Raw genomic sequence first — 43,385 nt, 5'->3', positions numbered from 1 at the left:
CTGGTACGGGTCTGCGAATGGCTGGACGGAACGCCCGTGGCGCCGACCAGACGCTCGCGCTTTGCCAGGTTGCAGCAGGCTGCCTGAGGGGGCCGGAGAATTCGCCACCAGTGTCAGGAACGAACCGCACCGCAGTCCGCATGGTGCGGTTCGTTCCTCACCGCACCCTACAGGAGCCATTGTGGCCGGAACAATGATCAAAGCCATGGCCGACTACCTGGCCGGCTCTGCCCGCCCCACCCACCGTCCAAGCCAGCCGGAACGGCCCCCACACGCGCCGACAGGCACCGCGCCGGCCGTTGGGACATAATGCGGCTTGACCTCGGCCATATCCGCGCGGATGGGGCAATGCTCAAGGTCTTGCGACCATCGTCCAGTGCCGCGCCAGCGCGGGAACCCCCGGACCCCAACCCATGTTTGAGCCACGCGACCAAACCCCGCCGACCCGCTCCCCGAGCCTGGGCGCGGACCAAGACCGGCAAGTCCAGGCCGATCTCACCCGCCTGCTCTACGATCAGGTCCGCCCGGGCATCGTTATCACTCTGGTCAACGCCATTCTGGTGGCCGGCGCGATGACTCTGGTCGCCAGCCCCACGGCGGTCTGGACCTGGTTGGGCTCGCTCGTGCTCATCCTCGGCGCCCGTATCCTGCTGGTCGCACGTTTCCACCGCGACCGCGCCACGGCTGCGGACACGTGCTGGACCCGACACTTCACCCTGGGCGCCGCCGCCACCGGGCTCGCCTGGGGGCTGGCCAGCCTGCTCCTGCCCGATGAGGATGTGTCCTATCAGGTCTTCCTGGGGTTCGTGCTCTCCGGCATGGTGGCGGGGGCCATCCCGACCTTGAGTCACCACCTTCCGGCCTACCGCGCCTATCTGCTCGCCGCCCTGGTCCCCTTCGGCGCGCACCTGGCGGTCATGGGTGACCACCTCGCCGACACCTTTTTGTTCATGTTGGCCCTCTTCGGGCTCTTCATGTGGGTCAATGCCGGCCGCTACCATCTCACCCTGCGCCGCTCACTGGAACTGGGCTATGCCAACCTGGACCTGGTCGCCGACCTGACCCGGGAAAAGGAACGGATCGCGGGGCTGAACCACCAGCTGGCGCGCGAGGTGGATGAGCGGCGCGCCGCCCAGCAGGCATTGGTCAGCGCCAAAGAGGTGGCCGAGTCCGCCAGCCTGGCCAAGAGCCAGTTCGTCGCCAATATGAGCCACGAGATCCGCACCCCCATGAACGGTGTACTGGGGATGCTGGAGATGCTCGCCCAGTCGACTCTCGACACCGCCCAGCGCGGCTATCTGGAGATCGCCCGCAGCTCGGCGGAGGGGCTGCTGACCATCATCAACGACATCCTCGACTTCTCCAAGATCGAGGCCGGCAAGCTGAACCTGGAAGCCATCCCCTTCGACGCCCGCCTGCTGGCGGAGGACGTGGCCGCACTCTTCAGTGCCAGCGCCCAGAGCCGACACATCGAGCTGGCCTGCTTCGTGGAGCCCCAGGTCCAGACCCGGGTCCTGGGGGACCCGACCCGCCTGCGCCAGGTCATCACCAACATCCTGGGCAATGCCATCAAATTCACCCACCAGGGGGAGGTACTCATCCATGTAAGCGAGTGCACCGGGGCAGCGACACCCGTGACCCTGTGTTTCGCCATCAGCGACACCGGCATCGGCATGACGCCGGAGCAGTGCGAACGGCTCTTTACCCCCTTTGTGCAGGCGGATGGTTCCACCACGCGGCGTTTCGGCGGCTCCGGACTCGGACTCACCATCAGCAAGAACCTGGTGGAGCTGATGGGCGGCACCCTGGAGGTCCACAGCACCCTGGACCAGGGTTCGCGCTTCCTGATCCGCATCCCCTTCGCGCCCCAGTCGGACACGGGGGCGGCACCGCCGGAGAACGGACTCGATGGGCGGCGCATGTTGGCGGTGGACGACCACCCGACCAACCTGGAGATCCTGGGCCACTACCTGCGCGGCTGGGGCGTGCGCTACACCTGTGTGACCCACGCCGCGGAGGCCCTGACGCACCTGCGCTTGGCCGCGCGGCAGCAGCAACCGTTCGAGGTCGCCATCCTGGACATGCAGATGCCGGACATGGATGGGCTGGAACTGGCCCGGGCGATCCGGGCGGACCCGGCCATCCCCCCCACCCGGCTGGTGCTGTTGAGTTCCGTCGGCCAGGGCGTCGCGGCGGACTCACCGGAGATCGACCTGGCACTGAGCAAGCCGGTGCGGCTCGCCCTGCTGCGCGACGCACTGTTCCAGTTGGTCCACGGCCGCACCCCGGAGCCGACCGCCGGCGCGCCGCAGCACCCGACCCGGCAGCTGACCGGGCGCATCCTGCTGGCGGAGGACAACCTGGTCAACCAGAAGGTCGCCTGCGGCATGTTGCGCAAGTTGGGGCTGACGGTGGAGGTGGCGGACCACGGTGCGGCGGCGCTGGAGCTGATCGCCCAGCGCTCCTATGATGCCGTGTTGATGGACGTGCAGATGCCGGTGATGGACGGATTCGCGGCAACCCGGGAACTACGCAGCCGTGAGCAGCACTCTGGGGGGCCGCGCCTACCGGTCATCGCGATGACCGCCAACGCCATGTCCGGGGACCGCGACCTCTGTCTCGCGGCCGGGATGGACGACTACATCCCCAAGCCGGTGCGGCTCGCCGAATTGCACCGTGTGCTGGACCACTGGCTCGCGGTGCCGTCAGCACCCTAGTTAATCCTGTCCAATTTCACGCCACCGGCTCGACCGCCCCCGTGGTATCGGGAACTGTGCTGCCTCAGCCCGCCAGGTCGCCCGCCGCCGCGCCCTCCTCGCCCCTGAGTAAGAGGACATAGCCGCGCCCGCGCGCGGCGGCGATCACCAGCGCATCGATTCCAGCCTCTTCGAGCTTGCGACGGATGTGGCCCACATGGACATCCGCGGCACGATTGCCCGGCCCCCAATGAACGCTGTTCAGCAGGTCACCGCGGCCGACCGGGCGGCCGGCGTGCCGCATCAGTCGAGCGAGGATTCCGGCCTGGGTCTCAGTCAATTCCACCGCCGGCCCGTCGCCGTCATCGCGCACCACACGGGTCGCCAGATCCAGCACCACCGGACCGACCCGCAGCCGGCCCTCCGGGTTGGGCGCCGGGCAGCGGCGACGCAGGACGGCGCGCACCCGGGCGCGCAATTCACCCACCTCGAATGGCTTGGTCACATAATCGTCGGCGCCCGCATCCAGGCCGCGGATACGCTCGTCCGGGTCGTCGCGGCCGGTGAGGATGATCAGCGCCACGGGCGTGGTCGCCCCCAGTTCCCGGGCCAGGTCCATCCCGTCGTCGGCCCCCAGATTCAGATCCAGGAGCACCAAGTCGGCCCCCGCGTTGCGGTAGATACGGCGAAACTCAGCAGCACTCGGCGCCAGCGCGGTATGGTGGCCGTCGAGTTCCAGACAGCGGGCGATCCCCCGCGCCAGCGGGAGATCGTCCTCGACGATGATGATGCGGACGGGGTCGGTCATGGTCGGTCCTGGCGGTCGGTGTCGCGCGGGGGCTGGCCCGGCGCCCGGTCCCGAACGCCAATGGGGCCAGTGTCAGCAGCGCGCCCCGATGTTGCCCATCAAGCAGTCACTAATCGGGTATTCTGACATCTTCTCGGCGATTTACACAAATTCACTTCACAGCTCATCTGGCCGGGCATTAAGCTAGTCGCCGGGTGGCGGCGTTTGGCCCCTACCGGCGACCTCGACACCATGGCGGCCCCCAATGTACGTACACCCACCGACACCCCAGGCCCCGATCCCGGCCTCACCGCTCGCTGCCCCGGCACCCCGGCCCTCATGGCAGCGCTGGTGAGTTACAGCACTGACCCAGCGACGGCCAGCCAGGACAGCACCGCCCGGCGACGCAGCGCCATCGACTCCTGCGGCGACGCGGCCGAGTGCGACACCGCCACCCCCGCCCTGCGGCGTTACAACACCGACCTTAAGGACTTCTCGGACCTGATGGCCGGCTATCGCCCGCCCCACGAACAGATCCGCGCCCTGCTCGACTTCGCCTGCCGCAGCCTGGAGGCGGAGGGGGCGGCCCTGGGCGAGATTGCGGACGCAAGTTATCGGGTGCTCACCAGCTTCGGGGCCGCGGGGACCGGCAGCGGGCCGGTGCTGGCACCGGGCGTGGTACTGGCCCTGGGGGCGGCAGAGCTCGCCGCCATCCACGACCTGGAGCAGACCGAGACGGCGCCGCCAGGCGCACCCACACGCCCCTGCGCCTTACCGCCGCACACCGCCTTCACGGCCGCCACCCTACTGCGCTGGACCGACGCCGAGGGCCTGGCGCATCTGGGCGCGCTGTCCTTCGCCCCCGGCCCCGGCGGGGACGCGACCACCACCGAGAAACGTCAGATCATTGCGCTCGTGGGCCAGGGCATCGCCTCCAGCCTGCGGGAACGGGCGGTCCTGGACGGACTGCTGGCCGCCCGCCAGCGGGAAATCATCGGCCACCTGGCGAGTGGCGTTGCGCACGATTTCAACAACCTGCTGGGTGTGATTGACATCAACCTGGACTATCTCACCGACCTGCTCGGCGCCCGCACACTCCCCCCGGAGGTCGGCGAGGTGTTGGAGGAAACCCGACTCGCCGCCCGCCACGCCCAGATGGTGACCGCCGGCCTGCTGTCACTGAGCCGCGGGCGCCGACTGGCCACCGGTCCGACGCCGGTATCCAACGTGGTGGAACGCTTCACCCGCACCCTGGCACGCATCCTGCCGGCGCAGATTCTGGTCAAAACGCAGGTGGCCCCAGGGCTCGTCGCCCTGGCGGACGAGGCCCTGTTGCAGACCGCCCTGCTCAACCTGTGCATCAATGCCCGTGATGCCATGGGGGGCCGCGGGACCCTGGGCATCACGGTGGCACGCATCACGCGCACGAGCGCCCTGTCACTGACCCTGGGGCGCCTGGACCCAGGCGACTATGTGGAGATCGCGGTCTCCGATACCGGGGTCGGCATGTCGGGGGAGGTGCTGGGGCATATTTTCGAGCCACTGTTCTCCACCAAGTCCAGCGGCCGGGGCACCGGTCTGGGACTCTTCATGGTACGTGAGTTCGCCGACCGCTGCGGGGGCGCCGTGGGAGTGGAGACCCGACCCGGACGGGGCAGCCGCTTCGCGGTCTACCTGCCAGTCGCCACACTGCCCCCGCCGGAGGCGGCCCGGGTCGCCCCCTGCGTACCGCTCCCGTCGCTGTCGGCACGGGTGCTCTTGGTCGACGACGACCCCGGCATCCGCGCGGTACTGCGCCGCACCCTCGAGGCCCACGGACTGCGGGTAGACCAAGCGGTGAATGGCGCCGAGGCCTTGGCCTGGCTGGAGGGCGGGGCGCCCTGCGACTTGGTGCTGTCCGACATCGTCATGCCGCAGATGGACGGGATCGAACTGCACCGGCGCCTCTCCCATGCCATCCCGGGCTTGCCAGTGCTGCTGATGACCGCCGACGAGCACCAGAGTGTCCAGGCCGCCGGACTGCCGGTGGACACGGTGATCCTGTTCAAGCCGCTGGTGACCGAGATCCTGTTGTCACGGATCCAGGAGCGCTTGCAGCGTCGAGGGTGAAGGCTGAAGGCTGAAGGCAGATTTACAGTTTTTTACTGGCCGAATCGACTCGGTACAGTAATAGTCAGCACATGAACCTGATCTGCCTCGACGATGACCCCCGAATGGAGCCCACCCTGCGACGCTTCGTCCTCGGTCTGGGTCATGGCGTGCGTTTCCACACCGCCACCGCCAGCTTCAAGCTGGACGTCGCCGCGCAGTTGCCTGACTTGATCATGCTCGACCTGGAACTCGGTCAGGAAAATGGCATTGATGTCATCCACTGGCTCGCCCAGCGCGCGACGGCGCCCCCCCTGATCCTGTTCTCCGGGCACGGTGACGACCTGCTCGACACCGCCCGGCGGATCGCCTGCGCCAGCGGGATGACCGTCCTGGGGGCCATCAACAAAGGCCAGATCGTCCGCGACCTGCCGGCCCTCCTGGGTCAAGGCCAGCGGCCGCACCCAGCGGCGCCGCCGACCCCGGCCGCCGCGCTACCACACCTGACGGCCGCCGACCTGGAGCGCTTCATCCGGGAGGACCGCATCGAGCCGCACTTCCAGCCGATCGTGGACCCCAGCGATGGGCGCCTGTGCGGCGCCGAGGTTTTGGCCCGGCTGCACCTGCCCTCCGGAGTGCTCCTGGGCGCCTCCGCCTTCATCCCGCTGGCGCAGTCCACTGGCCTCTTGATGGCGCTGACCGAGGCGCTGTTCGCCCGTCTCATCGGGCTCAATGCAGAACTGCGGCCGCTCGCGCTGCGCTATCTGTCGGTCAACCTCTGCGCCGCCGCCCTCGACCGGGACCAGGAGCGGGCCGTCATGCTGGTTCGCGGACTGCTGGTCGGACTGGGCGACTGCTGCGGGCTGCAGGTGGAGTTGACCGAAACCGCCACCATGGCCGATTCCCAGCCGGCGCGGGAGCTCACCGCCCAACTGCGCCTGCTCGGGGTGACACTTGCGATGGACGACTTCGGCACCGGCTATTCATCGGTGCGCGCACTCACCGAATTGCCCTTCGACACGCTGAAGATCGACCTGTCGTTCGTCTCGGAGATGTTTGACTCCGCCAAGGCCCAGAAGGTCTTGCAGGCGATCGTCAACCTGGGTCACAACCTGGGACTCACCGTCGTGGCGGAGGGTGTGGAGACCGACGCCCAGCGACGTTTCCTGCTCGAGCACGGCACCGACCTGGCCCAGGGTTATCTCTTCGGCCGCCCGATGGACATCCAGGCGCTGATTCGCACCTACTGCCCGGCGGCCCCCCCCCCCTGCGGCGATGCAAGCCTGAGGGCCCCCTTCACGTTTCTTGCGGACTCATTGCCGGATCTGGGATAACCGATTCCAATCCCCCGTTTTGCACCCCGTGGAAGCCAATCCGATGCCCAGCGACACCCGACCCCGCGTCGTCCTGATCGACGACGACCCGCGCCTGCTCCAGGCGACCGCCCGCCTCATCGGTACCTGGGGTTACCGCTGCCAGACCTTCATCGAGGGTCGCACCGCCCTGATCGCCATGGCCCAGGACCCGCCGACCGTGCTGCTCGTGGATATCTACATGCCGGACCTGGACGGCTTCGAGGTGATCGCGCGCATGCGCCGGATCGCCCCCGGGACGCGCATCATCGCCATCAGCGGTGATATCGTCCGGGGGCACCCGACCAATGCCCTGGCCGTGAGCGAACAACTGGGGGCAGACGCCACCATTCAGAAACCGTTTCGACCGGAGCAATTGCGCGCTCTGCTCGGGCGCTGGTGTAGCGCCGAGGTCGAACCGGTCGCCTGAGCGGCGCCGCGACGCCCACAGGCTGCTGGGCGTTGCGGCCTGAGCACCGATCGACTGGGGGATCAGTACAACCGCCATGGACACCACCCCGAGCGCCGCGCCGCCCCCAACACCACCCGCCGCGGGCCCCACGCTGGCCCGGACGCTGAGCGCCACGGCAGCGCTGGCCCTGCTGGCCCTGGCCGGCAACCATTTCAATCTGTCGCTCCTGTTCGGTGTCGATCTGCTGTTCGGCTCAGTCGCGGTGCTGTTGGCACTGGTGTGGCTCGGGACCTGGCCCGGACTACTGGTGGCCCTGATCGGGGGTAGCTATACCTGGTTGCTGTGGGACCACCCTTATGCATTGATCATCCTGGTCGCCGAGGCGGCTGCCGTGGCATGGCACCGCCGACACGCGCAACGGCGGGGCTGCGACGCACCGCCGCTGGCGGTCTCGGTGTCGCTGTATTGGTTCCTGATCGGTATCCCGCTGGTCCTGCTGTGTTACCGGGTCGGGCTGGGGATGGGTTGGTCACAGACCCTGCTGGTGGCCCCCAAACAGGCCCTCAACGGCATCCTCAACGCCGGCCTGGCCGATCTGGTCGTGTTGGCCGCCGCGGCCCGCTCCGGGCGGCGCGGCGCGCTGCCGGGCGCCCAGGTCCTGTTCAGCGTGCTGCTCTCCGGTCTGTTGCTGCCGACCCTGTTGCTGACGGTCTGGCAGAATCAGGACATCAAGGACCATCTGGAGCGCGAGCAGGCCGCGAGGCTGAATCTCTTCGCCCTGACTGCGGCCCATTACCTGGGCCCCCAACACTACCCACACGGCCTGAGCGCGGCGGAGCTGGACACTGAGCTCGCTGATCTAAAAGGATACCTGACTGCGGCCTTGCCAGCGGGCAGCGATTCACGGGTGCAACTGGTACCGAACCCGGATCCGCCATCACCCACCGTGGCGGACCCGCAACACGGGTCGCCAAGCGCAACGACGATCATCGGCCAGCCGCCCCCGCAGCGCACCGGCATACCCACCGGAACCGAGGGGTTGCAACTAATCCTGCCGGGGGGAGAGCTCCCCTCGCGCATGGCCCGGTGGCGCCTGGCCCATTACCGCATGCAGATCCCCGTTACCCTGGCGTCTGGGCGAACCCATCTCGTGGTGGAATTCAGCGCTGCCCCGCTGATTGATGACCTGCAGCAAACCGTCACGCGGCGCTTCCTGGCACTCCTGGTCCTCGCCGGATTGGGCATCACGCTGGCCCAGGGGTTGAGCCGGTGGCTGGTGCGCCCCCTGCAACGGCTGGTGACAGTCACCCGCGCCCTGCCTGCGGCGATCGGCGAGGCCAGACCCTGGCCCGCGCCCCGGCCGGGCCTGCTGGCCGAGACCGGCCAGTTGACGGATGCTGTGCAGGAGATGGCACAGTCCCTGGCCGCCAGCTTCCAATCACTTCAGGCCGAGCAGGCGCAACAGGCACACCAGCGCTCCCTGGTCGAGCGCCAGGCCGAGGCACTGGCGCAGAGCGAGTCACTCCTGCTGGAGTCCCAGGCCATCGCCCATCTGGGCAGTTGGGAGCTGGACCTGGCCACGGGGGCGCTGGTCTGGTCCTATGAGACCTTCAGGGTGCTAGGTTACGTGCCCGGAGCCCTGACGCCCACCCTGGATGCCTACTTTGCGGTCATACCCGCGGATGACCATGCGTCGATCCACGCCGCGCTGGAGAGGGCCCGCGGCCGGCCGGGGTTGACCCAGACGGTCGAGCACCGGGCACAGGGACCAGACGGGGTCCCGCGCACCCTGTTGACGACGGGGCGGACAATCCTCAATGCCGCGGGACAGGCCCTGCGCCTGACCGGCAGCATCCAGGACATCACCGATCGCAAGGCGGTCGAACTGGCCCTGGCCGACCAACGGCAACGGCTGGCGAACATCATCGCGGCGACCCGGGCGGGCACCTGGGAGTGGGAGGTGCAGACCGGCGCCACCGTGGTCAACGAACGCTGGGCAGAGATCGTCGGCTATGACCTGGCCGAGCTGGCACCGATCAGCATCCAGACCTTGACCGACCTCACCCACCCCGCTGACCTGCAACGGTGCATGGACCTGGCGCAGGCGCATTTCAGGGGCGAGCTTGCGGATTACGAGTGTGAGCTGCGCATGCGCCACAAGGACGGACACTGGGTCTGGGTACTGGACCAGGGCCGAGTCATGGAGTGGGATGCACCAGGGGTCCCGCGGCTCATGTCCGGCATCCACCAGGACATCACCGAGCGCAAGCAGGCCGAGCTGGCGGTGGCCGGGCAGGAGTCCATGGTCAGCGAACTGCTGGCCCTGGCCACCGAGTTCGTCGGGGTGCCCGATCTGGAGATTGCGGCCCTGACCGCGCGGGCGCTCGAGCGCGTCGGCCGCTTCGCCCACGTCGACCGCAGCTACATCGTCCGGTTCGACACCTCTGCCAACACCCTCACCAACACCATGGAGTGGACGGCAGCGGGCATCGCCCCCGCGCTCGCGCTCAACCAGGCCATCCCCTGTGCCGAACTGCCGGCCCTCATGGAGCGGCTACCGCTCGGGGAGCCCATCGTGGTGCCCCGCGTGGCAGAGCTCCAGCCGGACTGGTCCCGGGAGCGGGAAATCTGCAACGCTCAGGGCATCGCCTCGATCCTCATCGCCCCGCTGATCGTCGGCGAGCGACTGCTCGGCACCATCGGCTTCGACGCCGTGCACACTCCGCGTGACTGGTCAGCGATGGAGGTGCGTTTCCTCCAGGTCTTAGCCAGCATCCTGGCCGGCGCAGTGGACCGGGCGCAGACCACCGAGGATCTGCGCGCGAGCAACGCCCGCTACGAGCAACTCGCCCACCAGAGCCGCTCCATGAGCTGGGAAATCGACCCCGAAGGCCGCTATACCTATGTGAGCCCGGTCTGCGAGCAGGTCCTGGGCTACCGACCGGAGGAGCTGATCGGCGGCCATTTCTACGACCACCTCGCCGGGCCCGACCGGGAGCAGGTCAAGGCCGCCATCTTCGCCATCATGGAGTGCCGCGAGCCGCTGCGCGATTTCGACCGACTCTGCCTGGGAATCGATCACTGGCGGGTCTGGCTGACCACCAGCGGGGCGCCGCTGTTGGCCGCAGACGGCACCTATCTGGGCTACCGCGGCATCGACACCGACATCACCGATCGCCACCTGGCCCAGGAATTGATCAGGGAGAGCGAGGCGCGCCTGAACGCGGTGTTCGAGAACGCCCCCATCGGCATGGCCCTGATCGCGGCCGACCGGCGTTTTACCCTGGTCAACCGGACCCTGGCGACCTTCCTCGGCCGCTCCCAGGAGGAACTCACCGGATCGCGGTTCGATGAGGTGACCCACCCGGATGACCTGGGCCACAACCTGGACCTGTTCGCCGAGTTGCAGGCCGGCCGGCGCGCGGACTATCGCATCAAGAAACACTATCTGCGCCCGGACGGCGCCATGGTGTGGGGCGACGTACGGGTCACCCTGCTGCCGAGTCGCCCTGGCGCGCCGCCGACGCCCTTGGCGATGATCGAGGACATCACCGATCTGCAGGCCGCCACGCAACGCCAGCACGCCCTGGAGGAGGCCCTGAGCCGCCATGCCGCACAGCTTGAACAACTGGTGGATCTGATCAACCAGGCGCTGCCGCCGGCGCAGAAGGACCGGGCACTGCTGGGGCTCGGCTGCCGCAGCCTGGGGGTCGCGGCGGCGGTCCTGGGGCTGGTGACGCCGCAGCGCGAGCACCAGGTCCTGATCGCGGTCACCGACCCGGACCTGGGCCCGAACCTGGGCACAGACCTGGACGCGGGCCCGGATGAGCCCCGGCCGGCCCAACTCGCAGCCGTCCTGACGCAGACCCTGGCGCACCGCGACCACCCCTGCGTCCTCACCGCCGAACAGCTACCGGGGGCCAGGGTGAGCGCGGGTTTTCGCTCCTGCGTCGGGCTCGCCTTCGACGGCCCGCGCCTCAGCGGACAGACCGAGACGCTGCTGCTGTCACTGTGGGGACTGGAGCCCGTCCTGGAGCTGGGGGACCCCGAGCGCCAGATGCTCCGACTGATCGCGCAGCGCCTCGCCGCGGTCCGTTATCAGGAGCAGATCCAGCACGACCTGGTCAAGTCCCGGGAGCGCGAGACCATCGGTCACCTGGCCAGCGGGGTCGCCCATGACTTCAACAACCTGCTGGGAATCATCGACGCCAACCTCTATTTCCTCGGCACCACCCTCCCAGGGGCAGATAGCGACCCCGAGATCTGTCAGGTGCTGGAGGAGACCCACAGCGCCCTGGGCCAGGCCAAGGTCATCACCTCCGGGATGCTGTCGCTGAGCCGCGCCGGCGGGGTCCCCCTGGGGCCAATCGACCTCGCAGAGACCATCGACGAACTGGCGCGTATCCTGCGGCAGGTCCTGCCCCCCGCCATCCGCCTGACCGTCGCCATCCCGCCCGGGCTGCGGGTATGGAGCAACGCCGGATTCCTGCAGGCGGCACTGCTCAATCTCGCGCTCAATGCCCGGGATGCCATGCCCCAGGGGGGCGAGCTGCATATTGAGACGGCGGACCGCCACTGGACCGGCCAGCCCCCACTGGCGGTTGGGGCACTTACGCCAATGGACTGCGTCGAGTTGCGGGTGTGCGATACCGGCAGCGGCATCACGCCCGCGATCATTGAGCGCATTTTCGATCCGCTGTTCTCCACCAAGGCCAAACAGCGCGGCCATGGACTGGGGCTCTTCATGGTGCGGGAGTTCATCGCCCGCTCTGCGGCCGGGCTGGAGGTGGAGTCACGCCTGGGCCACGGCAGCTGCTTCCGGCTGCTGTTGCCGCCCGTGTCCGCGGACTCAGCGACACCCCGACCCGACCCGCAGTCTGTCCCGCCGGGCGGCGACACCGACGCCCTGCCCCCGGGACTGCGGGTGCTGCTGGTGGACGACGACCCGCGGGTGCGGGAGGCGGTGGCCCGGCTGCTTACCCTCGAGGGGGTGGTCCTGGCGCAGGCGGAACACGGCCAGGCCGCGCTCGCACGCCTGGCCCAAGACGGCGGGTTCGATCTGGTATTATCCGACATTGCGATGCCCGGCCTCGACGGGATCGGCCTTTACCGACACCTCGCCCGGGAGCGACCAGGGCTGCCGGTCATCCTGATGACCGGCCAGGACAGCACCCTGGCCGTCACCGACGACTTGCCCGAGCACCCCCTGGTGCTGCGCAAACCACTCGACCCGGCAGCCCTGCGTGCCGCCATCCGCACGCGCGTCGTGCACCCCCAATGAACGCGCACAGGGCAGTTGTCACGCCAAGGCACCAAGCTCACCATGGCTTTTCAGTGGGTTAGTTGGCTGGGCGATGCGCTCGCGGGTGCTCTGATGACGTCACCTACCCGATGATATTTCTTGGCGCGCTTGGCGCCTTGGCATGAGCAATTGCCCGCCTTGGGATGAACAGAAATCGCACCGACTAGACATGGGGAAACAGTTCGCGATAGGGCGAGGCGTCGAATATCGCCTCGATACGCAGGATGCGACCGTTTTCGACGTGCGCCCAGTGGACGGCATCCACCGACAACTTTTCGGAGATCTGGATGCGGTAGGTCAGAAAATGACAGACGTCCAGGCCATCGACGAAGACCTTGCGGACGGCAACCGACTGCACGATCCCACTGGAGTGGGCGCCGTACTGGATAAACTGGTCGGCGCTCTCGAACATGGCGATGGGACTGCGAAAGCTGAAACCCTGATCGGCGAGCAGCGCGCGCGCCCGCTCGAAGTCGAAGGCATCCCGGGCCGCGAAAAAGGCCTCGACAACAGAAAGCGGGTCAGCGAGCACGTTGATACTCCTAAGGAGCAGAGGTGGTGGCGACGATGGTGCAGGGTTTTCCCGCATCCGTCCAGCACCGCAGGGCGGACCGGCACGCACGCGGGCGCTCTCAGCGCAGCGAGCGCCGATCCAGCTCGAACATCGGGCGGCTTTCCGGACCAACCGCGTGCAGGGCGGGATTGAGTGAGTACAGGGCCAGGGTCGGTTTGACTTTGAGCGACAACAGGGAAGGGTCGAGATACCTCTTGAGCAGGCGCCTGGCCTGGCCCCGGTTGCGCATGCCGCGCAGGGCATGGACCTGGGACAACGCCCCCGTGGTGGGCGCGGCACCACCGCCGCGACGATAGCTGCTGATCACCGCCTCGGTGTAATCCAGGGTTTCCTGGTAGGTGACATGGCTGTTGGTGCGGTCCACCACGCCCTCACCGGCGTTGTAGGCCATGATCACGCGGCCATAGTCGCCCTTGTACTTGTCCAGCAGCCGCTTCAAGTGGCGGGTACCGGTGCGCAGGTTGGTCTTGGGGTCAAACAGGGCCGTCGTTGAGGTCACCCCATAATCACCGGCGGTCGCCGGCATCACCTGCATCAGCCCGACCGCACCCACGCGCGAGACCGCATGGGCATTGAAGTTGGACTCCGCGCCGACCACCGCGCGCACCAGTTCCCGCTCCACCCCATACTGCTTGGCCACCTCATCGATCATGGTACGCACCTGCTCGCGGCTCGGCGTGGCGCCACCGGGCGGACTGGGCAGCGGCGCCCGGACCGGGGCCGCGGGGAGGGCCGCCAGCGGGTCCACGGCCGGCGCCCCCGCCTTGGCCTTCGCAGTCGGCGCGGCCGGGCAGGCCAGGGGGAGCAGGACAAGCAGCCACAGGGTGCGGATCACGACAGGGTTCATCTTGGCTCCGGCGAGATTCTTGACTTGGCGTGGGCGCGGTACAGAGGCAGCAGCAATCCACCGGCCGGGAGGGACCCCGGGGCGGGTGCGCGCCGTGCCGATGCGGATCAGACGACAACGGGGGCGCAAATTCAAGTACCTTTATGCAATACTTCTCAGACTACCGAAAGGTGGCGGTCGCGCCCGCTGGCCGCGTAGCGCCTTAACCCCCGGTCGCGGCCATGCACCGCACCAGCTGCGCTGCCTGGTCTTCGAAGCAATGACGCTCGGGCTTCAGGCGCACGGCGGCCCGCAGGTGCTCGGCAAGCTCGGACACGGAGGCACCGGCGCGCAGCAGTGGACGCAGTGCGACGCTGTGTGTCTGACCCAGGCACAGGTGCAGGGTCCCGTCTACGCCCAGGCGCACCCGGTTACAGGTCTCGCAAAAGTGTTGAGACAACGGGGTGATGAAACCGATGCGGGTGTCGGTCTCCGCGACCCGGTAATAGCGGGCGGGGCCGCCGCCGGGCATGAGGTCCGGAATCAGGTTGAAGTGTTCTTGCAGGCGGCTTCTCACGGTCTCCAGGTCGAGGTAATAGTCGCGTTGGGCGTCGCGCCCCGCGGTACCCATGGGCATGGTTTCGATCAGGCGCAGGGTGAAACCGTGAGCGGCACAGAAGGCCAGGATCTCGGGGAATTCGTCCTCATTGACCCCGCGCATCGCCACGGTATTGACCTTAATCGGGGTAAAGCCCGCGTCCTTGGCGGCCATGATCCCGGCCATGACCTGGGACAGGCGGCCGCCGCCGGTCAGCTGGGCGAAGCGCTCGGGTCGCAGGCTGTCGAGGCTCAGATTCAGCCGCCGCACGCCGGCCCGGAATAGGGGTGCGGCCTGCGCCTGCATCTGGGTGCAGTTACTGGAGAGCGAGAGGTCGTCGAGTCCGGGCAGGGCGGCCAGACCCGCGGCCAACTCCGCGAGACCGCGGCGGACCAGGGGCTCGCCGCCGGTCAGGCGCACACGCCGCACGCCCAGCGCCACGAAGGCGCCCACGACCCGGACGATCTCATCGAAGGTCAGCCAGTCGGCGGGCTCCTCGAATGACTTGTAGCCCTTGGGCAGGCAGTAACCGCAACGCAGGTCGCAGCGGTCCGTGACCGAGAGGCGCAGATAGTCGATGCGGCGCCCGTAAAGATCCGTCAGGCTGTCTGTCAGGCCGGTTGGGATCATCGCCGTTAGTCTCCGCAACCGGGCTGGTCGCCCGTCACCCGCCGGTCACGGGCGGAAAGAAGGCGACCTCGTCGCCGTCCGTGACGACTGAGTCGGGGCTTGCGATCTCCTGATTGATCGCGACCATCACCCGCTGGCCCACTCCCATCGCCGAACTCCAGGGTTCGCCCCGCGCGCGCAACTGCTCGAGCAAGACGGCTGCGGCTTGGGGTGCACGCCAGTCGAGCCGCTCGCTGTCGCACTTCAATGCCTCGCGAAGACTCGCGAAATAATGGATGTCGATCATCGCTGGCCACCGTTGCAGCAGAAAGGTTGCGCCTGAAGTCACAAGGGGCGAGCCGCTCGCTGGTTCAGGATAACAGTCAGCTGCGAAAAAAGTAGTGCGAAAAGACGAGTCCGGCCAGGGCACAGGCACCGATCACCTGGATGACGTTGATCTTGTAGCGCCACAGGGCCAGGAAGGCCGCGAGGGTGATCAGCAGCGAGAACCACTCAAAGCGCCCGGCAAAGGGGGCCGCCGCGGACCCCGCGGGCCACAGCACATGCCATGCAAAGAACAAGGCCAGGTTCAGGATCACACCCACCACGGCGGCGGTGATGGCCGTGAGCGGGGCGGTGAACTTCAGGTCCTGCCGGGTTGCCTCGACGATCGGGGCACCCACCAGGATGAAGATAAAGGAGGGCAGGAAGGTGAAAAACGTCGCCACGCCCGCCCCGGCGATGCCGGCCAGGACGAGGGACTCGGGACCGAACAGCTCTTTGGTCCAACCGCCGACGAAACCGACGAAGGCGACCACCATGATGAGCGGCCCGGGGGTGGTCTCCCCCAGCGCCAGGCCATCGATCATCTGCTGCCCCGTGAGCCATCCATGGGTTTCCACCGCACCCTGGTAGACATAGGGCAGCACTGCATAGGCCCCGCCGAAGGTCACCAGGGCGGCCTTGGTGAAGAACCAGCCCATCTGGGTCAAGGGTCCGGCCCAGCCGAGGCTCAGATACAAGGCCCCCTCCGCCAGACCCCAGAGACCCAGACCCACCAGGCTGTAGCGCAGGGTGCGCGGCCAGGAAAACCCGGCGTGCCCCGGTAGCGGGGTGTGGTCGTCGATCAGGGCCGGCCCATAGGTCTGGTGAGAGGCCCCGTGACCGCCGCCCGTCTTGAACCGATCCGGGGCGATGCGCCCACCGATCACACCGCTCAGACCCGCCGCCAATACGATGGCAGGAAAGGGGACGTGCAGCACAAAGATCGCAACGAATGCGGCCGCCGCAAGCGCCCAGAGGACCGCGTTGCGCAGCACCCGCGAGCCGATCCGCCAGGCGGCAAAGAGCACAATCGCGGTCACCGCGGGTTTGATCCCATAGAGGATGCCGGCGACCACCGGCACATCGCCATAGACCAGATAGACCCAGGTCAGAATGATCAGGATCCCCAGCGAGGGCAGCACAAACAGGACCCCGGCCAGGATGCCGCCCAGGGTGCCGTGCATCAGCCAGCCGATATAGGTCGCCAGCTGCTGCGCCTCCGGCCCCGGTAACACCATGGCATAGTTCAGGGCATGCAGAAAGCGATGCTCGCTGATCCAGCGCCGGCGCTCCACCAAGTCGGTGTGCATCATGGCGATCTGTCCCGCCGGACCGCCGAAGCTGACAAAACCGAGCTTGAGCCAGTAGCGGAAGGCGGCGAACAGTGAGATCGGGTCAGGCGGGGTCTGGGGTATGTCTCGGGACCCAGGCTTGCATGAGGCGACCCCTTCGGCGGCGGTAGACATGAGTGGACCTCGGTTGGTGGATGGTATCGCAAGCAGGGAAAAGACCACGAAGTCAATACCATGGACGTTCCAGGCAGTATCCCCTCGCGCGTCAGCATAGGTGAACTTGCCTCCTGATGCCTTGCCTATTCCGCGATATGTATATCAGTGGGAGGGCGGAAGGCCACGGGGCAGGATCGGGATGTTACAGAAGGATCTTGATCATGGCTCAGGCCAGCCCGCAGCTAACATGCGTCGCGGCCTGGGGGCCGCTCCTGCCCCCGTAGGAGCGGCCCCCAGGCCGCGACGCGCCCCCATCAGAGCCAGTGGCGGCAGTCACGAGAAAACACCTTACAGTCTTCATGCTTGACGCCCTGAGCGCGACTAAACTCAGGGGAAATCGCCTGTCCTGAGCGGCTGAATTTCCAACCCATTTCCAGCTTAGCAAACGCCGGCAGGCGCACTTGATCGAAAGATGCGGAGGGTCGAGTGCCCTGTTGACGAACCCTGCCGGTGTGTGCCGGCGGGTCCTTGCCTTGCGCTCGTGACTCTTTACAGAGCGTTAACCAAGCCGGGAACCCCCCCGGCTCTGCCGGGGGATCGTTACTGAGTCCTTGCGGAGCTCCAGGGGGGCTTGCCGGGCGGTCGCCGGGTCTTTGGCGGCGTTCCGCGGATCTTGCATCGTTGACGTCGCCCATGTGGTCGACCCCAGCAGTTGGAAGCCCGTGTTGAGCGTCCTGATGCAGACCGGGCACCCGATCATCGGCTGGACCAAAGGCAAGGCCGGTAGCATTGAGATCTGGGGGAACCGGAATGACGGCCACAATTTCGTCTTCCTGATCATCAACACCGAGCCGAACACCACCGGCCTCACCCCGCTGCCCGTCCCCGGCACCAACGCGGCCTGGCGCTACAAGGCCATCTACCGCCTCCACGATGAACAAGTGGGGCAGTGGAGTAAGGACGGACGTAAGTGTAGTTGATCAGGCCGCCAGTTCGATGCGAATATGCCGCCCCAACGCCTTGGCGGCCTTCTCCAGCGTCAGCAGGGTCACGGAGGTATTGTCCGGGTCCAATAGACGATCCAGGGCACTGCGGCTGGTGCCCATGCGCCGCGCCAGGTCGGCCTTGGTCAACTGCTGTTGCGCCATTTCCTGCTCCAGCCGGAAGGCGATGACGCGCTTGATTCAGTATGCGGCCTTCCTGTTGGCAGATGGCATAGAGGTCCGGATCGGGGCTACCGCCCATTCGCTGGTCCAGCACACTCATCGCATCGTGACCAGCGCTCAGCAATCGTTCGGTGGCCTCGCGCGGCAGATTTTCATCAACCTTGAACCTCATGCCGCATTGCGCTTTGGGAGATCGACGACCTGTTCGCGCGCCAGTTCGGCGGCATACCCGATGGCCGCGCGGATATCGTCCGGGGTCAGCGATGGATAGCTGTCGCTGATCTCCTGCGCAGCCAGTCCAGCAGCGAGGTTGTCAAGGACGACGGACACCGGCACGCGCGTACCGCTTGCGCTGTGGTGGGTAAGAGGCTAACCCCCTTGGTGTTTCCTGGCAAGCTTGAAATCCCGCTTGCGCATCCTCTAAGACTTCGATAATGTTGGAAACATGGAAATTAATACCGCCGTCTCCGCCCTCGCTGCCCTGGCCCAAGAGAGTCGCCTGGCCGTCTTCCGCCTGCTGGTGCAGAACGGCCCGGTGGGGCTGACCGCCGGCGTGATCGGGGAGCAGCTCGGCCTGCCGGCGCCGACCCTGTCCTTTCACCTCAAGACCTTGGCGCAGGCCGGGCTGGTGAGCGCGGTCCAGGAGGGCCGGTTCGTCCGCTACCGCGCCGAGATGGCCGCGATCCAGGCCCTGGTCGCCTTCCTGACCGAAAACTGCTGCGGCGGCGATCTCAACCGCTGCCTGCCCAACGAGAACAATCCATGACAACGCGCGTCCCGCTCAATGTCCTTGTACTGTGCACCGGCAACTCGGCCCGCTCCATCCTCGGCGAGGCGCTGTTCAATCACTTAGGTCAAGGGCGGGTGCGGGCCTGGTCGGCCGGCAGCCGGCCGGCCGGGCGGGTGAATCCGGTGGCACTTGAGACACTGGAGCAAAACGGCGTGCCGATGCTAGAGGCACGCAGCAAGTCCTGGGACGAGTTCGCCGCCCCCGGCGCGCCGCGGTTCGACCTGATCATCACCGTCTGCGGCAGTGCCGCGGGCGAAACCTGCCCGGTGTGGCCCGGTCACCCGGTCACCGCCCATTGGGGGATTGACGATCCGGCCCATGTGGAGCCCCTAGCGGCGCGTCGCGCGGCGTTCGAGGTGGCCTACCATGAACTGGAGTCCCGCATCCGTGTCTTGCTCGCCCAGCCGTTGGAGTCCATGACGCCCGATGAGCGGCGGACCGCGGCGCGTCGTACCCATGAGGCATGCAGCCAGTGACCGCCCAATGCGAAGTGACTGCCCGGGCCGCGGCCGGTAAACGGCTGAGCGTCTTTGAGCGTTATCTGACGGTCTGGGTGGCGCTCTGCATCCTGGTCGGCATCGGGCTGGGCCAGGTGTTTCCCGGCGTCTTTCAGGCCATCGGGCGACTGGAGGTGGCCCGGGTCAATCTGCCGGTCGGCCTCCTCATCTGGGTGATGATCATCCCGATGTTGATGAAGATCGACTTCGGGGCGCTGCATCAGGTGCGTTCACACTGGAAGGGCATCGGTGTCACCCTGTTCGTCAACTGGGCGGTCAAGCCATTCTCCATGGCGCTGCTGGCCTGGCTGTTGATCCGCGGGGTCTTTGCGCCCTGGCTGCCGGCTGAACAGCTCGACAGCTTCGTGGCCGGGCTGATCCTGCTGGCCGCCGCGCCCTGTACCGCGATGGTGTTCGTGTGGAGCCGGCTGTGCGATGGCGACCCCTTGTTCACCCTGTCCCAGGTGGCACTCAACGACACCATCATGATCTTCGCCTTTGCGCCGATCGTGGCGCTGCTGCTCGGGCTCTCGGCCATCGTCGTGCCTTGGGCAACGCTGTTGACCTCGGTGGTGCTCTATATCGTCATTCCGGTGGCACTGGCCCAGGCGTGGCGCTGGTTTCTGCTCAAACAGGGGCCTGATCAGAGTCAGGGGCGGTTCGATGCGACCCTGGCCACGCTCGGGCAGGCGTCCATTGTCGCCTTGCTCGCCACCCTGGTGCTGCTGTTCGCCTTCCAGGGCAAGGCCATCATCGAACAACCGCTGGTGATTGCGATCCTGGCGCTGCCGATCCTGATCCAGGTCTTCTTCAATTCCGGGCTGGCCTATGGGCTCAATCGGCTGGTCGGTGAGAAGCATTCGGTGGCGGGTCCCTCGGCGCTGATCGGGGCATCCAATTTCTTTGAATTGGCGGTGGCGGCGGCGATCTCGCTATTCGGCTTCGAGTCAGGCGCGGCGCTGGCGACCGTGGTCGGCGTGCTGATCGAGGTGCCGGTGATGCTGCTGGTGGTGCGGGTGGTCAATGGCAGCAAGGGTTGGTATGAGGGTGGCCGTGTTGCGGCTTGACCTTGATCATCGTTCCGGCCACTGGAGGTCGAGGCTTTAGCCGGTCGGGCGTGCAGGCGCCACCGATATTCTTGGACAGGTCGGAAGCCGCCACCGGCTAAAGCCTCGACCTCCGGTTGGTCACTGATCGCCACTGGCCGGTATCGGTCGCCCTGAAGGGCGACCTACAGTGCGCTTTTCGCATTCTTCGCGGACCGATTTCCGCATCCAGTCTCACAGGTGATTATCATGAAAAAGCTCGAAATCTTCGATCCCGCCATGTGCTGTTCCACCGGCGTCTGCGGGGTGGAGGTCGATCCGGTGCTGGTGGCTTTCAATGCCGATCTGCAATGGCTTGCTGAGCAGGGAGTTGAGGTCAGCCGGCACAATCTGTCGCAGGAACCCCAGACCTTTGCGGCGAATCCCTCAGTACTCAAGGAACTGGAGGCCGGCATGGAGCGGCTGCCGCTGACCCTGGTCGACGGCAAGGTGGTCGCCACCGGCGCCTATCTCTCGCGTGCCCAGTTGGTACAGAAGCTGGGACTGGCGCCGGTCGCGGCCCCGTTCCCCGTCCAGGTCGGCTCCGGCTGCTGTAAGCCCGGCAGCGGGTGCTGCTGATGGCCATCCCACTGGTCGCGACCCGCCATTTCTTCTTTACCGGCAAGGGCGGAGTGGGCAAGACCTCGCTCTCGTGTGCGACCGGCCTGGCGCTGGCGGATGCCGGGCGGCACGTGCTGATCGTCAGCACCGACCCCGCGTCCAATCTGGATGAGGTACTTGGCGTGGCCTTGGGTCAGACCCCGACGTCCATCCCCGGCGCGCTGGGACTTTGGGCGCTCAACATCGACCCGGAGGCGGCGGCCCACGACTACCGTGAGCGGATGGTCGCACCCTACCGCGGCATCCTGCCTGCCGCCGCCATCGCCAGCATGGAGGAGCAGTTCTCCGGTGCCTGCACGGTGGAGATTGCCGCCTTCGACGAATTCTCCAAGCTGCTGGGTGGGCCCGCCGCGACGGCGCAGTTTGATCACGTGATCTTCGATACCGCCCCCACCGGGCACACCCTGCGCCTGCTGACCCTGCCCTCGGCCTGGAGCGAGTTCATCGACTCCTCCACCGGCGGCGCCTCCTGCCTCGGCCCGCTGGCCGGTCTGGAGAAACAGAAGGCGCTCTATGCCGCGACCGTCGCCCGGCTGGCCGACCCCGCGGAAACCACCGTGGTCCTGGTGAGCCGGCCGGAAACCGCCGCCCTGCGCGAGGCCGAGCGCACCCGCGAGGAGCTGGCCGCGCTGGGTGTCAGCAACCTGCAACTGGCGCTCAATGGCGTCCTGGCCGTCGGCGCGACCGACGATACCATTGCGGCTGCGATGATGGCGCGCGGCGCCGAGGCCCTGGCCGGGATGCCGGCCGGTTTGGCCCGGTTGCCGGTGACCAGCACACCGCTGCTGGCCCTGGGGACCGTGGGGCTTGACGCCCTGCGTCTGATGGCCGATCCCGAGCGCGCCGTCCCGGTCAGGTTTGAACTTGACAATGAAACCGCCCTGCCCGCCCGCCTGTCGGCCCTGGTGGACGAACTCGCCCAGGCCGGGCGCGGCGTCATTATGACCATGGGCAAGGGCGGAGTAGGCAAGACCACCGTGGCGGCGGCCATCGCCGTCGCGCTCGCCCGGCGGGGTCATGCGGTGCAACTATCGACCACCGATCCGGCGGCCCATGTGGCTGAGGCGATTGGCGCGTCCATCACCGGTTTGAGCGTCGGTCGCATCGATCCGCAGGCCGAGGTTGCCGCCTACCAGGCGGAGGTGCTGGCCAAGGCCGCGCCCAACCTGGACGCCAATGGCCTGGCGATGCTCCAGGAAGACTTACGCTCACCCTGTACCGAAGAGATCGCCGTCTTCCGCGCCTTCGCCCGCGCGGTCGATGCCGGCCAGGAGGGCTTCGTCGTGCTCGACACCGCCCCCACCGGGCACACCATCCTGCTGCTGGATGCCGCCGAGGCCTACCATCGGGAGGTGTCGCGCACCCAAGGGGAAATGCCCGAGGCCGTGCGGCAACTGCTGCCGCGCTTGCGTGACCCGGCGCTCACGCGTGTGCTCATCGTCACCCTGGCCGAGGCGACGCCGGTGCATGAGGCGGAACGCCTCCAGGCGGACCTGGGCCGGGCCGGCATCGAGCCCTTCGCCTGGGTCATCAACCAGAGTCTGCTCGCCAGCGGCACCCGGCATCCGCTCTTGCGCGAACGCGGCGCCGCTGAGATCCCCTTTATTCGCCGGGTCGCCGACCAGCTCAGCCGCCGTTGCGCACTGATTCCGTGGTTACCCGAGGCGCCAGTGGGGGCGCAAGGGCTGGCCCAGTTGCTGCGCTGAGCGACTCAGGGCTGTGTCATCATCTGCTGGCGATGCGCGGCCTGTCCGGCGGCAAACTCCTCTGGAGTCACCCGACCATTGCCGTCGGTGTCGATGGTACTGAACGCGGGTGCCTTGCCGGCATTGCGCATTGGATACCCCTGGGCCGCCCGCTCCGCCATGCGCTTGGCGCGGGCTTGCGTGAATTCAGCCTCGGTCAGGGTGCCGTCGCCGTTGAGATCGAACTCCGCGAAGGCCGGCATGCCGCGCCCCATACCCATGCCCCTGCCGGGTCCGCCGCCCATACCACCGCCCATCCCCGGACGGCCCTGCATACGCGCCTGGCGCCCGGCCTGGAACTCCTCCGGGGTCAATTGGCCGTCACCGTTCTGATCGAAGTCGGCGAAGATCGCCGCCGTGGCCGCACCAGGCGTGGGTGCGCCCTGGGCCGCGCGGGCGGCCATGTGGGCGGCATGACCGGTCGCGAACTCCGGCCCGGTCACGATCCCGTCGCCGTTCTTATCCATGTCGGCGAAGCTCATGGGACCGGGTGCTGCCGGGGCCTGCGCCAACAGGGCGCCAGGCAGTAATACGCACGCCAGGGCGAGGGTTAAGCCCCTGGTAATGGCTCGGGTTTGGTGTCTGCGGGTGTTCATGATGATGCCTCTCAAAGCGTGCCTCGGTAGAGTGCCTCGGTGTTGACGATGCCCATTCTCTACCTGTCCTGTAGCAACGCCTTGTCAGCGGCGTAGCGCTTTGTATCAGTTTGTAACAGCGGGTCTGCGCAGCGCCTGGATGCTCGCCGGCATGTGTACAAGCAAGTAGTCGATCAGGCTGCGGACCGAGGGCAACATGCCGCGTGGGCTGGGATAGAGCAGGTAGATGTGGTGCATCGTTGTCGTCCAGTCCGGGAGCACCTGCGCCAACTGGCCGGTGCGGATGGCGGCCGCCGCGACCGGCTCCGGCAGCAAGGCAATCCCCACTCCGTGGATGGCTGCCTCCAGCAACAGACGCATGTCGTTGGCGACCAGGCGCGGTGCGATCTGCACGACCACCTGCTGTGCCCCAGGTCCGTTCAGCTCCCAGCGCACCTTCCCCTCGAACAACTCCGGCGGCCGGCCAAGGGTATCGCACCCCGCCAGGGCTTGCGGCCCGCTGGGTGGGTCGATCCGCCCGAGATAGGCCGGACTGGCCACCAGGATGCGACGGGCGCTGCCCAGCGGCTTGGCCACCAGGCCCGGCGACTCATCGATCTCACGCCTGGCGCGCAGGACCAGATCGACGCGCTCCTCGATCAGGTTCACCTCGCGGTCCGTGGCGTCCAGGATCAGATCGACCTTGGGATGCTGGGCCAGAAACCCCGGCAGGATCGGTGCCAGGTAGCTTTGCGCCATCATCTGGGCGCAGCTCATCCGCACCGTCCCGGCGGGCTCGCGGCGCAGATCGGCGATGCTCTCATAGGCGACGCGGGCGCCCGCCACCGCCGCCACGCAGTGGTCATAGAACCGCTGGCCGGCCTCGGTCAGGGCAATGCTGCGCGTGGAGCGTTGCAGCAGACGGGCCCCCAGACGCTGTTCCAGGGCGGCCACCCGGCGACTCAGCCGGGTCTTTTCGACCCCGGTCGCGCGCGCGGCGGCCGAGAAGCCGTGGTGCTCCACCACGGACGCGAAATAGACCAGGTCGTTGAAGTCGTCCACGGGAGATTGGTGCTCCAATGCAACAGTGTTGGGCGGTTTTGCCATCTTATCACCGGACTGCTGCACCAGTATCCTGTTCCTGCGGCCATCGCTTGTCGTTGACCCTGGCCACAACTGACTCCCTGCAACTTGGAGAAAGGCCCCATGCGCCTGTTTGTACTCATGCTCGCGGCAAGCATGCCGATGCTGACGGGTTGCAATGATGCCCCCGCGCCGAAGTCCGCCGGCGCCTTGCCGCCGTTCGTCAGGACGGTGGCCGTGACCGGGGGTGCGGGACAGACCCTGGGGCTGTCGGGGACGGTGCGCGCCCGGGTGGAGTCCCCGCTGGCCTTTCAGGTCGGGGGGCGGATCGCCAGTCGGTCGGTGGATGCCGGGCAATCGGTGAAGACCGGGCAGGTCCTGTTCGAGCTGGACCGGCGCGACCTGGAGCAGTCGGTGGCCTCCGCCGAGGCCGACCTGGCGGGCGCCGAGGCGGGGTTGGCGACGGCCGACGCGGAACTGGCGCGCCACCGCCAGATGCGGGAAAAGCGCTTCACCAGCGCCCAGGAACTGGAGCGGGCCGAACTCGCCCGCCGCGAGGCCCAGACCCGCCGCGATGCCGCCACCGCCCGGGCGGCCCAGGCGCGCAATGCACTGGGGTACGGGCGCCTGCAGGCGCCGACCGCCGGGGTGCTGATCGACGTGACCGGCGAACCCGGCCAGGTGGTGGCCGCCGGCCAGGCCGTGGCCACCCTCGCCAAGGCCGGGGAGCGCGAGGTCGAGGTCTGGTTCCCCGAAGGTGTGACCCCACCGGCGGGCGGGGAGGCCGTGCCGGCGGACGGCGCCGTCCTGCCCCTGCGGTTGCGCGAGACGGCCGGAGCGGCGGATCCGCAGGGCCGGACCCGCCGTGCCCGTTATACGGTACTGGATCGCCAGGAGGTCCTGGTGCTGGGCGCGGTGCTGCGCGCCCGCTTTGCCGGAGGGGAGGCGGGCGAGGGGGCGGGCGAAGGCACGGCCGGGGCGGACTTTGCGGTACCCATCGCCGCCATCGACGAGCGCGGCCAGGGTCCGCGCGTCTGGCGCTTCCAGGATGGCGGGGTCAAGCCGGTCCCGGTCGCGATTCTGTCGCTCGACAGCGAGTCCGCCCGCATCCGTGGGCCACTGGCCGCCGGGGAGCGCATCGTGGCCCTGGGCACCCACCTACTCACCGAAGAAATGCAGGTCCGGGAGCTTAAGCCATGAGCTTCCCCAATCTGTCCGCGCTGGCCGTGCGCGAGCGCGCCGTCACGCTGTTCTTTCTGATCCTGGCGGTGCTCTTCGGCCTCTATGCCTTCCTGGCGCTGGGACGGGCGGAAGACCCCGCGTTCTCGGTCAGGGTCATGGTGGTCACGGCGCTCTGGCCCGGTGCCACGCCCGAGGAGTTGCAGACCCAGGTGGTGGACCGGCTGGAGAAGCGCATCCAGGAGGTGGAGCACCTCTACCGGATCGAGACCACCATCCGACCCGGACTGGCCAACCTGCAGGTCGAGTTTCTGGACTCCACCCCCCAGGCGCGGCTGCCCGAGCTCTTCTACCAGGTGCGCAAGCGGATGCAGGACGAGGCGCCCAAGCTGCCGGCCGGGGTGGTCGGACCCATCGTCAACGACGACTTCTCGGACGTCTATTTCAGCCTGATCGCGCTCACCGCCTCGGGACTGCCCATGCGCCAGTTGACCCGCGATGCCGAGTCGATCCGCGACCGCCTCCAGCGCGTGCCCGGCGTGCGCAAGGCACTGGTGCTGGGCGAGCGCACGGAGCGGGTCTATGTGGAATTTGACACGGCACGGCTCATCAATCTGGGCATCGCGCCGGAGACGATCTTCGCGGCCATCGCGGCCAACAACCGCCTGCTGCCGGCTGGCCGCCTGGAGACCGACGGTCCGTGGCTGCATATGCGCCTCGATGCCGACCTGTCCGACCCGACGCAACTGGCCGGGGTGCCGATACGGATCGGCAACCGGGTACTCAAGCTCTCGGATATCGCCAGTGTCCGGCGCGGTTATGAGGACCCGCCCAGCTACCTGGCGCGCGCGCGCGGACAGGATGCGGTCCTGCTGGGTGTGGTGATGAACAAGGGCGAGAACGGTCTGAAGCTGGGCGAGCGACTCGCGGCCTTCCTTAATGCGGAGACCGCGGCCCTGCCGCTCGGGATGTCGCTGACGGTCCTGACCAATCAGACGGAGGCGATCCGGGGGGCGGTCGAGCTGTTCCAGATCAAGTTCCTGGTGGCGGTCGCCGTGGTGGTGGCGGTGAGCATGCTGGCCATCGGGCTGCGTGCCGGGCTCATCGTCGGCATCGCCGTACCGCTGACGCTCGGTCTGACCTTCCTGGTGATGTTGCTGCTCAACATCAATCTCGACCGCATCACCCTGGGTGCACTCATCATCGCCCTGGGCCTGCTGGTGGACGACGCCATCATCGCGGTGGAGATGATGCTGGTGAAGATGGAGAACGGCTGGAATCGCGTCACGGCGGCCGGCCATGCCTGGACGGTCACGGCCGCCCCCATGCTGTTCGGGACCCTGGTGACCGTCGCCGGGTTCTTCCCCATCGGCTTCGCGCAATCCGGCGTCGGCGAATACGCCGGCAACATCTTCTGGGTGCTGGCCATTGCGCTGCCGATGTCCTGGCTGGTGGCGGTGGTGTTCGTGCCTTATCTCGGCGTCAAGCTGCTGCCGGAGGTCAGGCAGGCCGAAGCGCATAGCCATCAGAACCTGTACCAAACGCCCGCCAACCGCCGCCTGCGCCGGCTGATCGCCGGGTGCGTGCGCTGGCGTAAGACGGTGGTCGCGGCCACGCTCGGCCTGCTGGTCCTCGCGATCGTCGGCATGGCGGTGCTGGTGCAGAAGCAGTTCTTCCCGCGCTCGGACCGGCCGGAGGTCCTGGTCAGCGTCTATCTGCCGCAAGGCAGCAGCATCGCCGCCGCCGACCGGACCATGAAAAAGATCGTGGCCATCCTGAGCCCACTGCCCGAGGTCAAATCGCTGTCGGCCTATGTCGGGGCCGGGGCGCCGCGCTTCTTCATCTCTGCGAGCCCCGAGCCGCCCAACCCGGCCTTCGCCCAGGCCATCGCCGTGGCCCGGGATGCCCAGGCGCGCGACCGCGTGATGGCGACGCTCAAGCATCACATCGAACAAGGCGACTTTCCCGAGGCGCGGGTGCGGGTGTACCGGCTGCTCTACGGCCCCCCGGTCCTCTGGCCCGTGAGCTTCCGCGTCATCGGTCCCGATCCGCTGCTTCTGCGGGCCATCGCCCACCAGGTCCGCACGGTGATGGCCGCCGATCCGCGGGTGCTCGACCCGCACCTGGAGTGGGACGAACGCGCCCCGACCCCGCACCTGGCGATGGATGTGGAGCGCCTGCAGCTGCTGGGACTCACGCCCCAGGACGTGGCCGAGCAACTCCAGTTCCAACTCGACGGTGCCCTGGTGACCCAGGTGCGCCAGGACATCCGCTCCGTCGACGTGATTGCGCGCGGCGCCCGGGCTGGGGGCCGGTTCGATGCCGAGCGGCTGGGCGCCCTGGAGGTCCTGACCCGCGATGGCCGCAAATTGCCGGCCAGTCAGCTCGGTCGGATCCAGATCCGCTTCGAGGACCCGGTGATCAAACGCTACAACCGCGAGCCCTTCGTGGCGGTTCAGGGTGACGTTCAGGGTGCCCAGCCCAATGAGGTGACGGCGGCCCTGTGGGCGGCACTCGCGCCGGTGCGTACACAATTGCCGCCGGGCTATCGCATTGATATCTCGGGTGCGGTGGAGGAATCGGGCAAAGCCGATGCCTCTATCCAGACGCTGCAGCCGGTGATGTTGGCCTTCATGCTGATCTTCATCATGCTCCAGATGCGCTCATTCGCCGGGACCTTCATGGTCGTGGCCACCGCCCCCCTGGGCCTGATCGGTGCGGTGCTCGCGCTCGTCCTCTTCAACCAGCCCTTCGGCTTCGTGGCCCTGCTGGGCCTCACGGGGCTTGCCGGCATCCTGATGCGCAACACGCTGATCCTGACCCAGCAGGTGTCCGACAACTTCGAGGAGGGCATGACACCCTTCGCGGGGGTGGTGGAGGCGGCGGTGAGCCGCGCCCGCCCCGTGGTACTAACCGCCATCGCCGCCGTGCTCGCCTTCGTGCCGCTCACCCACGACACCTTCTGGGGGCCGCTGGCCTATGTGCTGATCGGCGGCGTGGCGGTGGGGACGGCGATCACGCTGCTCTTTGTGCCGGCACTCTATGCGCTGTGGTTCCGATTGCCGAGATCCGACACGCCTATACAGGCCTGATCGACATTCGCGGGTCGATGCCCTCCCCTCGTGACACCGCTCCAGCGGTGTCACGCCTGTGTCAGGCGCTCTGCGCCGGGAGTATCGATAGCCGGAATGATGATCAAGGCCGCTCGCGGCGTTGCTCATGGAACAACATACGCTTGCGCCAACCGATCTTCCCGAGATCGGCGACGAGCGCCAAGTCCAAGAGGTCTTGACGGGGCGACGGGAACTCGACATCCGCCAACTGCGCGCTCGGGCAACGGTTCGGCGTGTCGCCCGGAACATTCATCTGAACCCCTGCTTAACGCAATACGCTGGGCGTTTTCAAGCCTTTGCTCGTCGTGGCCACCACTCGCCGAAATCTGCCGGATTCCTCCCACGCCTCGGCAAGCAGCCGATCCCAGTCGTCCGGCGGGTGGCCGCTCTGCAGCGTCTTGCGGAAGACCCGGCAGGCATCGTCCACGGTGCCGTAGGCGCGCTTGGTCTCTTCGTCATTCACCCAGGCCAAGACGATTACCCTGCTGGGTACTGGCGCCCGGCCCTTGATGTCCCAGCCTTCATGCAGCAGCCCTGCGATAAGGGCCTGGCGATCGACCCCGTCGGGCAGCGGGGTTGCGCACCGGCACGCCGTCGATCAGGTGCTCATCGACGCCGGCTCTGGTTCACAGGGTCCCCAGGTCAGCAGCCGCGCCTGGACCGCACCGCGCTTGGTGTAGTAGGTCACGAGCGACCGCTGCAAGAATGCGCTGGGGCCGCGGATCGCGCGCGGGGAGACCCAGCCGCGGTCCTGCATGGGTTCCTCTAGCAGTCGACGGGGGCGCATCGCGGCGGTTCCGGCCCGATCGCGGGTGCCGCCGCGCGCCCGGGCGCGGAGGCGGGGCACCGGAGCCGCTTGGCGACGCACCGCCCGAGGACGATGCTCGGGCCTTCGAGGTAACGGTGCACCAGCGCCGCGAGCCCCAGCCCGAGGCCCAGGATCACCGCGAAGCGGATGAGCTGCAACCCGATCGCCGTGGGCGCGAGGGGGGTGGTCAGGTGCTTCAGGCCCTCAATGATGAGGGGGTGAGCCAGATAGAGTCCATAGGAGAGCGCGCCCAGCCGGACCGACCAGCGCGGGATCGGCAACAGCCCGGTCTGTTCGACCGCCAGCGCGCCGAACAGCAGCAAGACGGCGGGTAGCCCCCGCCACACCAGGCTGAAGGGGGCATAGACAATGACCAGCGACAGGCAGAACGCGGTCACGCCGACGGCCAGCAGCCAGCCGGCGATGGCGGGTGTCAGCCGCTCACGCGTCTTGGCAAAGAGCCAGGCGGTGGCGCAGCCGAGCAGGAATTCCAGGATCAGCGGATTGGCGATCATACGCCAGTAGACGCCGGCGAAGGGATAGGAATGCGCCGGGTCGAGGTCGATATAGCCAAAGCGCACCGCGGGCACGACCAGGGTTGTGAAGAACAGTACCGCGGCCACGATCACGAGTGCCCGGCGTCCCGCGAACAGGGCGCCCATGCACACAGCGTAGAAGAAGACTTCGTAATTGAGTGACCAGCCCACAAAGAGCGCGGGGGAGCCGTACAAGGGGGCAGACTGGGCGTCCGTCGGCAGGAAGGCCAGGGATGTCATTAAGCCGGTCCACCCCAGCGGGTTGAACAAAGAGACGTAGACCGCCGACAGCAGCCAGTACACCGGAGCCACCCGAAAGAAGCGGCGGACGGCGAATTCGAGCGGCCCCTCAGGGGCCGCGCGCCCCAGCACGGCGATCCATGCGATGATGAAGCCGCTGATTACAAAGAAGATGTCCACCCCGGCATTGCCGCGCTGCACGACGTGCTCGGTCACCCAGTCGAACACCGGCAGCCCCGGCACCGTGAGTTCCAGCTCGGAGTGGAGCATCACGACCAGCAGGGCGGCCAGGCCGCGCAGGGCCTGGATGCTGTCGAGCATCGGCTGCGTTTTACCAGCCATAATCGAGCGCCTTCGCAAACGCACAGGCCAGGATGACGTGCTGCTCAGTCAGGAGCCGGGCATCGAACTGCCGCCACACATCGTTGATCGCGATCATGATGGACAGCCAATCCGGCCGCAGGGCAACCACGTCCGTGGACCAGCCTGCGGCGAGATCGCGCACGGTATTGCCGCTCACCCCCCGATTGACGACCCGAATGCGCCGCTCCGGGTGGGTGGCGGTGAGATAGGCGTTGACCACCCCGACATCGCCGGCACCCGGTCCGTCCACGATCGCTTCGCCGACGGGACGGGCGCGGTTCCAATCGGTGATCGAGTCGCCGATCATCAGCAGTTTGGCGTGCAGCTGGATTTTCATGATCATCTCCCCTGGTTGCCCCTGTGATACTCAGTGGCCTTTGTCTGTGATTGCAGAGGGGGCAGGGTGACAAAAGCCAAGAGCCGGAGCGAACGAACAGACACCGGTAATCCCGGACGCGCTAACGGCCCCTGGCTGGAACGGCTCCGCCCTGCGCGCGCCGCCCTGGCCACTTGAGCCCGCGCCCTGCCCAGGCCACAATCCGCATCCAGTCGCCCCGCCCGCGACACACCCCGGGATGAGCCCAATGCCCGCGCGGCCGCTGCCGGATCGCTTCAAGGTCGCCTTCTCCTTTGCCGGGGAGCAGCGGGAACTGGTGCATGCCGTCGCCGGCGCGGTCGAGGCGCGTCTCGGCGTCGGGAGCGTCTTCTACGACGGCTGTGGACTTCTGCGAGCCGCCGACCTGCGCCGAGCTGGAGCGCCGGCTCGCCGCCGCCCGCGCAGCCAATAGCGCCAGGGGCACCCCCTACCGCATCGTCCACTGCGACGGCCATGTCATGCGCCCGTAGGCGCAGGTGAAGGGATAGGACTGCGCCGAGTCGAAGTCGAGATAGCCAAAGCGCACCGCGGGCAAGACCAGGGTCGTGTAGACCAGTGCGGCGGCCACGATCACGAGTGCCCGGCGTCCCGCGAACAAGGCGCCCATGCACAAGACGTAGAAGAAGACTTCGTACTTGAGCGACCAGCCCACAAAGAGTACGGGGAAGCCGTACTAGGGGGCAGACCGGGGGTCCGTCGGCAGGAAGGACATGGAGGTCATGAATTCCGTCCAGCCCCGTGGGTTGAACAAATAGACGTAGACGGCCGACAGCAGCCAGTACACCGGAGCCACCCGAAAGAAGCGGCGGACGGCGAACTCGAGCGGCGCCTCGGGTGCCGCACGCCCCAGTACGGCGATCCAGGCGATGATGAAACCGCTGATCACGAAGAACACGTCCACCCCGGCAGTGCCCCGCTGGATAACATGCTTCGTCACCCAGTCGAACACCGGCAGCCCCGGCACCGCGAGCGCTAACTCGGAGTGGAGCACCACGACCTGCAGGGCGGCCAGGCCGCGCAGGGCCTGGATGCTGTGGAGGACCGGCTGCGTTTTACCAGCCACAATCCAGGGCACTCACAAAGGCACGGGCCAGGACGACGTGCCCGACCAGGCTCGGATGGATGCGGTCGGATGCCAGGGCGATGGGATGCGAGTGCGCCGTGGCCTGGTCGAATGCCGCCTGGGTGTCCACCAGGACCGCGTCGTAGCGCCCGGCCAATTGGCGCACGACCGCCCCGTACCGGTCCATCAGTGCCCGCATGGGGTCCGCCCGATTGGGTTCGATGAAATAGGGTGTCATGAGCACCAAGCCCTGCAGCCCGGGACGCACGGCATCGATCAGGGCTTGCAGCGTCTGGGCGTACTCATCCAGGGTGACGTGCTGCTCGGTCAGGAGCTGGGCGTCGAATTGCCGCCAGACATCGTTGATGCCGATCATGATGGACAGCCAATCCGGCTTCAGGGCGACCACGTCGGTGGACCAGCGTCCAGCGAGATCGCGTACGGTATTGCCGCTCACCCCCATATTGACGACCCGAATGCGCCGCTCCGGGTGGGTGGCGGTAAGGTAGGCGTTGACCACCCCGACATAGCCGGCACCCAGCCCGTCCCCGATTGCTTCGCCGACGGGACGGACGCGGTTCCAATCGGTGATCGAGTCGCCGATCATCAGGAGTTTCGCATGCGGCTGGATTTTCATGGTCGTGGCCCTCTGGTTGGGAGATAGTGCCGACGGCGATCCGAATGCCCCGGATGCAGGGCGTACCGCCCATCACCCGGGGGTCGATGGTGATTCGCTCAAGGTCTGGGACGTTCATGCTATGTGACCGCCTCGGTACTTGGCTTACGCGCCACTGCCAGGACGTAATCGAACGCTGCATACTGTTCCTCGGGAATGCGGCCAAGCAGCCATCCCACGGGACCAAGCCGCCGGCGCAGCTCGGGGTCCTGCGCCAAGGCGCGGTGCCAGCCCGGGAATACCTGCTCGCGGATCGAGTCCACCTGCACCGACTCGAACCCGGCGGCGGCGAGCTTGGCGGCGTAGACAGCGCGCGGGTAGACATTGGCCTGCGGCACCGCGAGCGCGGCGCGGGCAACGCCGCCCATGAACGCCTGCAACGGGTGCCGCCACGGATCGAGATCGGGCCCGGTCGGGATCGAGTCGGCGAGCACCAGGCGCCCGCCCGGGCGCAGCAGGCGGGCGGCCTCGGCGAAAAAGTCCTCGCGGGTATCGAAATGGAAGGCGCACTCGACCGCGGTGACCACGTCGCAACAGGCGTCGGGTAGGCCGGTCGCGGTGGCCGAGCCTTCGCGCAAATCGATCCGGTCCTCCAGGCCGAGCTTGCGGACGCGCTCCCGGGCGAGGCGCACCTGTTCAGGCGTGATGTTGATGCCGATGATCCGCCGCGGGGCAAAGCGCCGCGTCCAGTAAATGTCCTGCTCGGCGAACCCGAAGCCGACATCCACCACCTCGTCGTCACTGCTCATGCAGGCGGTACGGCCGACCAGCTCGACCATCGCCTCGCAGGCCTCGTCGATGGTCCGCGCCCCGTCCCAGTAGCCCAGGTTCAGGTACAACCCCTGCTCGCTAAAGGCGTGGGTCGACGCCAGCCGGTAAAGCCAGCGCACCGGCAGGGTCGGGATGCTCATCCCGCCACTGCCACAGCATTCACGTTTGGATTCGCTCACGGAAACCTCCTTCGATGTGGTCCTGCGTTACGCCTTCACTACAGGTACAGGTTGCCCTCCCTGACGGGAAAGGGACCGGGTAAGCAGGTTTGTGGCTGGGAGATTAGCACGGATGTCACCGCTGCGCTGAAATGAGGTCACACTGCTCACCGATACACCGTACAATGTGACTACACTGCATCCTGAAGCGACCACCATGTCCATCGCCGTTCGTGAACTGAAGGCCAACCTGTCCCGGGTACTGCTGCGCGCCCAGGCGGGGGAGGTCATTGAGGTCACCTCGCACAACCGACCGATCGCGCGCATCGTCGGCATTCCGGCGCAGGCCGGAGACGGCGGGCTGCGCGGCCTGATCGCCACGGGCGCCTTGTCCTGGAGCGGCGGCAAACCCCGCTTGGCGCCGCCCCTGGATCTCGCGGAGGGTATAAAGCCGGTTGGCCGGATGGTGTTGGAGGATCGCGGTTGATGCTGTTCTGCGACACCTCCGCGCTGGTCAAGCTGTACCTGCGGGAGGATGGGAGCGACCTGATGATGGCGCTGGCGGCGGCGGCTTCCGCCATCGCGGTCTGCCGGATCGCCTGGGCCGAGACTATGGCGGCCGTGGCGCGCCGCGTGTGCGAGAGCCCGGCGGATGCTGAGGGGATCGAGGCGGTACGCAAGCGTCTTTGTCGCGACTGGCCCGATTATGCGATCGTCGAGGTAACGCAACCCGTGGTGGAGTTGGCCAGCGACTATGCCGATCTCTTTGCCTTGCGCGCCTATGACAGTGTGCAACTGGCCGCCGCCCGCCTGTTGCATGAAGCGGCCGGGGAGGAAGTGCAGTTCGCCTGTTTCAATACCCGTCTGGAAAAGGCCGCCAAGGTGCTGGGGATGGTGACTTTGGCAAGGGATGCTCCAAGATGAGGCGGCCGCGGCCGCTTGCGAGGTCGCGTCGCGGCTGAAGCCGCTCCCACCGGGTCCCTGCCTGAGTTTCACGGATTGGTGCCATGGCGCAACAGTCTTTGGTGATTTTGCCGTCTTATCACCACGCTGATGCAGCAGTACCCTGATCCTCAGACCAGCGCCGTCCTCATGCGGATCGGGTCAACCACTGACCACGCGCAGCCAAGCCCCCCAGGAGCATCCAGTGGAAAACCAACAGGCCCTTGAGATCCTTGCCTTCACCGACCCGGACGGTTCTGCCGAGCGGGCCTTCCGCGCGGACCTGGAGCTGACCCGCCAATTCGGGGTACGCGGTTTTCCGACCGTTAATCTGCGCTTTGGTGAACGCGCACTGTTGCTGAGGGGTTACCAGAATTTTGAGGCCATGCAGGCGGTCATCGAGACGCTAAGCGAGGGCGCTCTGCAGTGGCGGGCACCGACACCGGACGCCGACAACCTGCTGGGTTTCCTGCGCAGCTTCGGCCGGGCGGCACCGGTCGAGCTGGCCAGGGTCTTTGACCTGTCCGCCATCGACCTGGAACGGCTCCTCGCCGGCCTGGAGGCGGCCGGGACGATCCGCCGGGTGGCCGCGGGCAACGGCTGCTTCTGGGCGCCCCTGGACTCGCGCCTCGCCTGCGATCCGGTCACCGGCCTGTGCGCGGTCTGATCGGGTGCCCCGCGACGACCTCAAACCCCTATTATCTCTGAACGCTTTCGTCTTTCTGGAGAACCCCATGCTCTTTGAACCCGTTCGTATCCGCTCACTGCAACTGCACAACCGCATTGTCATGGCGCCGATGACGCGCAGTCGCGCCATTGACGCCAATACCCCAAACGCACTGATGGCGGAACACTACGCCCAGCGCGCCTCGGCCGGTCTGATCATCACCGAGGCGACCTCGCCCTCGCCCAACGGGCTCGGCTATCCCCGCATCCCGGGGCTTTACACGGCCGAGCATGTCCGCGGCTGGCAGCTGACCACCGACGCGGTGCATGCCAAGGGCGGGAAGATCGTCATGCAGTTGTGCCATACCGGGCGCGTCGCCCATGTGGCGAATCTACCCGCGGGCGCGCAGGTACTGGGTCCCGTCGCCGGTGTCTGCCCGGGGGAGATGTACACCGACGTGCTGGGCCTGCAACCCTTTAGCCCCACCCGGGCGATGACCGAGGCCGATATTGCGCAGGCCGTGGCGGAGTTCGCCCACTCGGCGGGGCTCGCGATGGATGCCGGGTTCGATGGCGTGGAACTGCACGGGGCGAACGGTTACCTGATCGAGCAATTCCTCAACCCCAACGTGAATCAGCGCACCGATGGTTACGGGGGCAGCATCGAGGGTCGCAACCGGTTCGCGATTGAGGTGGTGCAGGCGGTGGCGGCGGCGATCGACGCGGACAAGGTCGGCATCCGCCTCTCGCCCTACGGGGTCTTGAACGGCACCGGGGCCTTTGCGGACGTCGAAGATCAGTACGTCGCGTTGTGCCAGGCACTGTCGCCACTCGGGCTGCTCTACCTGCATATCCCCGACCACGCGTCGATGGGTACCCCGCCCGTGCCGGAGGAACTGAAGGTGCAACTGCGCAGCCGCTTCGACGGCCCCTTCATCCTGGCCGGCGGTTTCGATCGGGCCACCGCGGAGGCGGCGCTTGCCGAACACCGGGCCGACCTCATCGCCTTCGGCCGTCCCTTCCTGGCCAATCCGGACTTGGTTGAACGGCTGCGCGCCGGGGCGGCGTTGAACGCCCCCGACATGGCAACCTTTTACACACCGGGCGCCCAGGGCTACACCGACTATCCGGCGCTGGAGTCTTGAGCCGGCAATCCCTTGCACTGCCGTAGACCCGGCAGTGCCCGGTCGTCCCGTCTCAATCTCGGCTAAGATGACGGCATGACCCCCGCTGCCCGCATCCTGGTGGTTGACGATGATCCCGCACTGCGGGACTTGCTGTGCGCCTATCTCACCGATACCGGCTTTGCCGTGGACCTGGCCGGCGACGGGGACGCAATGCGCCGCGCCATGCAACTGGCCATGCCGGACGCCATCGTCCTGGACCTGATGCTGCCCAACGAGGACGGCCTGGCCCTCACCCGCGAGCTGCGGACACACTCTGCCGTGCCGATCCTGATGCTGTCGGCCCGCGGCGAGGAGATCGACCGGGTGGTCGGTCTTGAACTGGGCGCCGACGACTACCTGGCCAAGCCCTTCAGCCCGCGGGAGCTGCTGGCCCGCCTGCGCGCACTGTTACGGCGGTCGCAGGGCATGGGGCCGGCACCGGAGCCGGAGGGCGAGCGCTTCGGCCCCTATCGGCTCGACCGGGCGGCCCGCCGGCTGCTGCGTGCCGATCAGGACCTGGGCCTGTCCGGCGCCGAATACGACCTGCTCAAGGTCTTCATCGAGCGGCCCAACCGGGTGCTGTCCCGCGACCTGCTGCTGGATCTCCTCAAGGGCTATGAGCGCGACCCCTATGACCGCACCGTGGACATCCGGGTGGCGCGCCTGCGGCGCAAGATCGAGCCCGACCCCGCCAACCCGGTCTATGTCCGCACCGTGCGCGGCGCCGGCTATCTGTTCAATCCGCGCGGCGCCGACTCCTAGGGCCGGCCGTAATGTCCTGGACCTTAAGCCTGCGCCAGCAAAACGCGCTGCGGCTCGCCCTGATCTTCGTCCTGTTCACTGTGCTGACGACGGCTGCGGTGGTCTTTCTGCTCATGCAACCCCTGGCCAAGCGGGCGACCAGCGATCTGGCCGGACTCATGGTGCTCGCCGCCCAGACCTGGGGCGAACTGCCGCCGGACACCCGCCCGGCCTTCGAGCGGGAGCTCGCGACCGCCCATGGGCTGACGCTGGCTGCAGCGCCACCGGCGGGGGCCACGCAGACCGCCTGGCACGGCATCTATGTGCGGGAACTGGAGACGCAACTGGCGCAACGCACCGGGAAACCCTTGGGCTTGGCGACCGTCGAGGCCGGTGCGGAGCCCTGGTTGTGGGCCGGTCTGCCGGTGGGCGGGCGGACCCTGTGGTTGGGATTTCCGCGCAGCCGCGTCGGCCCCCAGCCGTTGGCCGCCGCACTGCTGACCCTGTCCGCCGCGCTCATCCTGGCAGGGCTTGCCGCCTGGTGGCTCGGCCGCAGCACGGTGGCACCGCTCAAGGGTCTCTCTGCCGCCGCGGCCGTCCTCGGCCGGGGCGCGACCCCGGGACTTCTACCCGAGACCGGACCACGCGAGCTGGCCGCCCTGGCCCGTCGCTTCAACCAGTTGGCCCGTCAGGTCCACGACCTGCTGGAGGCACGCACCACCCTGCTGGCGGGTCTGTCGCACGACCTGCGCACCCCGCTGGCACGGATGCGCCTCGCGCTCGAGATGATGGAGCGCCGCCCCGACCCGACCTGGATCGAGCGGCTGGAAACCGATGTTGAGGAGATGAACCACCTGGTGGGGGATGTGCTTGAGCTGGCCCGCGGCCTGGACGGCGAGGCCGCGGTGCCGGTGGACCTGGGCAGCCTGCTGGAGACCCTGGCCGGCCACGCCTGGGAGGCCGGGGCCGAGGTCGCGGTGAAGTGTCCAGACCTGCGGATCAGCGCCCCGCCCGCGGCACTGCGGCGGGTGCTCGGCAACCTCCTGGCCAATGCCCAACGTTACGCCGGCGATGGACCGATCGAACTGCGCGCGAAGTCTCGCGACGGCGCCTGCCTCATCGGCGTCATCGACCGGGGGCCGGGCATCCCGCAGGACCAGATCGAGGCGGTGTTCCGCCCCTTCCACCGGGTGGATGCCTCCCGCAGCCCGGCCACCGGAGGCACTGGGCTGGGGCTGGCCATTGTGCGCCAACTGGCTCAGGCGAACGGCTGGCAGGTCTGGTTGGAGAACTGTCGCGGCGGTGGCTTGGCGGCCTGGGTGAGCGTGCCGACTGACATCGGCGAGCCAACACATTAGGTAGCAAACCGCTCTCGTCACGCGAACAGGCAGTATTGCGTTATACCGCTCCCGCTAGCTGATCCACACCGTCTTGGTATTGGTGAATTCCAAAATACCATGGCGAGACAATTCGCGCCCCAAGCCTGACTCCTTGCAGCCGCCGAACGGCAGACGGGGATCGCTTTGCACCATCGCGTTGACGAACGCCACGCCGCACTGCAATTCCCGGACGATGCGTTCACCGCGGGCGCGGTTTGGAGTCCAGACGCTCCCGCCCAGGCCAAAGCGGGACTGATTGGCCAACTGTACCGCCTCCCCCTCGTCGCGCGCCCGCACCACCACCGCGACCGGGCCGAACAACTCCTCATCAAAGGCGGGCATGCCGGGGCGGACTTGATCCAATAGCGAGGCCTGATAGAAATACCCAGGTCCAGCAATGGGAGCGCATCCGGCCAGGACCTTGGCACCGGCGTCCAGGCTGGCCTGGACCTGGCCGTGCAAGGTATCGCGCAAGTCCGCGCGGGCCAGTGGGGCCAGGCGGGTGGCCGCATCCTGTGGATCGCCATGCCGTAAGGTCTCAATCCGCCCCAACAGCAGCTCCACAAAGGCATCGGCAATGGTATCGACGACGATAAAGCGCTTGGCCGAGATGCAGCTTTGTCCGGCATTGAGGAAGCGGGCGGCAACCGCCTTTTCCACTGTCGCTGCCAGATCGGCATCCTCCAAGACGATAAAGGGGTCCGAGCCGCCCAATTCGAACACCGCCTTTTTCAGATTGGCCCCGGCCAGTTGCGCCACCGCCCGGCCGGCGCGGACACTGCCGGTCAAGGTCACGCCCTGGATGCGTGGGTCCGCCAGCAATGCGGGGACGGCATCCACCCCGATCGGCAGATTCTGGTAGGCCCCTGCCGGGAAACCCGCGCCGTGAAATAGACGCTCAATCGCCAAGGCGCAGCCCATCACCGACGGGGCATGCTTGACCAGTACCGTGTTGCCCGCCAGCAAAATCGGCACGGCCGCACGGAAGACCTGCCAGAACGGGAAATTCCACGGCATGATCGCAAGGATGGTGCCCAGCGGCTCATGTGTCACGTAGCTTGCAGCCGCTTCAGTGTCGATGGCTTCATCGGCGAGGAATTGCGCGCCATGGTCGGCAAAATAGTCACAGACCCGCGCGCAGCGGTCGATTTCTCCCCGAGACTCGGCGATGAGCTTACCCATTTCCAGCGTCATCAAACAGGCGTGGCCATCGCGCTGCGCCCGCAATCCGTCGGCAAGCCTGCGCAAGCAGGCCGCGCGATCCCCAAGAGACACGCCGGACCAGTTGGCCTGAGCCAGCGAGAGTCCTGCTAATGCGGACTCCAACCTGTCGCTGTCCCAGCCCGCATAGAGCTGAAGCACTTCACCGGTAGCGGGATTGACGGTCGTGAACGTCATAGCGTCCGATGAGTGAGCGCCGGCATTTGGTATCATGGCTTGATGTCCCCAAAGAAAGATAATAAACCCTCTACCCTCGTGACACCGCTCAAGCGGTGTCACGCCTGTGGCAGGCGCTGGGCGCCGCGTGCGCCGATGGCCCGCACTGCGATCAAGACCAGTCCATCCCTCTGGTTTTCCGGACTGACAAACATATTTTCCGGCGAACGCCACTATTCGCCGACCGAAAAGAAACCTGCCACACCGTCAGGCCGGGCTTGCTCATCGTTCCGGCCAGCGACGTCCCGCCCCCAACCGGTCGAGGCTCTAGCCGGTGGCGGTTTCCGACCCATCCAAGAGAAATCAGCGGCGCCTACACGCCGGACCGGCTAACGACCATGGCGTCCGCACCACCCCGAAAGATGAAAGTGGCGGGCGCCTTGGCCGTTCCCCTCCCCGGCCCTCCCCCAATAGGGGAGGGAGAAGCGAAGCGCGCTCCCGGCGCGACTTTCACGGTAAAGCCTCGACCGCCAGTGGCCGGGACGACGATCAAAGCCGTCAGGCAAGCCAGATTTGCGACGTTCAGATAAAACAAGGGGCCAAGCGTTTCCTATAAAGGTCTATTGCAACCCGTTTTAATCGATCCTTTTCTTCGATTGGAAGATTCTCCAATGTCACTGAGCCATTGGCCGCACCCCAGATAGCCCCTGCCATTGCCCCAATCGTATCAACATCACCGCCAAGTGAAATAATAAACCCCATCATCTCGCCGAAGCTGGAACCCATGAACCTGGTGGCTGCGTAAATTGCCGTCACCACGGAATCCTGTGCGGTCATCCCATTTCCCAATACCTTTGCAACCGCTCCTCTTGCTATTTCCGACTTGCTATCTATCCAACCTCTTGCAAGCCCTATCTTCCTCAAGAAAACAGGAGAAGCGCAGTGCTCCTGCAACAAACGCCACATTTCCGGACAGTCTCGACTCTGAAGAGCAAAATGAACCGCTATCGAAATTGCCAACGCCCCTTGAATTGCCAGCGGATGCGAGTGAGTGATTTCCGCCGCTTTCTTTGTTTCTGCAACCAGTCGCTCAAAGTCATTGTAGAAAAAGAGTGATACCGGCGCGCTTCGCATCGCGGCGCCATTGCCAAACGAGCCGTCCTTGAAAATCCTGATGCGCGCCTCGCGCCAGTGAACTCCGCTTTTGATCAGCTTCAGCTGTCTGGCCGTGCCCGGACCATAACCCCTGCTCCAAGCATAGCTGCCGGCAAATACTTCAGCCAACCTGTCCTGGTCAATCTCTCGGTACCGTAGCAATACATTCGCAACATCGAGCGACATTTGAGTGTCATCCGTCCATCTTGGCGAATGGTCGCGCACCCTGCCGATGAGTTTCCAAAGCGATCGCTCTATCAGGCCACCTTCAAATGGCGCGCCAATCGCATCCCCCAACGCCAGCCCAAGAATGCAACCTTGATATTGATCGACCGAGGCGTTCATTTGATGCTGCTGGGAATGTGAGCCTGTCAGCGGCGGCCACGTGTAACGGCTAAGTGTTAGGACGGCGATTCTTGAACGCCCAGCAGGAGATGCCGCCGCAGACAAGTGCTGATACATAAAGTAGCCACGCGCCAGTTTGTACGAGCATGTAGGTTCCTGCGACAACCCCAATAGCGAACGCCGTGAGTGCAATGTTGAACGCCCGCATCGGCGCAACGAGCGCGGGAAGGGCAACAACCAAAGCACCGGCCACCCCCGACCCAACCGCAAACGCGAAGAGATGGAGCAAATGAGACCAAGGCGCATAGCACATACCCGACACCACGTATCCGATCGGGCAAGTCTTCTCGCCAGCCTCGTAGATCAGCAGTCCAATCAACAGGCCGAGATACCAACCCGCTACGCCGGAAGGCAAAACCAGCAGCCACCGAGCTACCCGCATAGCTGAGCCCATTCGCTGATCAGGCCGCTTTCTGAGGCAGTGCTAAAGGCAGCGGTAACTGTCGGCCCATATTGGAGCAGGCTTGCAGCCAGGAATCCATGGCATCCTGCATTTCGCGGATTGCGTCTAAAGGCGTATCACCTGCTGCGCTGGACCACGGCAAATCCGGTGCGGTACAAAGATAAGCCTGGTCGCCCTCGCTCCAGAACGTCTCAATCAGATAAGGCTGCAAATTTTTCAATACGTTACCTGGCTTCCGTAATGGCATCAACTGGGTATGTTGGGGTTCGTCCCTCACCCCAACCTACCGCCCTAAAGCGACGCGCGCCCACGACGAACCTATCGGATAGTACGAACCCTGAATGGCGCACGCTCGCTATTGAGCGGGCTTGCTGGGCGAATTCGATCTCAAGAGCCGCGGAAAGTGCCTGTGCGAGTTCGTGAAGTTTCTGCCTTGAGAGAGTCCCGACATAGTCTGTAAGAACGACTTTTGGTAAGCTCACAAGATCGTCGCAGTGGATGCTGGACGGGTGTTTCAGGCCTTCCTCTACGCCGACCAATACCTGTGTGCTTAGGCCGTGGAACGATGTGTATACCGGCGCACAAATTACAGTAGAAAAGCGCGACTCAATGAGAACTTGCCTACTCACCACGGCAAAGACGCGAAATCTTTTCGGGTCGCGTCCGGATGGGTGCGGGACCCGGTAGAGATCGCCCCTAATCAAGGCAGCACCTGGTAGCCTAATACATCTTCTGCTTCGCGATTTAATTCGTCCGCGTTCCGGTTGAGTATGTCAAGCTCTGATTCTGCTGCACTGTGGGCGGAGAAATACTCTCGGAAAATCCGCTCGACAAGCTCTACCCGCCGTTCCGGATGAGGTGCGCGCCGATAGAACTCGCTGGCAATCTCATCTGGCATTTCAATTTGTACGCTAGTCATCGCAATCCCCCAATCGGGTGTATCATCGCAGAAAAAGCAGCGACCTAGTCCGAAAAAGGGTTCTGACCCCTTTTCGGACCCTTTTCGGGACCCCTTTTCGTCGCATGCCGTTGCGTATCCAGTTCAGCGAGGGTCAGCCGTCCGCCCCGTAGACGACATGAGCCTTGTCTTTCTTCTCGTCGAGCGTGAAGATGAACGAACGGTGTGAGCCGCGGACGGTGTGGCTCTTGAATCGCTCCTTCGCTGCCAGATCTGGCCAAGGAAAAAGCCAGATTCGATCGATAGAGTAGTCGTCATGCAAGTGAACGAACAGAAGGTGCGTTGGGCATTGTGGCCCATCAAGTTTCGGTATCGCGCTGGTTCTTTTCCAT

At 66.5% G+C, this 43,385-nt stretch carries 46 protein-coding genes and 2 pseudogenes; 20 read left to right on the top strand and 28 right to left on the bottom strand.

All coding sequences use genetic code 11. The features are described from left to right. The first annotated feature begins 413 nt into the window (after positions 1–413). Complete coding sequence (locus QZY44_RS17905; protein ID WP_295449221.1) at positions 414–2,717, top strand: response regulator; 2,304 nt, start codon at positions 414–416, stop codon at positions 2,715–2,717. A 64-nt stretch (positions 2,718–2,781) separates the two neighbouring features. Here QZY44_RS17905 and QZY44_RS17900 read toward each other — a convergent pair whose 3' ends face one another. Then, complete coding sequence (locus QZY44_RS17900) at positions 2,782–3,504, bottom strand: response regulator transcription factor (protein WP_295449218.1); 723 nt, start codon at positions 3,502–3,504, stop codon at positions 2,782–2,784. 204 nt (positions 3,505–3,708) lie between these two features. On the opposite strand from QZY44_RS17900, the gene QZY44_RS17895 reads away from it, so the two are divergent. From QZY44_RS17895 to QZY44_RS17880, 4 genes are all read left to right on the top strand, one after another. Continuing rightward, a complete protein-coding gene (locus QZY44_RS17895; protein WP_295449216.1) occupies positions 3,709–5,592 on the top strand; it encodes an ATP-binding protein in 1,884 nt (627 codons plus the stop codon). A gap of 71 nt (positions 5,593–5,663) precedes the next feature. Further along, entirely contained in the window at positions 5,664–6,905 is a 1,242-nt protein-coding gene (locus QZY44_RS17890) for an EAL domain-containing response regulator (RefSeq protein WP_295449214.1), read from the top strand. 43 nt (positions 6,906–6,948) lie between these two features. Continuing rightward, the gene (locus QZY44_RS17885; protein ID WP_295449212.1) at positions 6,949–7,353 is read left to right on the top strand and encodes a response regulator; all 405 of its coding nucleotides are present in this window, start codon (positions 6,949–6,951) and stop codon (positions 7,351–7,353) included. Between the two features lie 76 nt (positions 7,354–7,429). Then, the gene (locus QZY44_RS17880) at positions 7,430–12,616 is read left to right on the top strand and encodes a PAS domain S-box protein (protein ID WP_295449211.1); all 5,187 of its coding nucleotides are present in this window, start codon (positions 7,430–7,432) and stop codon (positions 12,614–12,616) included. Positions 12,617–12,800: 184 nt separating this feature from the next. Here the strand turns inward: QZY44_RS17880 and QZY44_RS17875 are convergent, their stop codons facing one another. From QZY44_RS17875 to chrA, 5 genes are all read right to left on the bottom strand, one after another. Then, positions 12,801–13,169: a nuclear transport factor 2 family protein gene (locus tag QZY44_RS17875; protein ID WP_295449209.1), complete on the bottom strand. Its 369-nt coding sequence runs from the start codon at positions 13,167–13,169 to the stop codon at positions 12,801–12,803. A 100-nt stretch (positions 13,170–13,269) separates the two neighbouring features. Beyond that, the gene (locus tag QZY44_RS17870; RefSeq protein ID WP_295449207.1) at positions 13,270–14,058 is read right to left on the bottom strand and encodes a lytic transglycosylase domain-containing protein; all 789 of its coding nucleotides are present in this window, start codon (positions 14,056–14,058) and stop codon (positions 13,270–13,272) included. A gap of 202 nt (positions 14,059–14,260) precedes the next feature. Next, positions 14,261–15,265 (bottom strand): GTP 3',8-cyclase MoaA, encoded by a 1,005-nt coding sequence (gene moaA, locus QZY44_RS17865; RefSeq protein ID WP_295449206.1) that lies wholly within the window; start codon positions 15,263–15,265, stop codon positions 14,261–14,263. Positions 15,266–15,299: 34 nt separating this feature from the next. Continuing rightward, complete coding sequence (gene moaD, locus QZY44_RS17860) at positions 15,300–15,551, bottom strand: molybdopterin converting factor subunit 1 (protein WP_295449204.1); 252 nt, start codon at positions 15,549–15,551, stop codon at positions 15,300–15,302. A gap of 76 nt (positions 15,552–15,627) precedes the next feature. After that, positions 15,628–17,034, bottom strand: a complete 1,407-nt coding sequence (chrA, locus tag QZY44_RS17855; RefSeq protein WP_295449202.1) for a chromate efflux transporter — start codon at positions 17,032–17,034, stop codon at positions 15,628–15,630. Positions 17,035–17,711: 677 nt separating this feature from the next. Here chrA and QZY44_RS17850 point away from each other — a divergent pair. Continuing rightward, positions 17,712–17,996 carry a hypothetical protein gene (locus QZY44_RS17850; RefSeq protein ID WP_295449200.1) on the top strand — a complete coding sequence of 95 codons (285 nt, stop codon included), beginning with the start codon at positions 17,712–17,714 and terminating at the stop codon, positions 17,994–17,996. On the opposite strand, the gene QZY44_RS17845 is transcribed toward QZY44_RS17850, so the two are convergent. The 3 genes and pseudogenes from QZY44_RS17845 to QZY44_RS17840 form a co-directional block, all read right to left on the bottom strand. Beyond that, a complete protein-coding gene (locus QZY44_RS17845) occupies positions 17,997–18,176 on the bottom strand; it encodes a helix-turn-helix transcriptional regulator (RefSeq protein WP_295449227.1) in 180 nt (59 codons plus the stop codon). It lies immediately after the preceding gene. Between the two features lie 85 nt (positions 18,177–18,261). Then, a pseudogene (locus QZY44_RS35860) lies at positions 18,262–18,354 on the bottom strand (DUF5615 family PIN-like protein); the annotation flags it as partial. Then, positions 18,351–18,518, bottom strand: coding sequence for a DUF433 domain-containing protein (locus QZY44_RS17840; protein WP_295449198.1), 168 nt, complete (start codon positions 18,516–18,518; stop codon positions 18,351–18,353). The pseudogene QZY44_RS35860 and the gene QZY44_RS17840, both read right to left, overlap by 4 nt. Positions 18,519–18,627: 109 nt before the next feature. Between QZY44_RS17840 and QZY44_RS17835 the strand changes: the two genes are divergently transcribed. The 5 genes from QZY44_RS17835 (at position 18,628) to arsA (ending at position 22,881) form a co-directional block, all read left to right on the top strand. Continuing rightward, positions 18,628–18,948 carry a metalloregulator ArsR/SmtB family transcription factor gene (locus QZY44_RS17835; RefSeq protein ID WP_295449196.1) on the top strand — a complete coding sequence of 107 codons (321 nt, stop codon included), beginning with the start codon at positions 18,628–18,630 and terminating at the stop codon, positions 18,946–18,948. After that, positions 18,945–19,448, top strand: a complete 504-nt coding sequence (locus QZY44_RS17830) for an arsenate reductase ArsC (RefSeq protein ID WP_295449194.1) — start codon at positions 18,945–18,947, stop codon at positions 19,446–19,448. Before QZY44_RS17835 ends, QZY44_RS17830 begins: the two co-directional genes overlap by 4 nt. Beyond that, the gene (gene arsB / locus QZY44_RS17825) at positions 19,445–20,536 is read left to right on the top strand and encodes an ACR3 family arsenite efflux transporter (RefSeq protein WP_295449193.1); all 1,092 of its coding nucleotides are present in this window, start codon (positions 19,445–19,447) and stop codon (positions 20,534–20,536) included. Before QZY44_RS17830 ends, arsB begins: the two co-directional genes overlap by 4 nt. Positions 20,537–20,764: 228 nt before the next feature. Next, positions 20,765–21,133 (top strand): arsenite efflux transporter metallochaperone ArsD, encoded by a 369-nt coding sequence (arsD, locus tag QZY44_RS17820; RefSeq protein ID WP_295449191.1) that lies wholly within the window; start codon positions 20,765–20,767, stop codon positions 21,131–21,133. Then, positions 21,133–22,881, top strand: coding sequence for an arsenical pump-driving ATPase (gene arsA / locus QZY44_RS17815; RefSeq protein ID WP_295449189.1), 1,749 nt, complete (start codon positions 21,133–21,135; stop codon positions 22,879–22,881). Before arsD ends, arsA begins: the two co-directional genes overlap by 1 nt. Before the next feature lie 5 nt (positions 22,882–22,886). Here arsA and QZY44_RS17810 read toward each other — a convergent pair whose 3' ends face one another. After that, a complete protein-coding gene (locus tag QZY44_RS17810) occupies positions 22,887–23,516 on the bottom strand; it encodes an EF-hand domain-containing protein (protein ID WP_295449187.1) in 630 nt (209 codons plus the stop codon). Between the two features lie 105 nt (positions 23,517–23,621). Beyond that, positions 23,622–24,602 (bottom strand): LysR family transcriptional regulator, encoded by a 981-nt coding sequence (locus QZY44_RS17805; protein WP_295449185.1) that lies wholly within the window; start codon positions 24,600–24,602, stop codon positions 23,622–23,624. A gap of 99 nt (positions 24,603–24,701) precedes the next feature. Between QZY44_RS17805 and QZY44_RS17800 the strand changes: the two genes are divergently transcribed. Together QZY44_RS17800 and QZY44_RS17795 are read left to right on the top strand one after the other, a co-directional pair. Next, positions 24,702–25,778, top strand: a complete 1,077-nt coding sequence (locus tag QZY44_RS17800; RefSeq protein ID WP_295449182.1) for an efflux RND transporter periplasmic adaptor subunit — start codon at positions 24,702–24,704, stop codon at positions 25,776–25,778. Then, positions 25,775–28,849: an efflux RND transporter permease subunit gene (locus QZY44_RS17795; protein WP_295449179.1), complete on the top strand. Its 3,075-nt coding sequence runs from the start codon at positions 25,775–25,777 to the stop codon at positions 28,847–28,849. The genes QZY44_RS17800 and QZY44_RS17795 overlap by 4 nt, the downstream gene beginning before the upstream one ends. A 103-nt stretch (positions 28,850–28,952) precedes the next feature. On the opposite strand, the gene QZY44_RS17790 is transcribed toward QZY44_RS17795, so the two are convergent. The 5 genes from QZY44_RS17790 to QZY44_RS17770 form a co-directional block, all read right to left on the bottom strand. Continuing rightward, positions 28,953–29,123, bottom strand: a complete 171-nt coding sequence (locus QZY44_RS17790) for a hypothetical protein (protein WP_295449176.1) — start codon at positions 29,121–29,123, stop codon at positions 28,953–28,955. Positions 29,124–29,135: 12 nt separating this feature from the next. After that, complete coding sequence (locus QZY44_RS17785; protein ID WP_295449224.1) at positions 29,136–29,381, bottom strand: type II toxin-antitoxin system YhaV family toxin; 246 nt, start codon at positions 29,379–29,381, stop codon at positions 29,136–29,138. An 87-nt stretch (positions 29,382–29,468) separates the two neighbouring features. Next, a complete protein-coding gene (locus QZY44_RS17780; RefSeq protein WP_295449173.1) occupies positions 29,469–29,657 on the bottom strand; it encodes a hypothetical protein in 189 nt (62 codons plus the stop codon). After that, on the bottom strand, positions 29,636–30,796 hold the full coding sequence (locus QZY44_RS17775) for an acyltransferase (RefSeq protein ID WP_295449170.1): 1,161 nt from the start codon (positions 30,794–30,796) through the stop codon (positions 29,636–29,638). Before QZY44_RS17775 ends, QZY44_RS17780 begins: the two co-directional genes overlap by 22 nt. Next, complete coding sequence (locus QZY44_RS17770) at positions 30,786–31,154, bottom strand: GDSL-type esterase/lipase family protein (protein WP_295449168.1); 369 nt, start codon at positions 31,152–31,154, stop codon at positions 30,786–30,788. The genes QZY44_RS17775 and QZY44_RS17770 overlap by 11 nt, the downstream gene beginning before the upstream one ends. Positions 31,155–31,392: 238 nt before the next feature. Between QZY44_RS17770 and QZY44_RS17765 the strand changes: the two genes are divergently transcribed. Further along, the gene (locus tag QZY44_RS17765) at positions 31,393–31,605 is read left to right on the top strand and encodes a hypothetical protein (protein ID WP_295449165.1); all 213 of its coding nucleotides are present in this window, start codon (positions 31,393–31,395) and stop codon (positions 31,603–31,605) included. Between the two features lie 15 nt (positions 31,606–31,620). Here the strand turns inward: QZY44_RS17765 and QZY44_RS17760 are convergent, their stop codons facing one another. The 5 genes and pseudogenes from QZY44_RS17760 to QZY44_RS17740 form a co-directional block, all read right to left on the bottom strand. Continuing rightward, positions 31,621–31,845, bottom strand: a complete 225-nt coding sequence (locus QZY44_RS17760; RefSeq protein WP_295449163.1) for a hypothetical protein — start codon at positions 31,843–31,845, stop codon at positions 31,621–31,623. A gap of 21 nt (positions 31,846–31,866) precedes the next feature. After that, positions 31,867–32,256, bottom strand: coding sequence for an acyltransferase family protein (locus tag QZY44_RS17755; RefSeq protein ID WP_295449160.1), 390 nt, complete (start codon positions 32,254–32,256; stop codon positions 31,867–31,869). Next, the gene (locus tag QZY44_RS17750; RefSeq protein ID WP_295449157.1) at positions 32,246–32,893 is read right to left on the bottom strand and encodes an SGNH/GDSL hydrolase family protein; all 648 of its coding nucleotides are present in this window, start codon (positions 32,891–32,893) and stop codon (positions 32,246–32,248) included. The genes QZY44_RS17755 and QZY44_RS17750 overlap by 11 nt, the downstream gene beginning before the upstream one ends. Before the next feature lie 31 nt (positions 32,894–32,924). After that, positions 32,925–33,011: pseudogene (locus tag QZY44_RS17745) on the bottom strand (DUF433 domain-containing protein); the annotation flags it as partial. A gap of 1 nt (position 33,012) precedes the next feature. Beyond that, a complete protein-coding gene (locus QZY44_RS17740) occupies positions 33,013–33,882 on the bottom strand; it encodes a class I SAM-dependent methyltransferase (RefSeq protein WP_295449154.1) in 870 nt (289 codons plus the stop codon). Positions 33,883–34,078: 196 nt separating this feature from the next. Between QZY44_RS17740 and QZY44_RS17735 the strand changes: the two genes are divergently transcribed. From QZY44_RS17735 to QZY44_RS17710, 6 genes are all read left to right on the top strand, one after another. Further along, positions 34,079–34,348, top strand: coding sequence for a type II toxin-antitoxin system prevent-host-death family antitoxin (locus tag QZY44_RS17735; protein ID WP_295449151.1), 270 nt, complete (start codon positions 34,079–34,081; stop codon positions 34,346–34,348). Then, complete coding sequence (locus QZY44_RS17730; protein ID WP_295449148.1) at positions 34,348–34,785, top strand: type II toxin-antitoxin system VapC family toxin; 438 nt, start codon at positions 34,348–34,350, stop codon at positions 34,783–34,785. Before QZY44_RS17735 ends, QZY44_RS17730 begins: the two co-directional genes overlap by 1 nt. A 223-nt stretch (positions 34,786–35,008) precedes the next feature. Beyond that, on the top strand, positions 35,009–35,470 hold the full coding sequence (locus QZY44_RS17725; protein WP_295449144.1) for a hypothetical protein: 462 nt from the start codon (positions 35,009–35,011) through the stop codon (positions 35,468–35,470). Between the two features lie 67 nt (positions 35,471–35,537). Further along, a complete protein-coding gene (locus QZY44_RS17720; RefSeq protein ID WP_295449141.1) occupies positions 35,538–36,614 on the top strand; it encodes an alkene reductase in 1,077 nt (358 codons plus the stop codon). A 75-nt stretch (positions 36,615–36,689) separates the two neighbouring features. Then, positions 36,690–37,397, top strand: coding sequence for a response regulator transcription factor (locus tag QZY44_RS17715; protein WP_295449138.1), 708 nt, complete (start codon positions 36,690–36,692; stop codon positions 37,395–37,397). Positions 37,398–37,408: 11 nt separating this feature from the next. After that, the gene (locus QZY44_RS17710) at positions 37,409–38,734 is read left to right on the top strand and encodes an ATP-binding protein (RefSeq protein ID WP_295449135.1); all 1,326 of its coding nucleotides are present in this window, start codon (positions 37,409–37,411) and stop codon (positions 38,732–38,734) included. Between the two features lie 54 nt (positions 38,735–38,788). On the opposite strand, the gene QZY44_RS17705 is transcribed toward QZY44_RS17710, so the two are convergent. From QZY44_RS17705 to QZY44_RS17680, 7 genes are all read right to left on the bottom strand, one after another. Continuing rightward, on the bottom strand, positions 38,789–40,153 hold the full coding sequence (locus QZY44_RS17705; RefSeq protein WP_295449133.1) for an NAD-dependent succinate-semialdehyde dehydrogenase: 1,365 nt from the start codon (positions 40,151–40,153) through the stop codon (positions 38,789–38,791). A 561-nt stretch (positions 40,154–40,714) separates the two neighbouring features. Beyond that, positions 40,715–41,632 (bottom strand): ADP-ribosylglycohydrolase family protein, encoded by a 918-nt coding sequence (locus QZY44_RS17700; protein WP_295449130.1) that lies wholly within the window; start codon positions 41,630–41,632, stop codon positions 40,715–40,717. A 49-nt stretch (positions 41,633–41,681) separates the two neighbouring features. Beyond that, positions 41,682–42,086, bottom strand: a complete 405-nt coding sequence (locus tag QZY44_RS17695) for a hypothetical protein (RefSeq protein ID WP_295449127.1) — start codon at positions 42,084–42,086, stop codon at positions 41,682–41,684. A gap of 7 nt (positions 42,087–42,093) precedes the next feature. Continuing rightward, positions 42,094–42,315 carry a type II toxin-antitoxin system HicB family antitoxin gene (locus tag QZY44_RS17690; RefSeq protein ID WP_295449125.1) on the bottom strand — a complete coding sequence of 74 codons (222 nt, stop codon included), beginning with the start codon at positions 42,313–42,315 and terminating at the stop codon, positions 42,094–42,096. 4 nt (positions 42,316–42,319) lie between these two features. Continuing rightward, the gene (locus QZY44_RS35855; protein ID WP_365304752.1) at positions 42,320–42,799 is read right to left on the bottom strand and encodes a type II toxin-antitoxin system PemK/MazF family toxin; all 480 of its coding nucleotides are present in this window, start codon (positions 42,797–42,799) and stop codon (positions 42,320–42,322) included. Next, positions 42,796–43,014 carry a hypothetical protein gene (locus QZY44_RS17685; protein WP_295449121.1) on the bottom strand — a complete coding sequence of 73 codons (219 nt, stop codon included), beginning with the start codon at positions 43,012–43,014 and terminating at the stop codon, positions 42,796–42,798. The genes QZY44_RS35855 and QZY44_RS17685 overlap by 4 nt, the downstream gene beginning before the upstream one ends. A 133-nt stretch (positions 43,015–43,147) precedes the next feature. Then, positions 43,148–43,385 (bottom strand): hypothetical protein (locus QZY44_RS17680; protein WP_295449118.1); only part of this gene is annotated, 238 nt, incomplete at its 5' end.

The sequence above is a fragment of the uncultured Thiodictyon sp. genome (assembly GCA_903837595.1).
Taxonomy (GTDB): Bacteria; Pseudomonadota; Gammaproteobacteria; order Chromatiales; family Chromatiaceae; genus Thiodictyon.
This window is presented reverse-complemented; position numbering and strand designations above follow the sequence as displayed.

Excerpts from the sequence above, each read along its gene's own strand:
- QZY44_RS17885 (WP_295449212.1), top strand. The coding sequence starts at position 6,949 with ATGCCCAGCGACACCCGACCCCGCGTCGTCCTGATCGACGACGACCCG.
- QZY44_RS17830 (WP_295449194.1), top strand. The coding sequence starts at position 18,945 with ATGACAACGCGCGTCCCGCTCAATGTCCTTGTACTGTGCACCGGCAAC.
- QZY44_RS17905 (WP_295449221.1), top strand. The coding sequence starts at position 414 with ATGTTTGAGCCACGCGACCAAACCCCGCCGACCCGCTCCCCGAGCCTG.
- moaD (WP_295449204.1), bottom strand. The coding sequence starts at position 15,551 with ATGATCGACATCCATTATTTCGCGAGTCTTCGCGAGGCATTGAAGTGC.
- QZY44_RS17870 (WP_295449207.1), bottom strand. The coding sequence starts at position 14,058 with ATGAACCCTGTCGTGATCCGCACCCTGTGGCTGCTTGTCCTGCTCCCC.
- QZY44_RS17715 (WP_295449138.1), top strand. The coding sequence starts at position 36,690 with ATGACCCCCGCTGCCCGCATCCTGGTGGTTGACGATGATCCCGCACTG.
- QZY44_RS17730 (WP_295449148.1), top strand. The coding sequence starts at position 34,348 with ATGCTGTTCTGCGACACCTCCGCGCTGGTCAAGCTGTACCTGCGGGAG.
- arsA (WP_295449189.1), top strand. The coding sequence starts at position 21,133 with ATGGCCATCCCACTGGTCGCGACCCGCCATTTCTTCTTTACCGGCAAG.
- QZY44_RS17695 (WP_295449127.1), bottom strand. The coding sequence starts at position 42,086 with ATGGGCTCAGCTATGCGGGTAGCTCGGTGGCTGCTGGTTTTGCCTTCC.
- QZY44_RS17795 (WP_295449179.1), top strand. The coding sequence starts at position 25,775 with ATGAGCTTCCCCAATCTGTCCGCGCTGGCCGTGCGCGAGCGCGCCGTC.
- QZY44_RS17835 (WP_295449196.1), top strand. The coding sequence starts at position 18,628 with ATGGAAATTAATACCGCCGTCTCCGCCCTCGCTGCCCTGGCCCAAGAG.
- moaA (WP_295449206.1), bottom strand. The coding sequence starts at position 15,265 with ATGATCCCAACCGGCCTGACAGACAGCCTGACGGATCTTTACGGGCGC.
- QZY44_RS17780 (WP_295449173.1), bottom strand. The coding sequence starts at position 29,657 with ATGCGCCCCCGTCGACTGCTAGAGGAACCCATGCAGGACCGCGGCTGG.
- QZY44_RS17720 (WP_295449141.1), top strand. The coding sequence starts at position 35,538 with ATGCTCTTTGAACCCGTTCGTATCCGCTCACTGCAACTGCACAACCGC.
- QZY44_RS17800 (WP_295449182.1), top strand. The coding sequence starts at position 24,702 with ATGCGCCTGTTTGTACTCATGCTCGCGGCAAGCATGCCGATGCTGACG.
- QZY44_RS17775 (WP_295449170.1), bottom strand. The coding sequence starts at position 30,796 with ATGGCTGGTAAAACGCAGCCGATGCTCGACAGCATCCAGGCCCTGCGC.
- QZY44_RS17890 (WP_295449214.1), top strand. The coding sequence starts at position 5,664 with ATGAACCTGATCTGCCTCGACGATGACCCCCGAATGGAGCCCACCCTG.
- QZY44_RS17735 (WP_295449151.1), top strand. The coding sequence starts at position 34,079 with ATGTCCATCGCCGTTCGTGAACTGAAGGCCAACCTGTCCCGGGTACTG.
- QZY44_RS17900 (WP_295449218.1), bottom strand. The coding sequence starts at position 3,504 with ATGACCGACCCCGTCCGCATCATCATCGTCGAGGACGATCTCCCGCTG.
- QZY44_RS17805 (WP_295449185.1), bottom strand. The coding sequence starts at position 24,602 with ATGGCAAAACCGCCCAACACTGTTGCATTGGAGCACCAATCTCCCGTG.
- QZY44_RS17705 (WP_295449133.1), bottom strand. The coding sequence starts at position 40,153 with ATGACGTTCACGACCGTCAATCCCGCTACCGGTGAAGTGCTTCAGCTC.
- QZY44_RS17810 (WP_295449187.1), bottom strand. The coding sequence starts at position 23,516 with ATGAACACCCGCAGACACCAAACCCGAGCCATTACCAGGGGCTTAACC.
- chrA (WP_295449202.1), bottom strand. The coding sequence starts at position 17,034 with ATGTCTACCGCCGCCGAAGGGGTCGCCTCATGCAAGCCTGGGTCCCGA.
- QZY44_RS17770 (WP_295449168.1), bottom strand. The coding sequence starts at position 31,154 with ATGAAAATCCAGCTGCACGCCAAACTGCTGATGATCGGCGACTCGATC.
- QZY44_RS17880 (WP_295449211.1), top strand. The coding sequence starts at position 7,430 with ATGGACACCACCCCGAGCGCCGCGCCGCCCCCAACACCACCCGCCGCG.
- QZY44_RS17765 (WP_295449165.1), top strand. The coding sequence starts at position 31,393 with ATGAGCCCAATGCCCGCGCGGCCGCTGCCGGATCGCTTCAAGGTCGCC.
- QZY44_RS17685 (WP_295449121.1), bottom strand. The coding sequence starts at position 43,014 with ATGACTAGCGTACAAATTGAAATGCCAGATGAGATTGCCAGCGAGTTC.
- arsD (WP_295449191.1), top strand. The coding sequence starts at position 20,765 with ATGAAAAAGCTCGAAATCTTCGATCCCGCCATGTGCTGTTCCACCGGC.
- QZY44_RS17750 (WP_295449157.1), bottom strand. The coding sequence starts at position 32,893 with ATGAAAATCCAGCCGCATGCGAAACTCCTGATGATCGGCGACTCGATC.
- QZY44_RS17790 (WP_295449176.1), bottom strand. The coding sequence starts at position 29,123 with ATGAATGTTCCGGGCGACACGCCGAACCGTTGCCCGAGCGCGCAGTTG.
- QZY44_RS17710 (WP_295449135.1), top strand. The coding sequence starts at position 37,409 with ATGTCCTGGACCTTAAGCCTGCGCCAGCAAAACGCGCTGCGGCTCGCC.
- QZY44_RS17700 (WP_295449130.1), bottom strand. The coding sequence starts at position 41,632 with ATGAACGCCTCGGTCGATCAATATCAAGGTTGCATTCTTGGGCTGGCG.